Origin of the sequence: Microbacterium sp. OVT16B, assembly GCF_019969705.1 — a bacterium.
Classification (GTDB): domain Bacteria; phylum Actinomycetota; class Actinomycetes; order Actinomycetales; family Microbacteriaceae; genus Microbacterium; species Microbacterium natoriense.
Genome location: NZ_JAHXZA010000001.1, coordinates 2,040,681 through 2,095,433 on the forward strand (window position 1 = coordinate 2,040,681; position 54,753 = coordinate 2,095,433).

A 54,753-nucleotide genomic window follows, 5' to 3' on the forward strand; every position below is an offset into this window, starting at 1 on the left:
GAGCGACAGGGCGCCGGATCCGACCCCTGCCTCGACCACGACGGCACCGGGGAAGATGTCGGCCTGCATGACGATCTGCGCCGCATCCTTCGGGTACACGATCGCCGCGCCGCGCGGCATCGACATCGCGAAGTCGCGCAGAAGAGGGCGGAGCGCGAGGTAATCGTGCCCGGAACTGTTCGCCACGACCGAGCCGTCGGGCAGGCCGATCAGATCCCGGTGACGGAGGACACCCTGATGCGTGTGCAGCTCGCCGTCCTCTTTGAGGGTCACCGTGTGCAGGCGCCCCTTCGGCCCCGTCAGCTGCACGCGGTCGCCTTCGCGGAAAGGGCCGCTGGGGCGCTGTGCGCTGGAGAGGGTCATCGGGTGGCTCCTGTCAGGGACGTGATGCGGGTGAAGAGCTCGGAGAGGTCGGTCGCGCCGCGGTCGGCCAGTGTGGGCCAGAGCTCGTGTGCGCCGACCCCGTCGAGCGGGACGATGTGCGGCACCCCGAGGGCGACCGCCCCGGAGGCGATTCCGGCGCGCAGACCGGTCGGGGAATCCTCGATCACGACCGCATCGGCGATGTCGACGCCCAGGAGCGCCGCCGCCTGCAGATAGGGCTCGGGGTGCGGCTTGGCGTTGTCCACGTCGTCACCGGCGACGACGATGTCGAAGGCCTCGAAGTCGATGAGCTCGACGACGCTCAGAGCCATCCGCCGGAGCGACATGGTGACGAGGGCCGTCGGGATGCCGGCGTCGCGGAGGTCCTGGAGCAGCTCACGCGCTCCCGGGCGGAAGGGGACTCCCTGCGTGCGCAGAGACTCCTGCACGGCATCCGTGAGATGCGAGACGATCGCCTCTGCATCCATCTCGACCCCCGCGTTCTGAATGATGATCGCGCTGTCGATGAGGCCGCTGCCGACGAGCTGCAGAGCGTCCTCATGGGTCCAGGTGCCGCCGAACGACTCGATCAACGCCGTCTCCGCCGCCATCCAATACGGCTCGGTGTCGACGAGTGTTCCATCCATGTCCCAGAGGACTGCGCCCGGCTGTCTGCTCACCGGTCCATGTTAGCCGTGGCTCCGCCCGGGACCCGCCGCCTCGGACTAGCCTTGAGGGATACCCATCCACCGTCACGAAGGGAGCTCACGATGGATGTTCTCGGCTCGCGCATCATCATCGCCGCCTTCGACGGCTGGAACGACGCCGGCGAAGCAGCGAGCGGCGCCATCGCCGCACTCCGCGACATGACCGAGTACGACCTCGTGCACTCGATCGATCCCGAGCTCTACTTCGACTATCAGTACACGCGCCCCGCGACGAAGATGGATGCCGAGGGCAGGCGACAGCTCACGTGGCCCGAGGCGGGGCTCTGGCGCCCGCGCGATCCCGGCCCCGGACCGGAGTTCTGGCTCCTCACAGGTGTCGAGCCCGCCCGCACCTGGCAGGCCTTCGCCTCCGAGTTCATCGACGTCGCCCTGCGCGATGACGTCTCGGGTCTCGTCACGCTCGGGGCCATGCTCTCCGACGTCCCGCACACGCGGCCGATCTCGATCTTCGCGTCGAGTCAGAACGACGAGGTCCGCGAGGCGCACGGGCTCGAGCGCTCGCTGTACGAGGGGCCGGTCGGCATCCTCAGCGTGTTCGAGCACTTCGCCGAGAACGCCGGGATCCCCACCGCGAGCCTCTGGGCGAGCGTTCCGCACTACGTGGCGACGGCGACGCCCTCCCCCAAGGTCACGCTCGCGCTCCTAGATCGACTCGAAGAGCTCACCGGAGTCGACGTTCCCCGCGACCACCTGCGCACCGAGGCCGCTGCATGGGAGGCGTCGATCGATGCCGCCGCGGCCGACGACGAGGACATGACGGAGTACATCCGCCAGCTGGAGAGAACCCGCGACACCTGGGACTCCCCCGACGCCTCCGGCGACGCGATCGCGCAGGCTTTCGAGCGCTACCTGCGCCGCCGAGGCGACGGGCCGGGAGACCTCAAGCGCTGATCACGCCCGTTCCGAGCAGGATGAGCAGCGCGGTGCCGAGAAGGATGCGGTAGACCACGAACGGCATGAAGCTGCGCTTGGAGATCCAGTTCATGAAGAACGCGATCACACCGAGGGCGACGACGAACGCGATGCCGGTCGCCGCGAGCGTCTCCCCGAACGAGAAGTGCTGGTTCGGCTCGTCCCAGCTCTTGTAGACCTGGAAGAAGCCGCTGCCGAACACCGCAGGGATCGCGAGCAGGAACGCGTAACGAGCCGCCGCGGCGCGCTCGTACCCCAGGAAGAGTCCCATCGTGATGGTGCCGCCAGAGCGCGAGACTCCGGGGATGAGCGCAAGCGCCTGAGCGAAGCCGTAGGCGATGCCATGGGGGTAGGTCAGGTCGTTCAGAGTGCGCCGCTTGGCTCCGACGTAGTCGGCGATGCCGAGCAGGATGCCGAACACGATCAGCATGACAGCCACGATCCACAGAGATCGAAGCACGCTCTCGATCTGATCCTGGAACAGCAGTCCGAGGACGACGATCGGGACGCTGCCGATGATGATCAGCCAGCCCATGCGCGCATCCGGGTCGTTCCGCGGCACCTTGCCCGCGAGGGACTGGAACCATCGCGAGACGATGCGGACGATGTCCCGCCAGAAGAACACGACCACGGCCGCTTCCGTGCCGATCTGCGTGATGGCGGTGAACGCGGCGCCCGGGTCCTCCCCCGAGGGCAGGAAGCTGCCGACGATGCGCAGGTGGGCGCTGGACGAGATCGGCAGGAACTCGGTGAGTCCCTGCACGATGCCGAGGATGAGTGCTTCGAGCAGGTGCATGAAGGGCCTTCAGATCATGGATGCGCCGTACGGCGTCGGCTCAGTACGAGCGCAGCAGATCGGCCAGCACGCGCTGACCGAAGACAAGCGATTCTACGGGCACGCGCTCATCGACTCCGTGGAACATGCCTGTGAAGTCGAGATCGGCCGGGAGCCTGAGCGGGGCGAACCCGTACCCGGTGATGCCCAGATACGCGAGCGCCTTGTTGTCGGTCCCTGCACCCAGAAGATACGGGATGACGGGGACACCGGGGTCGTGCGCGCCGAGGCTCGCCACCATCGCGTCGACGAGGTCGCCCTCGAAGGCCGTCTCCATGCCGATGTCCTGCACCACGATCTCGATGGCGATCTCGTCGCCGACGATCTGCTGGAGCTGGGCGAGCACGTCGTCTTCGGTGCCGGGGATGACACGGACGTCGATCAGCGCCTCGGCCCGCTCCGGGATGACGTTGTGCTTGTATCCCGCCGTCAGCACGGTGGGATTGGTCGTGGTGCGGAAGGTCGAGCGCAGGAACGCCTCAGCGGGACCTGCGGCGGCGGCGAGGGCATCCGGATCCTCCACGGAGCGTCCGGTGAGCTCGCTGAGGCCCGCCAGGAGCGCTTCCGTCGTCGGGGTGAGCCTGATCGGCCAGCGGGTCCGCCCGATCGCCGACACAGCCTCTGCGAGCTTGGTGATCGCGTTGTCCTCATGCAGGCGGCTGCCGTGCCCCGCACGCCCCTTGGCGACGAGGCGGATCCAGATCAGCGCCTTCTCGCCGACCTGCAGCAGGTACGCCCGGTGGTCGTCGACCGTGATCGAGTAGCCGCCGACCTCGCTGATGGCCTCGGTCGCCCCAGCGAACCACTCCGGTCTGTTCTGCACGACGAGGGCCGAGCCCTCGACGCCGCCGTTCTCCTCGTCGGCGAAGAACGCGAGCACGAGGTCGCGCTCCGGCTGCTCGCCCGCGCGGAGGATGTCGGCGACGGCGGTGAGGATCATGGCGTTCATGTTCTTCATATCCACGGCGCCGCGGCCCCACAGCATGCCGTCCTTCACCACGCCGGCGAAGGGGTCGACGCTCCAGTCCTCGGCCATCGCGGGGACCACGTCGAGATGCCCGTGCACGACGAGGGCGGGCTTGCGGGAGTCACGGCCAGGAACGCGTGCCATGACGTTCGTGCGCCTGTCGATCGGCTCGTAGTACTCGACATCGAGTCCGAGACCCTCCAGGTAGCGCCCGACGTATTCGGCCGCCTCACGCTCCCCCTTGGCGTTGCCGCCGCCGAAGTTCGAGGTGTCGAAGCGGATCAGATCGCTGGCGATGCGGACGACCTCGGGGAGCGACGGATCTGTCATGCGTTCAAGGCTATCGAACGGCTGAGGCGCGCCCGGGCGTCGCCGCCGGTTTCTGAGTCCCCCTCCGCTCGTGCTAATGTAAATCTTCGTTCGGCAACGAACATCCAACACCTGCGCGGGTGGCGGAATGGTAGACGCGCTACGTTGAGGTCGTAGTGCCCGTAAGGGCGTGGGGGTTCAAGTCCCCCTCCGCGCACAGAACGAAGAAGAGCCCCGATCCGGTTGGATCGGGGCTCTTCTTCTTTTCGTCGCGCGTGCGGATTCGTCGCGCGACGAAGTGCACGAGAACGATGCGGCCGGCGCCGGCGCGGTCTCAGACCGCGCCGACTCCGAACACCAGTCCGAGCACATAGGTGATGGCGGCGGCGCCGAAGCCGATCGCCAGCTGGCGCAGGGCGCGCCGCAGCGGCGGACCGCCTGACAGGATGCCGACCATCGCGCCCGTGGAGAGCAGCGCCACGCCCACCAGGACCAGGGCCACGACGACGGCCGTCGTCCCCTGCAGGCCGAAGATCCACGGCAGCACGGGAATGATCGCTCCTGATGCGAACAGCAGGAAGCTCGAGATGGCGGCCGTCCAGTCGCTTCCCACGATCTCATGATCGTCTCCCTGGGTGCGCACGGGTCCGGTCGTCGTCCGCTGAACGCCCGCGCGGGCGGCGGCCACGATCCGATGTGCGCGCCGCAGGGCCTCCTCCTGCTCCATGCCACGGGCGCGGTACACGAGGGCGAGCTCGTTCTCGTCGATGTCGAGATCGCCGGCGGAGGCCGCGGCATCCTCATTCGCCTCCGTGGCGGCCAGCAGCTCGCGCTGCGAGCGCACCGACACGAACTCCCCCGCGCCCATCGAGAGGGCGCCGGCGAGCAGTCCCGCGATGCCGCTGAACAGCACGAAGCCGGAGCTGACACCGGTCGCTCCGATGCCGAGCACGAGGGCGAGGTTGCTGACGAGACCGTCGTTCGCTCCGAACACCGCTGCGCGGAAGGAACCGGAGAGCCGTCTGCGTCCGCGCGCGGCGAGCCCTCTGACGACCTCGAAGTGCACCTTCTCGTCGGCGCGCATCGCCGGCGTCGCCCACTTCTCGGTGTCGTACGGCGATCGGGCCTCTGCGCTCTGCGCGAGGGCGAGGACGAAGATCGAGCCGAACCGCCCGGCCATCCAGCCGAGGGTGCGGGAGCGCAGACCGGCCTTCGGCAGACGTGCGGGTTCCGCGCCGAGCAGGTCGAGCCAGTGCTGCTCGTGTCGACGCTCGGCATCCGCGAGGCTGAGCAGGATCTCGCGCTCCTCACCGGTGCGTCTGGCGGCCAGCTTCTGGTACACGAGACCCTCGGCGCGCTCCTCCACGAGGTAGCGCGCCCAGCGGCGGCGGTCGGCGGTGGTGGGCTCTGCGGCAGCGGGGGCTGTCATGCTTTCCTCCAGGTCGGGACAACCGTTCCACGCTATCCGGGAGGGTGGCGGCAGCCCCTACTGAGGCGAGGATTGCCAGGATTTCGGGTTTCCGAAGGTCAGGAGCGCACGCGCTTGCGCAGCACCTCGATACGCGACTGGAGCTGCGTCACCGTGGCCTGAGCGACCGCGGGGCCGCCGCAGATGCGACGGAGCTCGGCGTGCACCGATCCGTGGGGCTCGCCTGTCTGGCGCGCGTAGAGGCCGACAAGGCTGTTCAGCAGCTGCCGCTGCTCTTTGAGAGTGCGATGCAGGGGCGCGGGGAGCGTCGTCGTCTTGAGCGGATCCGCCGTCGCCTCGCGCGTCTCCCGCAGACGTGACTGGCGCGCCTGGCGCTGCATCAGGAGCTCGTGCACGTGCTCCGGTTCGAGGAGCCCGGGGAATCCGATGAACTCCTCCTCCTCCGGAGTGCCGGGTTCGGCGAGCTGGCCGAACTCTTTGCCGTCGAAGACCACCCTGTCGAAGTGGGCGACCGAGGAGATCGCCTGATAGCTGAACTCCTGCGTCAGCGAATCGGAGGCGTCGTCCTCGCGGTTCGCGCTCTCCAGCAGCGAATCGTCGAGGCCGTCGGCATCCTTGTCCTGGCGATCGAGCGCGTGATCGCGCTGCTTCTCCAGCTCGTTGGCGAGCCCCATGAGCACAGGGACGTTCGGCAGGAAGACGCTCGCGGCCTCGCCCCGCCTGCGGGCTCGCACGAAGCGGCCGATCGCCTGCGCGAAGAACAGCGGTGTGGAGGATGACGTGGCGTACACGCCGACCGCGAGGCGAGGCACGTCCACGCCCTCCGACACCATGCGGACGGCGACCATCCAGCGCTCGTCGGTGGCGGAGAACTTCTCGATCCGCTCGGACGCGGAGGCGTCGTCCGACAGCACGATCGTCGGCTGCCGACCCGTGATGCTGTGGAGGATCTTCGCGTAAGCGCGCGCGACGGTCTGATCCGTCGCGAGCACGAGACCGCCCGCGTCGGGGATGTGGTGCCTGATCTCGGTGAGACGACGATCCGCGGCCGACAGCACCGCGGGCATCCACGAGCCCTCCGGATCGAGAGCGGTGCGCCAGGCCTGGGAGTTGACGTCCTTGGTGTTGTCCTGCCCGAGGTGCGCCTCGAGCTCATCCCCCGCGCTCGTGCGCCAGCGCATCTTGCCCGCGTACATGTGGAACAGCACCGGCCGCACGACGCCATCGGCCAGGGCGCGCCCGTACCCGTAGCTGTAGTCGGTGCTCGAGATGCGGGCTCCGGACTCGTCGGGCAGGTACTCGACGAACGGGATCGGAGCGGTGTCGCTGCGGAACGGAGTACCCGACAGCAGCAGGCGGCGCTTCGCTGGTCCGTAGGCGTCGCGGATCGCGTCGCCCCAGCTCAGCGCGTCGCCGCCGTGGTGCACCTCGTCGAGGATCACCAGGGTCTTCGCGTCTTCGGTCAGATGCCGGTGCACGGAGGACTTCGCGGCCACCTGCGCGTAGGTCACCACGACGCCGTGATAGTGCCGCGCCGGCGCCCAGTGGCTGTTCTTGAAGTGCGGATCGAGCCGGATGTGCACGCGCGCCGCGGCGTCGGCCCACTGTGTCTTGAGATGCTCCGTCGGCGCCACGACGATGATCCGGTTGACCTCGCCGATGCGCATGAGCTCGACCGCGAGGGTGAGGGCGAAGGTCGTCTTGCCTGCGCCCGGCGTCGCGGCGACGAGGAAGTCCCGCTGATCCGCCTGGAAGTACTGCTCCAGCGCCTCCTGCTGCCAGGCCCGCAGCTTGTTCGCGGTACCCCACGGGGCGCGCTGAGGAAAGGAGGGGGAAAGCATCCCTTCAACGATAACGCCGCCTCCGACACTCGACGCGCGCCCGCCGTGGCGAGCGATTGCCGGGTAGGCTCGGACACTGCGCCGCCGCGATCAATGGACGGCGCTCGTTCGCGAAGGAGAGCTGGATGACAGACCAGGATTCGACTCGGACCCCCTACGTGGCCAACGAGACCTCGCATCCGTGGCGGCGCTTCGTCGCCGTGGGCGACTCGTTCACCGAAGGCATCGGCGATCCCGATCCCTCGGTGCCCGGGGGCCACCGGGGCTGGGCGGATCGCGTAGCCGCTGTGCTCTCCGAGCAGGTCGACGACTTCGCCTACGCGAACCTCGCCGTGCGCGGGAAGCTCATCGCGCAGATCGTCGAGGACCAAATCGAGCCCGCCGTCGCGCTGCGACCCGATCTCATCTCGATCTGCGCCGGCGGCAACGATGTGATCCGCCCCGGCACCGATCCCGACGCGATCGCGGTGCAGCTGGAGGACGCCGTCACACGTCTGGCGTCGACGGGCGCGGCGATCGTCCTGTTCACGGGCATCGACACCGGCTTCACCCCCGTGTTCCGCCCGTTCCGAGGCAAGGTCGCCATCTACAACGAGAACGTCCGCGCGATCGCCGACCGCCACGACTGCATCGTCGCCGATCAGTGGGCGCTCAAGGTCGTCCAGGACATGCGCTTCTTCGACGACGACCGACTGCACTACAACGCACTGGGTCATCACGAGGTGGCCCGGATGGTGCTCCGTGCGCTGAACGTGCCCAACGACCTCGAGGCCATGCAGCCAGAGCCGCTTCCGGTGCGCACCTGGCGCGAGGCCAGGGCCGAAGATCTCGGCTGGGCGCGCGAGCACCTGGTGCCCTGGGTGCTCCGTCGCCTGCGCCACCAGTCGTCCGGCGACCACGTCGAGGCGAAGCGGCCGGAGCCGGCGCCTTTCCTCCGCCGCGAGGACTAGGGCTTCATCGCCCACAGTGCGACGGCGGCCGCAGCGGCGACGTTGAGCGAATCCACACCGCCCGTCATCGGGATGGTCACGATCGCGTCGGCGCTCGCGAGCGCATCGGCGGAGAGCCCCTCCCCCTCCGAGCCCATCATGAGCGCCACCCTCTCCGGGCGGTTCTTGGCGTAGGCGTCGAGAGACACGGCGTCGTCCCGAAGCGCGAGCGCGGCCAGACGGATGTCCGCTGCCCGCAGGTCGGCGACCGCGGCGTCCCAGTCCGTGATGCGGGTCCACGGCACCTGGAAGACCGTCCCCATGCTGACGCGCACGCTCCGACGGTAGAGCGGGTCCGCGCAGCGCGGCGACACGAGCACGGCATCCGCTCCGAGCCCCGCCGCCGCACGGAACGCCGCGCCGATGTTGGTGTGGTCGCCGATCCCCTCGAGGATCAGAACGAGCGAGGCGCCCGCCACGACGTCGGCGACAGGGCGCAGCTGCGGCCTGTGCATGGAGGCCAGAGCTCCACGGTGCACCGCGAACCCCGTCACCGCCTCGGCCACCTCATCCGGGACGACGTAGCCCGGGACGTCGTGCTCCGAGAGGAGGGAGCGGATGCCGTCGACCCATCGCCGCTGCGCCATCACGGAGCGCGGGCGATGGCCGGCACGTACCGCGCGCTCGATGACCTTCGCGGACTCGGCGATGTACAGGCCGCCCGCCGGCTCGGACACCGCCCGCAGCGCCGTGTCCGTGAGGGCGCGGAAGTCGTCCAGTCGGGGGTCCGCTGCGGAGGTGACGTCGATGAGTTCCATAGACCTCCACTGTGGCACGTGCGACGCCGTCGCCTCCGCCGAGCGTCGTAGACTCGCACAGGGAGGTTCCGTGACCGCGATGACCGATACCGAGCTGCATGCCCGGATCACTCAGGCAGCCGATCTCCTCCGGGGCCGGAAGGTCGCGCTCCTCACCGGAGCGGGCATCTCCACGGACTCGGGCATCCCCGCGTACCGTGGCGAGGGCGCCCGCACCCGCGCCGATCCCATGACCATCCAGCGCTATCTCGGCGACGAAGCCGCACGCAGACGCTACTGGGTGGGCGGTCATCTCGGCTGGCGGGCCTTCGCGCAGGCCCAGCCGAACGCGGGCCACATCGCCCTCGCCGAACTGGAATCCGGCGGCGTCGTGAGCGGCATCATCACGCAGAACGTCGACGGCCTGCATCTGCGCGCCGGCAGCTCGCACGTGATCGAGGTGCACGGGACGATGCGCCGGGTGACGTGCCTGCACTGCGGCCAGGTCTTCGACCGCCGCGACATCGCCGTGCAGATCGAGGAGAGCAATCCCTGGATCGCCGTGCCGGAGAACGTCCTGCTCGCTCCCGACGGCGACGTCCTCCCGGAGACCACGGAAGGCTTCGTGGTGCCGGTGTGCACGGTGTGCGGCGGGATGCTCAAGCCCGACGTCGTCTTCTTCGGAGAGTTCGTCCCGCAGGACAGGTTCAAGGCGGCCGAATCGCTGCTGCGCGCCAGCTCCGCGATGATCGTCGCCGGCTCCTCCCTCGTCGTGAACTCCGGCGTCCGCCTGGTGGAGCGCGCACGTCGCCGCGGCATCCCTCTCGTCATCGTCAACCACGAGCCCACCCGTGCCGATTCGTGGGCGGACATCACGCTCGCGGCGGGCACGAGCGTCGTGCTCCCCGCCATCCAGGAGCTTCTGCTGTGACCCTCATCACCCTCGTCCGCCACGGTCAGACCGACTGGAACCTGGAGAAGCGCATCCAGGGATCCACCGACATCCCGCTCAACGAGAGCGGACGCGGGGATGCCCGGTGGGCGGCGTCGCAGCTCGGCGCGACCACGCATCACGCGATCTACGCCAGCCCGCTGCTGCGCGCCCGTGAGACCGCGGAGATCATCGCCGCCGAGCTGGCCCTCCCCGCTCCCGCGCTCGTGCCCGATCTCCGCGAGAGGGAGTTCGGCGAGGGCGAGGGGATGCTGGTGCCCGACTACATCGCCTCCTACGGAGACTGGCACGCCGAGGTGCCAGGGGCCGAGACCCTCGACGAGGTCGGGGTCCGCGCTCTGGCGGCCCTGCATCGGATCGCGCGCGAAGCCCGTCGTCGTTCCGCCCCGGTGGCGGAGTCCCTCATCGTGGTCTCGCACGGCGGCGTGATCCGCTCGCTGATCGACCACGTCTCCGGCGGCACGCTGCCCCGGGAAGGAGAGGTGCTCGCGAACGGCTCAATCCACCGCTTCGAGGCGTCACCCGGGTCGCTGCGCCTGCTCGAGCAGGCCTACGTCCTCTGAGTCATGGACGTCGACGAGACGACGGAATGGCTCAGCCGCAGCCGGGTCGCCTTCGACGCGGTCGATCCGGACGACGTCCCGGACGAGCAGCTGGAACCGCTTCTGTCCTTCGTCGGCGACGCACGCGTCGTCGCTCTCGGCGAATCGATGCACCGCACGCACGAGTTCCTCGCCTGGCGGAACAGGCTGCTGCGATTCCTCGTCGAGCGGGCGGGGTTCACGGCGATCGTTCTGGAGAGCGGCGTCGTCGAAGGGCTCATGGTCGATGACTGGGTGCGCTCCGGCGAAGGGCGTCTGCGCGACGTCCTGAACGACGGCGTCACCTACCACTTCGGCAAGTGCCAGGAGACGCAGGACCTCGTCGTGTGGCTGCGCGAGAAGACGGTCGCCGGTGCGCCGCTGCGCTTCTACGGGATGGACGTGCCCGACTCGGCATCCTCATCGCTTCCGGCTGTGCAGCACGTGGTCACGTTCCTGGACTCCGCGGATCCGCACTACGCCCGGCACGTGCGCGACATCCTGCTGCCCGAGTTCGAGTATCTGCCCGCCGACCGCTCCGGCCTCGCGAGAGCGGCCACCGCCCTGCACGCCTACCTGGGTCTCGCCGAGGAACGGCGCCGCGCGATGACCTCGGCGATCTCGGGCATGACGGAGCGGGTCAGAGCTCGGAGGACCGACTACGTGCAGGCGGGAGCCGATGCCGACGTGGTCGACGTCGCCGTGCGGACCGCGGAGCTCGCACGGAGCACCGACGCCTTCCTCGCGGCGATGGCGGAGGGAGCGTCACGCACCTGGGCGCCAGCGAACATCCGCGATTCGGCGATGGCCGACGCGGTCGAGTGGGTCCTGCAGCGGGAGGAGCGCGTGGTCCTGTTCGCGGCGAACGGGCATGTCCGCACGACGCCCTACCTCGCGCCGCCGTTCGTGACCGAGCCTCTCGCGACCGTGGGCACGCATCTCCGCGGACGCCTTGGCGACGACCTGCGCGTCATCGGCACGACGTTCGGCGGTGGTGCCGCGTGGCTGCACCGCCCCGCTCCGACAGACGCCCGCGGGCATTCCACGCCCTTCGTGCAGCAGCTGGATCGGCCGCGCGCGGAGACGCTCGACGCACTGCTGAGCACGCGCGTGGAAGGGTCGTTCTTCGTCGACCTCGCCGGGGCTCCCGCCTCCGTCGACCTCGTGACGGGCACACACAACGGACCCGAGGTCGAGCTCGCAGACGTCCGCGCGTCCTACGACGGGATCCTGCACGTCGACCGCATCAGCCCGTGGCACACCTGGATCGACGAGCGTGGACTCTGGCGGTGATCAGCCGGCCCGGTCGATCACTGAGCGGGCGTGCCGGAGCACCGGCTCATCGATCATGCGGCCCTGGAAGCGGAACACGCCCCGCTCGCTCTCGGCCGCGGCGATCACCGCATGCGCCCAGTCGACCGTCGCGGCATCGGGACGGTACGCGTCCCTGATGGTGGCGACCTGCGAGGGGTGGATGCACGCGGTGGCGCGGAACCCGGATGCTGCGGCATCCGCTGCCTCTCGAGCGAGGGCCGGCAGGTCGTCGATCGCGATGTGCACGGCGTCGACGGCGGCCTTGCCCTGCGCTCCCGCCTCCAGCAGCACACGGGAGCGGGCATAGCGGGCGATGTCGCGGTAGCCGCCATCGGGCGTCCTGCTGGACGTGCCGCCGAGGGAGGCGACCAGGTCCTCCGCGCCCCACATCATCGCGACCACTCGCGGATGCGCGGCGATGCGATCCGCCGCATGAATCCCTCGGGCGGTCTCGCACAGGGCGATGAGGGAGTAGCGCTCGTCGAAGGCGTGGAGGCGCTCGGGATCCTCCGTCTTGGCGACCATCACGGTGCGGAAGTCCGTCTGAGCGAGGGTGGCGAGGTCGGAGACGAACGCCTCGGTGTCCGGAGCGTTCACCCTGACGATGACGCGGTCGGGGTCGAGGTCGGCGTCGATCAGGTTGCCCCGTGCCATCGCCTTCGCCTCGGGGAGGACCGCGTCCTCCAGATCGAGGATGACGGCGTCCGCCTTCTCCAGTGCACCGCGGAACCGTTCAGGGCGATCGGCGGGGCAGAACAGCAGCGCGGGTCCGAGATCGAAGGTCATCGGTTCTCCTCCTCGGGGCGGCAGCGGACGAGGACCGTCCTGCTCGCGGTCGCGACGACGGCGCCGTCCTGGTTGCGCCCGGTGTGGGAGATCGTGACGATCCCCTGACCGGGGCGGGACGACGACGGTCGCTTCGCGACGATCGTGCTCTCGGTGTACAGCGTGTCCCCCGCGAACAGCGGATGCGGGAACGCGATGTCGCCGAGACCGAGCTGGGCCACCAGGGTCCCCTGCGTGAGCTGGGCGACGGATGCTCCCACCATGGTCGACAGGGTCCACATGGAGTTCATCAGCCGCTGGCCGAACTCCTGGGTCTGCGCGAACGCGGCATCCAGATGCAGCGCCTGCGTGTTCATGGTGAGGGTCGTGAAGAGCACGTTGTCGGCTTCGGTCGCCGTGCGCCCCGGCCGATGCAGATAGCGGGCGTCGACCTCGAACTCCTCGAAGTAGAGACCTCGCTGGATGATGTCCCGTACGGTCACGTCGCCGTCCTCCCGTCGGTCAGTGCGTCTGGCATGCTGTCACGCTACCCGGCGAGACCCAGTGCCCTGGCGATGACGAGCAGCTGCACCTCGGTCGTCCCCTCGCCGATCTCGAGGATCTTCGAGTCGCGGTAGTGCCGTGCCACGGGGAACTCGTTCATGAAGCCGTTGCCGCCGAAGATCTGCGTCGCGTCGCGCGCGTTGTCCATCGCGGCTTCTCCCGCGACGAGCTTGGCGATCGCCGCCTGTTCGGCGAAGGGCTTCCCCGCATCGCGCAGTCGGGCCGCGTGGTGCCACGCGAGACGGGCGGTGTGCACACGTGCGCGCATGCGTGCGAGCGTGAACTGCGCGTTCTGCCGGGTGCTCAGGGCGCTGCCGAAGATCGTGCGGCTCTTCGCGTAGTCGACGGCCGCTTCGAGACACCCCTCCGCGGCACCGGTCGAGAGGGCCGCGATGGCGATGCGTCCCTCATCGAGGATGCTGAGGAAGTTGCGGAACCCGCTCCCCCGCTCGCCGAGCAGGTTGCCCGCGGGCACGCGCACCCCGGAGAAGGTGAGCGGGTGGGTGTCTGAGGCGTTCCAGCCGACCTTGTCGTAGGGCGCTTCGACGGTGAACCCCGGCGTCCCGTTGGGCACGATGATCGTGGAGATCTCCTTGCGCCCGCCCTCGTTCCCGGTGACGGCGGTGACGGTGACGAATCGCGTGATGGGCGTGCCGGAGTTCGTGATGAACTGCTTGGTCCCGTCGATCACCCACTCATCGCCGTCGAGGCGGGCGGTGGTGCGCGTGGCGCCCGCGTCGCTCCCCGCCTCCGGCTCGGTCAGACCGAACCCGGCGAGGGCGCGGCCGGCCAGCAGATCGGGCAGCAGATCACGCTTCTGCTCCTCGGTGCCGAATCGGAACACCGGCATCGCTCCGAGGCTGACGCCGGCTTCCAGGGTGATGGCGATGGACTGATCGACCCGCCCGAGCGCCTCGATCGCGATGCCCAGAGCGAAGTAGTCTCCGCCCTGACCGCCGTGCTCCTCCGGGAACGGCAGGCCGAACAGCCCCAGCTCGCCCATCTGCGCCACGACGTCCATCGGAAGCGTGTGCGTGCGGTCGGCCTCGTAGGACTGCGGCGCGACGACGGTCTCGGCGAACTCCCGGACCATGGCGGCGAGCTCGCGCTCGTCCTCGTTCAGATCTTCACTCATCGGATCTCCTCTGCGGCCCCGTCGTGGGGACTCGTCGTCACGCGGGCGACCGGTTGGTCGCACCGCACCTGATCGCCCACGGCGACCAGAAGATGCACCGTGCCGTCGTGCGGCGCGAGCACCGGGTGCTCCATCTTCATCGCCTCGATCGACAGCAGCGGCGTGCCGGCGGCGACGTGCTCCCCGTCGGCGACGTGCACCGCCACGACACTGCCCGGCATGGGGGCGCGGCCTTCGGGCTCTGTGGCGACGGCGGCCCGCTGCGCTGTCGCGAGGCGTCGCCGCATCCGTGCTCGACGATCGAGGGGACGAAGACGCATCGTGCGGCCGCCCTCGGCGACCCAGACCGCGCCGTCGGCATCGAGCGCCGTCGGCAGCTGCGACGGCGTCCCCGATTCGGACTCGACCAGCGCGTCGTCATCCGTGAGGAACGCCACGTCTGCGGCAGCCCTTTCCGTGAGGGCGGTCCAGACGGCGCCCGCGTCGGAGACGGTCGGCGAGCTCTCCTGCACGCAGGCCCTCGCGCTGGTGAGCATGCGCGCAGAGGGAGAGGGCACAGGCAGCGGCAGGAGGGTCTCGATGAGCCCGGTGTCGAGATCGCCGGAGATGACCCTCTCGTTTCGGCACAGCGTCCGGAGGAAGTCGATGTTGGTGTCGACGCCGAGCACGACCGTCCGGCTCAGCGCCTCATCCAGTCGGCGCAGCGCCGTGACCCTGTCGGCGGCGAGGGCGATGACCTTCGCGATCATCGGATCGTAGAATCCGGTGACCTCGCTTCCGGTCTCGATCGCGGCGTCGACCCGCACACCCTGCGGCGGATCGAAGAGCAGCACCCGTCCGGTGGACGGCAGGAAGCCCCGCTCCGGAGATTCCGCATAGATCCGGGCCTCGACCGCGTGTCCGTGGACACGGGGCACCGGGTCGAGTCGTCCCCCGGCCGCGACGCGGAGCTGCAGCGCGACGAGATCGAGTCCGGTGACCTCCTCGGTCACGGGATGCTCGACCTGGAGACGCGTGTTCATCTCGATGAAGAAGACCTCATCGGGCTCATCCGCGTCGATGAGGAACTCGACCGTTCCGGCGCCGACGTAGGAGACGCTCTCCGCGGCCCGCACTGCCGCGGCGAGCAGCCTCTCGCGGGTCTCGGCGGGCATGCCTGCGGACGGCGCCTCCTCGATCACCTTCTGATGCCGGCGCTGCAGCGTGCACTCCCGCTCGCCGAGCGCCAGCACGGTGCCGTGCTCGTCGCCGAACACCTGCACCTCGATGTGCCGAGGGCGGCGGATCAAGCGTTCGAGGACGAGCGAGTCGTCTCCGAACGCGGACGCGGCGACCCTGCGCGCGGACGCGAGGGCCGCGGTGAGCGCGGAGGCGTCGGCGACGACCTCCATGCCCTTCCCTCCCCCGCCCGCGCTGGGCTTGACGAGGATCGGGAACCCGATCCGCTCCGCCTCCTCGGCGATCTCGACGTCGGAGAGACCCGTGGCGTCGAAGCCGGGGACGACGGGCACGCCGTATCGCGTCACGTGCTCACGCGCCCTGGCCTTGTCTCCCATGATCTGCAGCGCCTCGACCGAGGGGCCGATGAAGGTGATGCCGCTCTCTGCACAGGCTTCGGCGAGACCGACGCTCTCGGAGAGGAATCCGTAACCAGGGTGTATCGCCTGGGCTCCCGACGTCCGTGCGGCCGCGATGACGGCGTCGATGTCGAGGTACGACTCCGCGGCGGGTGCAGGGCCGACCCGCACGGCCGCGTCGGCCTCGCGGACGTGCGGCGACTGCTCGTCCGCATCGCTGTAGACCGCGACGCTGCGGATGCCGAGCTCGCGCAGGGTGCGGATGACACGGCGTGCGATCTCGCCGCGGTTGGCGACGAGGACGGTGTGGAAGAGGTGGTCGCTCATGAGTCTCACATCCGGAAGACGCCGAAGCGCGGTTCGGGCAGCGGGCTGCGTGACACGACGTCCAGGGCGAGGCCGAGGAGGTCGCGGGTGTTCTCGGGATCGATGATGCCGTCGTCCCACAGGCGGGCCGTGGCGTAATACGGCTCGCCCTGCTGTTCGTACTGGTCGCGGATCGGCGCCTCGAACCCGGAGCGCTCCTCCTGGCTCCACGACTCCCCCCGAGCGGTCAGCTGATCCTCCTTGACGGTCGCGAGCACGGATGCCGCCTGTGCTCCGCCCATCACGGAGATCCGGCTCGCCGGCCACGTCCACAGGAAGCGCGGCGAGTAGGCACGCCCGCACATCGAGTAGTTGCCCGCCCCGAAGGAGCCGCCGATGATGACGGTGAGCTTCGGCACCCGGGTGCTCGCGACGGCGGTGACCATCTTGGCCCCGTCCTTCGCGATGCCCCCGGCTTCGGCATCCGACCCCACCATGAAGCCCGAGATGTTCTGCAGGAAGAGCAGAGGGATGCCGCGCTGATCGCACAGCTCGATGAAGTGCGCGCCCTTGAGGGCGGACTCGCTGAAGAGCACGCCGTTGTTCGCGACGATGCCGACGGGATGACCGTGCAGTCGGGCGAACCCGGTGACGAGCGTGGTTCCGTACTCGGATTTGAACTCCCGGAAGGTGTCCGCGTCGATGAGGCGGTCGATCACCGCGTGCACGTCGTAGGCGGCGTTCACGTCGACGGGGACGACCTCGTACAGGGAGGACGTCTCCGCCGGATCACGACTCGGCACGATCTCCCAGGCCGGAGCGTGCGGGGCAGGCAGGGTGGAGACGATGTCGCGAAGGATCTCCAGCGCATGCTCGTCGTCTTCGGCGAGGTGGTCGACGACGCCGCTGCGCCGAGCGTGCAGCTCTCCTCCGCCCAGCTCCTCGGCGCTGACGACCTCGCCGATCGCGGCCTTCACCAGCGGCGGACCGCCGAGGAAGATCGTGCCCTGTCCGCGGACGATCACCGTCTCGTCGCTCATCGCGGGGACATAGGCTCCGCCCGCCGTGCACGAGCCGAGCACGGCCGCCAGCTGCGGGATCCCGGCGGCCGACATGCGCGCCTGGTTGAAGAAGATGCGGCCGAAGTGGTCGCGGTCGGGGAACACCTCGTCCTGCTTGGGGAGGAATGCGCCTCCGGAGTCGACGAGGTAGAGACAGGGCAGCCTGTTCTCCAGAGCGATCTCCTGCGCGCGCAGGTGCTTCTTCACGGTCAGCGGGTAGTAGGTGCCGCCCTTGACGGTGGCATCGTTGCAGACGACCATCACGTGACGCCCGTGCACGAGTCCTATGCCGGCGATCACCCCGGCTCCCGGCGCCTCTCCCCCGTAGAGACCGTCTGCCGCGAGGGGCGCGACCTCGATGAATGGGCTCCCTTCGTCGAGCAGCCGCGCGACACGGTCTCGCGGCAGGAGCTTTCCGCGCGAGAGATGACGCGCACGCGACGCCTCCGGGCCGCCGAGCGCCGCGGCGGCGAGCCGCTCGCGCAGCTCCTCGGCCAGGGACTCCTGGGTCATCTGCATCGTGACGTCCTCCTCGACCCACGCGAGCGTGCGACACACGGTGGCGCGCCGCACGCATTCTCGGTTAGTGTTCACTAACCCGATGATTCAGGTTAGCGAGGATTAACTGAGATGACAAGCCCGCTCACCGCCCGAGACCGTGCCAAGGCCGAGCGCTCCGATGCGATCCTCCGCGAGGCGGCGCAGCTGTTCGCCGCACGCGGCTACAACGGCGTGAGCCTCGAGGACATCGGGGCGGCCGTCGGCGTGTCAGGGCCGGCCGTCTACCGACACTTCGCCGGAAAGCAGGCGCTGCTCGGAGCCGTCCTCGTGAAGGTCAGCCAGGACCTCGTCTCCGGCGGCACACGGGTCTCCGAGGAGGCCGACGACAGTGAGGAGCGGATGCGCGCGCTGATCGGCTTCCACGTCGAGTTCGCGTTGGGGAACGCCGAGGTCATCCGCGTGCAGGATCGAGATGTCGCTCATCTCGCCGAGTCCGACCACGCCGACGTGCGTCGACTGCAGCGTTCGTACATCGAACTGTGGATGGAGGCGCTGCGTCCCCTCGTCGACACGTCGTCCGATGAGCTCCGCCTACGGGTGCAGGCGTGCTTCGGACTGATCAACTCGACGCCGCACTCCACCCGCTCGGCGGCGAGAAGCCACTCCGCCACCGCATCCGTCCTGGCCGCGATGGCGGAGGCCGCTCTCCGCGCGACTACCTGAGCAGCATCGCCCTCCCCGGTTCCTCGAGGATGTCGGCGACCTCCTTGAGGAACCGCGCTCCCTCCGCGCCGTCGACGAGGCGGTGATCGAACGACAGGCTCAGCGTCATCATCTGGCGCAGCGCGATCTCGCCGCGGTACTCCCACGGCTGACGGCGCACGGCGCCGACGGCGAGGATGCCCGACTGGCCAGGGGGAAGGATCGGCGTCCCGGCATCCACTCCGAACACGCCGATGTTCGAGATCGAGAAGGTCCCGCCGGCGAGCTCGGCCGGGGACGTCTTCCCCGAACGGGCGGTCTCCGCGAGGGCTTTCAGCGCGTCGGCGAGCTCGGTCAGCGTCAGGCGCTCCGCGTCCCTGATGTTCGGGACGATGAGGCCCCGCTCGGTCGCAGCGGCTATGCCGAGATCGACGTAGTTGCGCTGCACGATCTCGCCCGCGGCCTCGTCCCACCGCGAGTTGAGCCCTCGGTTCCGCCCGAGCGCCAGGCAGACGGCCTTCGCGATCACGGCCAGGGGGCCGATCCTGTGCGCGGCCAGGGAACGGTCCTCCCGCAGCGACGCGAGAAGATCCATCGTCGCGGTGACGTCGACGGTGTGGAACACCGTGACGTGCGGAGCCGTGAACGCGCTCTCGACCATCGCAGCCGCCGTGTGCTTGCGCACGCCGCGGATGGGGATCCGGAGTTCGCGGTCATCGTCAGCCAGGGCCGCAGCGGTGAGCGGAGCCGACACGGTCGTCTCCGCCTCCTCCGCGCGGATGCCCGCGCGCTGCGCGAACTCGTCGATGTCATCACGGGTGATGACGCGGTCGCCCACGACGGCGGACACCAGGACGAGGTCGACGCCGAGCCTCTTGGCATAGGCGCGCACGGGCGGCGTCGACCGAGGACGCTCGATCACGGTCTCGACGCTCGCGCTGGGCCGCGCATCGTGCGGTGCGGCCTCAAGAACGGCGGTGTCCGCGGTCGTCGACGGGCTTCCGACCCGACGGGCACGCCGAGCGGGACGTCCTGAGCGAGCCGGTGCTGCGCCGTAGCCGACGAGGTTCGGCTGCGCCTTCTCCTCGGCATCCGATGCCCCCGCGGGAGGTGTCTCCTCCGCGCCCGCGACATCGAAGGCGATCAGCGGTGCGCCGACGGCGACGGTCTCCCCCGCCTCGGCGTGCAGCGCCGAGACGACGCCCTCGTACGGCGACGGCAGTTCGACGATGGCCTTGGCGGTCTCGACCTCGGCGAGGTTCTGATTCAACGCCACGCTGTCGCCAGGCGCGACGAGCCACTGGACCACCTCGGCCTCGGTGAGCCCCTCTCCCAGGTCGGGCAGGCGGAACTCGGCGATCATGCGTCGGCCCCCGTCAGGCTGTGCGGGCGATCGAGCACGCGGTCGACTGCGTCGAGAAGTCGATCGAGGTCGGGCAGGTGGTACTTCTCCAGCTTCGCGGGCGGATAGGGCACATCGTGACCCGTCACGCGCAACGGGGCGGATTCGAGGTACTCGAAGCAGCGCTCCGTGATGCTCGCGATGACCTCGGCGGCGACCCCCGCCTCGCGAGAGGCCTCGTGCGCGACGACGACGCGACCCGTCTTGCGGACGGATGCCGCGACCGAGTCGTAGTCGACGGGCGACAGGGAGCGCAGATCGATGACCTCCAGGGAGATCCCTTCGTCCTCCGCGGCCTCCGCCGCCTGCAGTGCCGTCGTCACCATGGCGCCGTAGGTGATGAGCGTGGCATCGGTCCCCTCACGCACGACGCGGGCAAGCCCCATCGGCGGCGCATCGGCGAGCGGCGCCTCGAGATCGACCTCGCCCTTGTGGTGGTAGAGCCGCTTGGGCTCGAAGAAGATCACGGGATCGTCGCTGGCGATCGCCTGTCGAAGGCTGCGGTAGGCGTCCTCGGGGTTCGAGACGGCGACCACGCGGAGACCCGCGGTGTGCACGAAGTACGCCTCGGGCGATTCCGAGTGGTGTTCTGCCGCTCCGATGCCGCCGGCCCAGGGGATGCGGATCGTGATCGGCATCTTCACCCTGCCCTGCGTGCGGTAGTGCAGCTTCGCGACCTGAGCCACGATCTGGTCGAACGCCGGGTACACGAAGCCGTCGAACTGGATCTCGACGACCGGTCGATAGCCGCGGAACGCGAGGCCGACCGCGGCACCGACGATCCCCGACTCCGCGAGAGGAGTGTCGATGACCCGCTTCGCGCCGAACTCGTCGAGGAGCCCGTCCGTGATCCGGAAGACGCCGCCCAGCTTGCCGATGTCCTCTCCGAGGAGGACGACGCGATCGTCGTCGCGCATCGCCTGCCGGAGACCCGCGCCGAGGGCCTTGCCCAGGGTGAGCTCGGTCATGATCACACCTCGCCGTCGAACGACGCGAGGTACGCGGCGTACTCGTCGCGCTGGCGATCGAGTCCCGTGTGCGGCTCGGCGTACACGCCGTCGAACACCGCGAGCGGAGGACGCGTGACCATGCCGAGGCACGCGGCGCGCATCTCCTTGGCCACGGCATCCGCCGCAGCCTGGGTCTCTGCCACATGCACGTCGCTCAGCTCTCCGCGCGCTCGCAGATGGGCTTCGAGACGGGAGATCGGGTCACGGCGGCGCCACGATTCGAGCTCGGCCTCGTCGCGGTAGCGCGTCGGGTCGTCGGCCGTGGTGTGCGGGCCCATCCGATACGTGACCGCCTCGATGTAGGCCGGCCCCTTGCCCGAGCGCGCGTGCTCCAGCGCCCAGCGCATGGCGGCCATGCAGGCGAGGACGTCGTTGCCGTCGACGCGGAGGCTCGGGATGCCGAAGCCCGGTGCGCGACCGGCGATCGGGAACTGCGACTGCACGGCGACGGGCTCGGAGATCGCCCAGTGGTTGTTCTGGCACACGAAGACCACGGGAGCGCGGTACGAGGCGGCGAAGATCATCGCCTCGTTCACATCCCCCTGGCTGGTCGCACCGTCGCCGAAGTAGGTCACGGCGACCTCGTCCGCCTCGTCGTGCTGGATCCCGAGCGCATAACCGACGGCGTGCAGGGTCTGCGCGCCGATGATGATCTGCAGCGGCGCCACGCGCAGCGCTGCCGGGTCGTGCCCGGCTCCCTCTTCGCCGCGCCACATGCGGACGTAGTCTCCCGGCTGGGCTCCTCGCGCGTAGATCACGCCGGTCTCGCGGTAGCTCGGAAACACGTAGTCCTGCGGCGCGAGCGCACGAGCCGTGCCGATCTGCGTCGCCTCCTGCCCGTTGCAGGGCGCCCAGAGACCGAGCTGGCCCTGGCGCTGGAGCGCGACGCCCTCGGCGTCGATGCGACGGAGGACGACCATGTCGCGGTGCAGGGCGCGCAGCTGCTCGGCATCCACATCGGCCACATAGGGGTCGAGCTGGGCGTTCGCGATGCGCGTGCCGTCGGGGCCGAGGATGCGCTCGGAGAGCTCGAGATCCTGCGCTGCGTCCGCGATGGGCGTGAGTTGCGGTGACATCATCGTCCTCCTCTGTCGTGGCTGCCCTCGTGGGGCTCTGCACGTCGGTCATCGGCAGCTCCGCCGATGACCTGAGCGTACGTCTGTTCAACACGACGCTCAAGCAATTGCGAGGCTGTTGAGCATGTTGCTAAATCCGGGTCGATACGAGACTGCTACTCTTTGGCACTATGCCTGGACTTGACCGCATCGATCTGGAACTCCTCGCCGCCCTCGCCGACGACCCGCGCATCACGATCGTCGCGCTCGCCGAGAATCTCGGCCTCTCGCGCAACACCATCCAGGCGCGCATGGCGCGGCTGGAGCAGACCGGGGTGTTCCTCTCGTACGAACGGTCCTTCTCCCCCGACGTCCTCGGATTCCCCCTGCAGGCGTTCGTGAGCATCGGCGTCAGGCAGACCGAGCTGCCGCGCATCATCAACGAGCTCGCGCGCATCCCCGAGGTGGTCCAGGCCCACGGCCTGAGCGGCTCGATCGATCTGCTGGCCAGGGTGGCCTGCCGCGACGCGCGTCACCTGTTCGACACGGACGCGCGCATCCTCTCGATCGACGGCGTCGAACGGACGGAGACGTCACTCGCCATGGGCGAGGTCATCCCCTTCCGGGTGGCAGGGCTCATCGGCCTCGCGCGACGGGAATCCTGAGGAAGCGACGGATCGCGCCGGCGGCCTCGGCCGGCGTCTCGTAGTGGATGAGGTGCCCGACATGGGCGATCTCGACCAGTTCCGCATCGTCGAACAGCGTCGCGAGCACGCGCTCCGCCTCGATCGGCGTGATGTCGTCGCGGTCGGCCGCGATCAGCAGCGTCGGCACGTGGATCTTCGGGGCGAACTCCCGTACGTCATGCGAGACGCTCGCGACGAACGCGTCGCGCAGCACGTCACGATCTGCGAACCGTGAGAAGTACGTGTCGTGCTGGTCGTGGATGAACCTGCGGAGCTCCGGATCCTGCGTCTTCGCCATCGTGACGCTCATGATGCGGACGATCGCACGGTTCCGCAGCAGAGCCGTGCCCAGCGTCTCCGGCAGGCGCGCACCCATCGCGTAGTAGAAGACGGCGAGCCGGGTCATCAGCCCCTTGGGCCCCTCGAGGGCGGGGGCGCCGATCGGATTGATCAGGATCAGCCGGGGCGTATCGAGGCCGGACGCGATCGCGGCCGACACGACGATCGATCCGAACGAGTGCCCGAGGATGACGGCACCAGGAGCGACCGCGGCGGCGAACTCGATGAGCCAGGACGCGTACTCGTCGAGGTCGTACGTGCGCCCTGGCACCGGTGCGCTCTCGCCGAAGCCGGGGAGGTCAGGGGCGATGATCCGCGCCTCCGGGAGGAAGGCGAGCACCGGCTCCAGGCCGTGGTGATCTCCGCGGAAGCCGTGCACGGCGATGACGGTCGTCTCGGCATCGGCCGCTCCGTACTCCCAGTACGCGGTGACGCCGTCGCGGACCTCGACCTCGTGACGCTCCACCGGAAGGCGGCGGAGTCGTTCGGCGTAGGGCGAGGATGCGGTCATGATCCGAGTCTACGGAGTCGCCGTGCGCCTTCCTGGCAATGTCCGAGGCCGCGCCTACCGTGAGGGCATGCCCGCAGATCCCGCACTCCCGACGTGGCTCACCCGCGTCGGAGTGTTCGATCTCGAGACCACGGGCGTCGACGTGGAGAGCGACCGCGTCGTGACCGCGCACGTCGGCGTCCTCGACGCGAACGGACGAGAGATCGCCGCGCGGGACTGGCTCGCCGACCCCGGCATCCCCATCCCCGACGGAGCCACCGCCGTGCACGGGATCACCACGGAACAGGCCCGTCGCGCCGGCAGACCGGTGCGCGAGGTGGTCGCCGAGGTCACCGCGGCGCTGCGCTCGCTGCTCGACCAGGGCGTTCCGATCGTCGCCTACAACGCCTCCTACGACTTCTCGCTGCTCGCCCACGAGTGCGTGCGCCACGGCATCCCTCCGCTCGTCTCTCCGTCGCCGATCATCGACCCGCTCGTCATCGACAAGGCGTACGACAGATACCGTCGCGGCAAGCGCACACTGGAGGTCGTCGCCGCGCACTACGCGGTGCCCCTGGAGGGAGCGCACGACGCCTCGGCGGATGCGGTGGCCGCAGGCCGCGTCGCTCAGGCGCTCGCACGGCAGTTCCGCCTTCCTCAGACGCTGAGCGAACTGCACACCCGGCAGATCGGGTGGGCGCGCTCTCAGGCAGAGAGTCTGACGGAGTACTTCATCAGCGTCGGACGACTCGATCCTGAGGATGCGCTCGACGGCACCTGGCCGGTGCGCAACAGCTGAGGCACGGTGATGTGAGTCGTCCCTCGCCTGCACGAGATCGGACTCCTCCGTCACGGAGGCGCGCGCAGCATCCGAATGCGCGCTCGTCATGGGACTCCGCAGGTCGGAGCCCGCTACAGTTCTCCTGTGAAAGCGGCACAGTCCGGCGAGTCGTTCGGCATCCGTCCCAGTCGCTCGCTCCCGGAGACGGAGCTGGCGCCCATCCGCGCGCGGCTGGCCCGCGCGTCGAAGCACGCACGCGAACTCGACGAGGCGGTGCAGGTGTGGCGGGCCAATACAGTCTTCACCTCCTCCGTCCGCGTGTCGGAGAGCACGCCGACCGTGCTTGAAGTGTCGGTGGAGGCCTCGCGGGCGTTCCCTCACGACCTGTGGTCGACGAAGGCCGGTGAGTTCGCCTACCAGGCCCGCGTCGCGTTGGACAACCTCCACGACCTGCTCGCGCGCAGCTTCGCTGAACGGGAGTACGACTCATCTCGTATCCAGTTTCCCATCACCGCCACGGGCAAGGACTGGAAGAGTTGGAAGCAGGGACATCGGTTCCACCCGCAGTGGCTGGTGGAACGGTTGAAGAACGTCCAGCCGCAGTACGGACCGTACCGGGCTTTGGAAGGCCTGCAGTGGTTCAACAACAAGGACAAGCACGAGTGGGTGCGTGATCTCGAACTCGGGATGATCGGCATGGTGGCGAGTTCGAACTTCTCCTTGAGAGGACTGATCGAAGAGCATCACCTCTCCCCGACGCTCATCCCCCAATCGAACACGATCCCCCGAGGGGTTCGACGCGTGATCGTGGGCTCATTCGACGTAGGACACCCCATTCTGGACTTCCCCGAGGAAGCGACCAACGAGGTCCAGGTCGAGTTGAGGTTCGATGTCGGGTCCGACTCCTACACTCTGGAGGAGATCCGTGAGATTCCCGTCCGGATCGGGTACATCGTCGACTATCTCGCCTGCGATGACCTCTTCGCCCTCGCCAGGTATCAGAAGCGTCCGAGCTACATCCAGGATGCACCTGCCGACTACCCGAGCTCAGGGACAACGGAAGTCTCCGGTGGCGAGACTCTCGCCACCGGAGACTTCCAGCGACGAAAGGAGTAGGGCGGGCGGGACTTGAACCCGCGAATCGTTGGGTTATGAGCCCACTGCCTTAACCAGCTTGGCCACCGCCCCGTACGCACCCAGCCTAGCGGGCGCGCAGACTCAGACGGAGGTCGCGGACGAGTGCGTCAGCAGGTGGCCGAGGTAGGTGTCCGCGTTCGCGATCAGGCCGGCGCGCTCGTCATCGCTCAGCGCTCGGCGGACCTTCGCAGGGACACCGGCGACGAGCGATCCCTCCGGCACCTCCGTCCCGCCCAGCACCACAGCTCCCCCGGCGATCAGGCAGCCCGCTCCGATCACCGCGCCGCTGAGGATCACCGCACCCATCCCGATGAGCGAACCATCGCCGATCGTGCAGCCGTGGACGACCGCGTTGTGGCCGATCGACACCTTCGATCCGACGACGACGGGGTGCCCGGCATCCACGTGCACCGAGACGTTGTCCTGCACGTTGCTACCGGCGCCGATCACGATCGGCGCCGAATCGCCTCGCAGCACCGCGTTGTACCAGACGCTCGATCCGGCCGCCAGAGAGACCGCTCCGACGATGCGCGCGCCCTCCGCCACGAAGGCGCCGTCGGCGATCGACGGCACGCGATCCTGAAGGGCGAGGACGGAGGCTCCCTGCGCGATGCTCATAAGGCGAGACTACCCTCATTACCGCGTGTTTCCGCGGATTTCTGGCCCACTAAGCCCAGCCTTCGCTTGCTTGCGGAATGTTTCAGGATGAGTAGCGTTGACTCCAGCACGACAGAAACAGATGATCTCGGAGGAGCACAAGATGAGCAAGGCACAGACCGTTTCCACCACCGCCAGCGACCCGACGGTCGCCGCAGCGGCCGCGCAGTTCCTCTCCCCGCTCGTCCTCGGCCTCGAAGCCCTGACGGTCAACGGCAAGCAGGCCCACTGGCACGTCCGCGGAGCGAACTTCGTCGGCGTTCACGAGCTGCTCGACACGATCGTCGCCCACGCCGGCGACTTCGCCGACACCGCCGCAGAGCGCATCGTCGCCCTCGGCCTTCCGATCGACGCCCGCATCTCCACCGTCGCAGAGAAGGCAGGCGCCACCTCGGTTCCCGCTGGCTTCACGCAGTCGGATGACCTCATCCGCGCGGTCGTGGCCGACATCGACGCGATCCTCGTCGACGTCCAGGCGGCGATCGACGGCCTCGACGAGGTCGACCTGACCAGCCAGGACGTCGCGATCGAGATCAAGCGCGGACTCGACAAGGACCGCTGGTTCCTCGTCTCGCACATCGCAGCCTGACGACTCGCACCACACGACGAAGGGCACCGGAATCCGTTCCGGTGCCCTTCGTCGTGTTCAGGAGCGGTGGGTGACGCGTCCGGCGAGCAACGTCGCCTCCACCGGCATCCGTCTCAGTCCATCGCCGTGCGCGGCTCGCGGATCCTCGCCGCACAGAACGAGATCGGCCGGCTCTCCTGGTCGCACCGAGGACCGCACGCTCGCCTCGAGCGCCTCGTCGATCGTGAGCCGCTCCTCGGGATGCCACGGCTCCCGCGCATCGTCGGTGCGATCCACGGCTGCGCCGATCCCCTGCCACGGGTCCAGCTCGGCGACGGGCGCGTCCGACCCGAAGCGGAGCTGCACCCCCGCTCGGCGCAGTGCGGCGAGCGGATAGCCGATGGACGTCTGACCCGCCCAGTGCGTCTCGACCAGGTCGCGATCATCGAGGGCATGCTGCGGCTGCACGCTCGCCACGACGCCCAGGCGAGCGAAGCGTGAGAGATCGGCGTGCCGGACGAGCTGCGCATGCTCGATCGTGCCCACGGCGCCGGACACGGTGAACGCGTCGAGCGCTGCGGTGACCGCGCGGTCGCCGATGGCGTGGACGGCGACGGCGAGGCCCGCCCCCGTCGCGGCGACGAGCAGATCCGTCAGCTCCTCCGGCGGCACCGTGAGCACGCCGAAGTTCGCGGGGTCCCCCGGGTAGTGATGAGAGCAGGCGGCGGTCCTCGTGCCGAGGGAGCCGTCGGTGATGATCTTGAGCGCGCCGACCTTGATCAGCGGGCTCCCGTGGCTCTCGCCCGTGCGCAGTCCTCTCTCCACCGCGCGGTCGAAGTCGAAGGGGTACACCGAGAACTCCACCCGATGCGCGGAGAATCCGGCGGCCACGCGCCGAGGCCAGGCATCGGCGTTCCAGGCCATGTCGAAGTCCACGAGGCCGGTGACGCCCCTCGACGCCGCACGCTCCCCCGCCCGCAGCACGGCGTCATCGGCCCTGGCGGGGTCGACCGCATTCAGACGTCGCGAGATCTCGAAGGCGTCCTCTTCGCGGAGGACTCCGTCCGGCGCGCTGAACCCTTCGCGACGCAGGGCCGCCGAGTTGAGCCACGTGCTGTGCACGTCGGCGTTGATGAGATAGGTCGGCACCTCCCCCGTCGCGTCATCGAGCAGCGCGAGCGACGGCTGATCCGACCACAGCGCGTCGCGGAAGCCCGCCCCGACCCGCCGCCCGTCGGGGAGCGGCTCCGCGTCGGTCATGAGCCGCGCGGCCTCGGCGGCCGATCCCGCCGTGAGCAGCGGCACGCGTTCCGCAGCCAGCGCCCACTGCACCGTGTGGACATGGTTGTCCCAGAGCCCCGGGACGACCCACGCGCCACCGGCGTCCAGGACCTCCCTTGTGGGCCGCAGGGCACCGGTGGGGGCGATGTCGGCGATCGCTCCGCCGTCAATCACGATGTCGACGGGCTCGTCGTCGATGAGGAACTCGCGACCGGGACCGGCGATGCGAACCCCCTTCACCATGCTGACATCGGTGCCGATCATCGCCGTCCTTCCGCGAGAGCCTCATGGGCTCTCCTCATCTCGCGGGCGAGGTCGGGCTGCGCATACGGGCCCGAGCCCTCCAGTTCCGCGATCACGGTCTCCACGGTGTCCGCGGACTTGTTCTGGCTGAGCTTGCGCTTCGCGACCACGCGCGTGGGGGTGAGTCGGAACCCCACGGTCCCCGCGGCGAGACGCTGCACGAAGCTCTCATCGTTAGGACGCTCCCACATGCGCCGCGGCTCCGGCATCCGCCCCTCGAACCGGTCGACGAGACGGTCGAGCACCTCGAGGTTCTCCTCCGGGCTCAGGATCTCGGGGATCCCCGAGAGGTGCACGGCGATGTAGTTCCATGTCGGCACAGCCTGCACGTCTCCGTACCAGCCCGGGGAGATGTAGCCGTGCGGCCCCTGGAAGACGACGAGGAGCTCGCGGTCGCCGAGACCGTGGATCAGATCGTCCGGGCGTCCCACATGCGCGACGATCGTGAGGTCGTCGCGCGACTCGTCGAGGAGCACGGCGTAGTGCGATGCGACCAGACCTTCAGGGCCGGCGCTCATGATCGTCGCCCACGGGCTGGCGTCGATCACCCGACGCATCTCGGTCACATCCGCAAGGGTGAAGCTCGGGTTCTGACGCATGGTTCGAGCCTAGACCGGGAGGTCGGGGCGACGGCGGCGAGAGGACCGCGTCAGGCCTGACACCGCGGGCACCAGTAGAGCTTGCGCGCGCCGATCTCCTCCAGGGCGATCTCCGTGCCGCAGATCCGGCACGGAAGCCCGGCGCGGTGGTACACCCAGTGACGATCGTCGCGACTCGCCATCGCGGCACGATACTGCTCGGGAGACAGGTCGTCCATCGTCATCATCTGCCCGGTCTCGACGCCGACCGCGAGCAGCCGAACCCAGTCGCGCCACAGCTCGCGCACGATCTCCTCGGGGACGTCGCGTCCTGGCGTGTGCGGATTCAAACGGTGTCGGAAGAGCATCTCTGCGCGATAGACGTTGCCGATGCCGCTGACCACGGCCTGGTCCATCAGGAGCAGCGCGATGACGGTCTGCTTCTTGCGCACCGCACGGACGAAGCGCTCCTCGTTCTCCGCGGGGTCGCCGACGAGGGGATCCGGACCGAGCTTCGCAACGGTGGCGAGCATCTCCTCCGGCGTCTGGATCACGCAGGCGGTCGGGCCCCGGAGATCAGCAGCGGTGATGTCCGTCATCAATCGCAGACGCACCTGCCCGACGATCGGCGGCGGCCACTCCCCGTCCTCATCGGCGAGACCCTTGGTCTGCTCCGACATCCGGACGTGCACTCGCGTGCGCCTCGGCGCGCCGATCGATGCGAGCGAGTTCTCTCCCGCATCGTCGAGGATGGCCTCGCCCAGATCGGTGCCGCGCTGGTTGGTCTGCCCCATGCGCCCGTTCGCCGAGGCGATCGTCGGATCGATGAGGATCTCCCCCGCGAAGTCCCAGGCGCCGTAGAGCCCGAGATGCACCCTCAGCCAGAGGTCGCCCTCCACCTCGAGGAACATCTGCTTGCCCACGGCCTGCACGCTGACGGCCTCGCGACCGTCGAGCACCGCGGCGCCCTCTGCGAATCGCCCCTGCGGACTCGACGCCCGCATCGACTTGCCGACGAAGTTGCGATCGAACTGCCGCGCGATGCGATGGACGGAATGCCCCTCGGGCATGTCAGGCCCGAGGATCCGGCAGCAGCGAGCCGTCGCGCTCGAAGTCGGCGATCTGGCCGATGCGGCGCACGTGCCGCTCCTCGTTCGAGAAGGGCGTGGAGATGAACGTGTCGATGAAGGTGGTCACCTCGTCGAACGTGTGCTGACGGGCGCCGATGGAGATCACGTTCGCGTCGTTGTGCTCGCGGGCCAGCTCGGCCGTCGAGACGTTCCACACCAGCGCGGCGCGGATGCCCTGCACCTTGTTCGCCGCGATCTGCTCGCCGTTGCCCGATCCGCCGAAGACGACGCCGAGAGCCTCGACACCGGTCGTCTGATCGGCGACGACGGCCTGCGCGGCCCTGATGCAGAACGCGGGGTAGTCGTCCACCGCGTCGTACTCGATCGGCCCGTGATCGACCACTTCATGGCCCGCGGCACGCAGATGCTCCTGCAGCTGCGTGGAGAAGTCGAGGCCGGCGTGATCGGTGGCGATGTGGATGCGCATGGCTCCCATCCTATTCAGGGCAGCGGACGTCGAATCCGTCTCACGGCGCGATGCCGGCGGCGGCGGGCTTGAAGCCGGCGCGGATGTTCTCGCAGCAGCCGGGGCGGCAGACGTCGAACCCGCCGGGCAGCGACGTGACGTGCGGGCGCTGCTCGTTGGGACGCCCCTCCAGACGCTCCTCGATCAGATCGACGATGCCGGCGACGAACGTCGGAGACACACCGGGCGTCGGCGTCCTGGTGAAGGCGAGCCCCACCTCCTCCGCGGCCTCAGCAGCCTCCGTATCGAGATCCCAGAGGACCTCCATGTGGTCGCTCATGAATCCGACGGGCACGACGGCGACGGCCTTGCGCCCCCGTTCGGGCAGCTCTCCGATCACGTCGCACACGTCGGGCTCGAGCCACGGCTGCGACGCAGGTCCGGAACGCGACTGGTACACCAGTTCCCAGGAGACGTCGGCGGCCGCGGGGATGCTCTCCCGCACCCTGTCCATGACCCAGGCCGCGACCGCGAGGTGCTGCGCCGCGTACGCTCCGCCCTCGCCCCACTCGATGTCGCGCGCGCCTGAGCGCTCCGCGTCTGCGGTGGGGATGCTGTGCGTCGAGAAGAGGATCTGGATGTCGGCGGCGGCGATGCCGTCGGCGAGGAAGGCCTCGACCGCGTCACGGACGCCGGTCTCGAATGCCTCGACGAAGCCGGGGTGGTCGTAGAACGGACGGATCTTGTCGATCGTCACAGTCTCGCCGAGTCCGGTGTCCTTGAGGATCCGCGCGAAGTCCTCGCGATACTGACGGCAGCTGGAGAACGAGCTGTACGCGCTGGTGGCGAAGGCGAGAAGCGTGTTGTGCCCCTTCGCGGAGGCCTCGGTCACGACCTCCTCGAGATACGGGCTCCAGTTGCGGTTGCCCCAGTAGACGGGGAGGTCGATACCTCGCCGCTGCAGCTCGGCTTCGAGCGCCTCCTTGAGCACGCGGTTCTGCCCGTTGATCGGGCTCACGCCGCCGAAGTGGCGGTAGTGGTGCGCGACCTCCTCCAAACGCTCGTCGGGGATGCCGCGCCCTCGGGTGACGTTGCGGAGGAATGGGATCACGTCGTCCTGCCCCTCGGGTCCGCCGAATCCCGCGAGCAGGATCCCGTCGTAGGCGACCGGCGTCGTCACGTAGGGGGCGCCGCCTGCAGCGGCCGGAGAGGCAAAGGGAACGATGGTGGGCTCGGTCGCAGTCACCCCTCCATCCTTCCATCTCCTCGCGGGTGCGTCGCCCTGGCGGCATCCCTCGACGACTGGCGTAGGCTGTCATGGTTGCCGTGGGCGCCAACTGCGCCTGGACCGCGGCAGCATCCCCTCACCCCTGGGAGTACAGCTGTGCCTGGAGAGAACCTCACCCGCATCGAAGCGCAGGAGCGCCGCGACGTCATCGACACGCAGTCGTATGAGGTCGCCCTCGATCTGACGAAGGGTGCCGAGGTCTTCGGCTCTCGCAGCGTCGTGCGCTTCACCGCGACCCCCGAGAGCTTCACCTTCATCGACCTCATCGCGCGCGAAGTGCGCGAGATCTCGCTCAACGGAGAGCAGCTCGACCCCAGCGAGGTCTTCGCCGACTCGCGCATCGCGCTGACCGGCCTGCAGGCCGAGAACGTCCTCGTCGTCGACGCCGACTGCCTGTACACCAACACCGGCGAGGGACTGCACCGCTTCGTCGACCCCGTCGACGGCGAGGTCTACCTCTACTCGCAGTTCGAGGTCCCCGACTCGCGCCGTGTGTTCGCGGTCTTCGAGCAGCCCGATCTCAAGGCGACCTTCCAGTTCACGGTCACCGCGCCCTCCGCGTGGAAGGTCGTGTCCAACTCCCCCACGCCCGAGCCCATCGTGCACGACGACAGTGCCGTGTCCACCTGGGGCTTCGAGCCGACCCCGCGCATCTCCTCGTACATCACGGCGCTCGTCGCCGGCCCCTACGAGTCGACCTTCTCCGAGCTCACCAGCTCCTCCGGCGATGTCATCCCGCTCGGCGTCTACGGCCGCAAGAGCCTCTGGCAGCACCTCGACGCCGACTACATCTTCGACAAGACCCGCGAGGGCTTCGCGTACTTCGAGTCGAAGTTCGGCGTCCCTTACCCGTTCGCCAAGTACGACCAGCTCTTCGTCCCGGAGTTCAACGCCGGCGCGATGGAGAACGCGGGCGCCGTGACGTTCACCGAGACGTACGTCTTCCGCAGCAAGGTGACGGATGCCGTCAAGGAGCGCCGCGTCGTCACGATCCTGCACGAGCTGGCGCACATGTGGTTCGGCGACCTCGTCACCATGAAGTGGTGGAACGACCTGTGGCTGAACGAGTCGTTCGCCGAGTGGGCGTCGACGATCGCCACGGCCGAGGCCACCGAATGGACCGAGGCGTGGACGACGTTCAACGCGATGGAGAAGACCTGGGCCTACCGCCAGGACCAGCTCCCCTCGACGCACCCGATCGTCGCCGAGATCAACGACCTCGAAGACGTCCAGGTCAACTTCGACGGCATCACCTACGCCAAGGGCGGGTCCGTCCTCAAGCAGCTCGCCGCATGGGTCGGGATCGAGGCGTTCTTCGCCGGCGTCTCGCAGTACTTCCAGAAGCACTCCTGGGGCAACACCGAGCTCAGCGACCTGCTCACCGAGCTGGAGGCGACGAGCGGCCGCGACCTCAGCACCTGGTCGAAGAAGTGGCTGGAGACCGCCGGCGTCAACACGCTCGAGCCGGTCATCGCCGAAGACTCCGACGGCACCATCTCCCGCTTCGCGGTGACGCAGACCGCGCCGGCCGACTATCCGACCATCCGTCCGCACCGCCTCGGCATCGGCTTCTACACGCTGCGCGACGGGGCGCTCGTGCGCACCCACTACGCCGAGGTCGACATCGACGGCGACCGCACCGAGGTCCCCGAGCTCAAGGGCATCGCCCGTCCCGACCTCGTCCTGCTGAACGACGAGGACCTGGCCTACGCGAAGATCCGTCTCGACGACCGTTCGCTCGCCACCGCGATCGCGCACCTCGCCGACATCAGCGATCCGCTGGCCCGCTCGCTCGTCTGGGGCGCGGCCTGGGATCAGACGCGTGACGCGGAGAGCGCGGCATCCGACTACATCGATCTCGTGCTGGGCAACATCGGTCGCGAGACCGAGTCGACGACCGTCCGCACCACTCTGGCGCAGCTGCGCACGGCGGCGACGCTCTACGTGACGCCGGCCGAGCGCCTGGCCGCCCGTCAGAAGATCGCCGACGGGCTGTGGGCTCTCGCCGAGGGCGCGGAGGCCGGCAGCGACAGCCAGCTCCAGTTCGTCACGGCGTTCGCCGGCGCCCTCGTCACTCCTGAGCACGCCGGCGTCATCGGCCGCCTCCGCTCGGGCGAGGAGACGCTGCCGGGGCTGGAGATCGACGCCGACCTGAACTGGCAGCTGTTGGTCGGACTCGCGACGATCGGCGCGACCGACGCCGCGACGATCGACGCCGCTCTCGCAGCGGACAACACCGCCAAGGGCGGCGAGTTCGCGGCGCAGGCGCGTGCCGCCCTTCCCGACCTCGCCTCCAAGAAGGCCGCGTGGGCCTCCCTCATCGAGCGCGACGACGCACCGAACACGATCGTGCGCTCTGCTGCTCTGGGCTTCGTGCACCCCGCGGGCGTCGAGGTCCTCGCCGAGTTCGTCCCGGCGTACTTCGACATGCTGCTGCCGATCTGGGAGTCCCGCAGCTACCAGATCGCCCAGTACCTCGTCGTCGGACTGTTCCCGACCGCGCTGGCGAACACCGAGCTGCGGAACGCGACGCGCGCCTGGCTGTCCGCACACCAGGACGCCGCCCCTGCCCTGCGCCGCCTGGTGCTGGAGAACCTCGCCGACGTCGAGCGCGCCCTCGCGGCGCAGGCGCGCGACGCCGACGACTGAATCCGAGCTGTTCCCCTTCTCGATCAGGCCTCTGCGCGGTGCATCCAGCCCGCACAGAGGCCTGATCGCTAGGATCTGGAAGTGATGATGTTCCCCTTCCAAGTCACCGCTCCCCCCGCCGAGTCACCGCTTCCCGAGTGGGTGCAGACGCTGCCCGAGTGGCTGCGGAGCGTCCTGACGGTCCTGCTCCCCGTCGGCGGAGTCATCCTGTCGATCGCCATCATCATCGTGAGCTGCGTGCTCATCGCGCTCGTGCTGCGGGTCCTCATCCGCCGCGTGGTGCACCGCATCGTCGACAGCGCGAAGAGCAAGGCCGCGGTCGACGACACGCAGGCTCTCGAACGCTCTCCGCTGGCTGACATGCGTCTCGTGCAGCGGACGCGGACTCTCGGCAGCATCCTGCAGAACATCGTGAACGTGATGCTCGTCATCATCGCGATCGTGCTGATCGTCAACGCGATCGACAACAGGCTGCTCGGCTCCCTGACGCTCCTCACCGCTGCGGTGGGCGCCGGTCTCGGCTTCGGCGCCCAGAACATCGTCAAGGACGTCCTGAACGGCATGTTCATCGTCGCCGAGGATCAGATCGGCATCGGCGACGTCGTCGACCTCGGCCTCGCCAGCGGCGTGGTCGAGTACGTCAGCGTGCGCATCACCCAGGTTCGCGATGTCAACGGCACGCTCTGGTACGTCCGCAACGGCGAAGTCACCCGCATCGGCAACATGTCCCAGGGGTGGGCCCGCGTCATCATCGATCTCGGCGTCGCGGCCGACTCGGATCTGGAGGCCGTCGAGCACACCATGCTGGAGACGGCCCAGGGGCTCGCGAAGGATCCGAAGTGGCGCACCCGCATCGTCGAGAAGCCGGAGCTGTGGGGACTGGAGTCCATCGGGGGCGATGCTCTCGTCGTCCGCATCGTCATCAAGGCGCGCGCCAATGCCAAGGACGACGTCTCCCAGGAGCTACGCAAGCGCCTGCGCGCGGCGCTCCTCGAGAAGGACGTCACGATCCCCAGCATGGTCGGCGTGATCCCGACGGGGCTGGAAGGCGCACAGCGCGTGCGCGGTGCGAACCCGCCGAAGACCCGACCGAACGCCGTCACCGGCGTCCCCGCTGTTCCCGAGCGCGGGATCTGGCGGCGCAAGAAGGCTGACGACGACAAGAAGACCGGCGACGAAGGGACCCCGCAGCGATGACGTTCTACGACGAGGTCGGCGGCTACGAGACCTTCGAGAGGATCGTCGGGGTGTTCTACCGCGAGGTCGCCCTCGATCCGGTCCTCAAGCCCATGTACCCCGAGGAGGATCTCGGTCCGGCCGCAGAACGGCTCACGCTCTTCCTCGTCCAGTACTGGGGCGGCCCCGCCACCTACGGCGAGACTCGCGGACACCCGCGACTCCGCATGCGCCACATGCCCTTCCACGTCGACCCCGATGCGCGCGATCGTTGGCTGACTCACATGCGCACCGGCGTCACGGAGGCGCAGTTGTCGCCTCTGCACGAAGCGACGCTCTGGGACTACCTCGAACGCGCCGCCTATGCCATGGTGAACACGTTCGAACCGTCCGGAATCGGCCCCGCGGCCTCGGGCAGGCCGACGCTCGAAACCAGCTCACGTCAGGAATCAACGGAGAACTCATGACGAACACGCCCCTGTCCGCAGATGTCCTGGTGATCGGGTGGGGGCTCGCCGGTCTCGTCGCGGCCTCCGAGGCTCTGGATGCCGGCAAGCAGGTGATCCTGATCGATCAGGAGCCCCGCACCAACCTCGGCGGTCAGGCCTGGTGGTCGTTCGGTGGACTGTTCTTCATCGACTCCCCTGAGCAGCGCCGGATGGGGATCAGGGACTCGCTGGAGCTCGCCACGCAGGACTGGCTCGGCACCGCCGGATTCGACCGTCCAGAGGACGAGTGGCCACGGCGCTGGGCCGAGGCCTATCTCCAGTTCGCCGCCGGTGAGAAGCGCTCCTGGCTGCGAGAGCGCGGCGTCGGATTCTTCCCCGTGGTGGGGTGGGCGGAGCGCGGCGGTTACGGCGCTCTCGGTCCGGGCAACTCGGTGCCGAGGTTCCACATCACGTGGGGAACCGGTCCGGGGATCGTTGCGCCGTTCGCCGCCCGCGTGGAGCAGGGAGAGCGGGAGGGCCGCATCACGATCCTCCCGCGGCATCGCGTCACTGATCTCGTCGTGACCGACGGCGCCGTCACCGGCGCACGTGGCGCGATGCTCGTCAGCAGCGGTTCGGAGCGAGGAGAGGTCTCATCTCGCGAGGAGATCGGCGACTTCGAGATCAGCGCGTCGGCGACGATCGTGTGCTCGGGCGGCATCGGCGGAAACCACGACATGGTGCGCGCCGCCTGGCCCGAACGGCTCGGCACGCCCCCTGCGCACATGCTCACCGGCGTTCCTGCGTACGTCGACGGCTCGATGCACCCGGTCGCGGAGGCCGCCGGCGCGCGGCTCGTCAACGGCGACCGGATGTGGCACTACGTCGAGGGCATCACGAACTGGGACCCGATCTGGCCGTCGCACGGAATCCGCATCCTCCCCGGTCCGTCGTCGCTGTGGCTCGACGCGACCGGCGCCCGACTCCCCGTTCCGCTGTTCCCCGGCTTCGACACCCTGGGTACGCTCGCCCACCTGCGCACGACGGGTCACGATCACTCCTGGTTCGTCACCTCGCGGCAGATCGTCGAGAAGGAGTTCGCCCTGTCGGGGAGCGAGCAGAACCCCGATCTCACCGGCAAGGACGTGGGCCTGCTGCTGAAGTCGCGGCTCGCCAAGGGACCCACCGGTCCCGTGCAGGCGTTCCTCGACGAGGGCGAGGATTTCATCGTGGAGAACGACCTCGAGTCGCTGCTGGAGCAGATGAGGAACCACCCCGGCGGCGAGGCTCTCGACATCGATCGTGTCCGCCGCGAGGTGATCGCCCGCGATCTCGAGATGGAGAACGAGTTCACGAAGGACTCCCAGATCGGGATGCTGCGATCCATGCGGGGCTACCGCGGCGACAGGCTGATCCGGACTGCGGCTCCCCACCGCCTGCAGGACCCGGCGGCCGGGCCTCTGGTGGCTGTCAAGCTGCACGTGCTCACGAGGAAGTCCCTCGGCGGCATCAACACCGATCTCGACGGTCGTGCGCTACGGGAGGACGGCTCGCCGATCGACGGTCTGTTCGCCGCGGGAGAGGCGAGCGGATTCGGCGGGGGCGGCGTGCACGGCTACCGCGCGCTCGAGGGGACCTTCCTGGGCGGCTGCCTGTTCTCGGGCCGCCAGGCGGGACGTGCGGCCGCCGGCTGAGTCCGGGGTTGCGGCGGAGCAGCCGTCGTGCGCGACATCCGTCCGTTCGCCCCTCGACATGGCGCCCTCAGCGGTCCGCGTGAGGGCGCTGGTCTGTTCGGCGGGTCGCGGCCTCAGTCCGCGGCGCCGGTGCCCCGGACTGCGGTGAGGCCCATGGCCACCGGCCCCCTCAGCAGCACGTGACCTCGACGGAACGCGAGTCTCGTCCAGCGCCCCGAGGTCATCACCTTGACCTGCTCTTCGCCCGAGATGAATCCGAAGGCGTCGGCGGCGAAGGCGGCCCCCCGGGGGATGCCGCCGAGGTCCTCGTCGGGCTCGCCCCAGATCGCGGCGCGCAGGGCCCGTACGGCCTCCTCCCCTGCGCCCGGTGTCGCTCCGTGCGCCACCGCGCTGATCCCCCACTGCGCGCGCTGAGCGATCAGCGATGCCGGCAGCTCCGCACTCGGCTGCCACGCGCCACGGGGCGGAGCGATGCCCGCCCATGCCGGGGAGAGTCCCGTGTCGGGGAGGTCCAGCACGCGTGCATCCTCCGTGTTCTGGGTGAGCGAGTCGACGACGATGTCGCACTCGAGCTCGGGGTCGGCGTGCACGATGCGCATGGCCAGGATCGTGGGCGTCTGATCGAAGAGCCCGTGAGGTGAGAGCGCCGCCGCGGTGAGGGCGAGAACCCCGTTCGACGCCTGCAGGCGAACGCCTTCGTCGGAGATCCTGGCGGAGCGTCCAGCGAAGGTCAGGACGTCCTTGGACGTTTCGGCATCGGCGAGGAGAAGGGGATGCGGCACGCCCTCTAAACTAGCAACGCCAGCGGCCGCCCCGGCGCGGGAAGGAACACATGACCGTCGACACGCACGCGATCCGCACCGTCGAACAGCTTCTCGCGGTTCTCGATCTGGACGAGACCAGGGCGCGGACCACGGAGGACATCTTCACGGGCTCCTCGCATCCGATGCCGAGCGGGCGCATCTACGGAGGTCAGGTCCTCGCGCAGAGCCTGATCGCCGCAGAGCGGACCATGCCGGAGGACCGCGCGGTGCACTCGATGCACGGCTACTTCCTCCGACCCGGCGACGCGAGCCAGGGCATCACGATCGCCGTGGATCGCATCCATGACGGCAGGTCCTTCTCCACCCGCCGCTCGCAGGCGTATCAGAACGGCGTGCCGATCTTCTCGATGATCGCGTCGTTCCAGGATCAGGATCCGGGGCTCGATCACGCGGTCCCGATGCCCGCGGACGTGCCCGATCCGGAGTCACTGCTCCCCGACGAAGCGCGCGTCGACGGCCTCCCCGCGGGTACGGCTCGGATGCTGAGCGATCGTGCAGCAGACGTCCGTCACGTGGAGTCCCCGCTCTTCCTGCCGAGCGACGATGCGAATCGTCCGCGTCAAGCGGTCTGGATGCGCCTGCGCGCCCCGCTCCCCGACGACCAGCGCCTGCACCGGGCGGCTCTCGCCTACCTCAGCGACATGACGATCCAGGAGTCCATCCTGCGCGCCCACGGAGTGTTCTGGGGCCTGCCGGGACTCAAGGTCGCGAGCCTCGATCACGCGATGTGGTGGCACCGACCGGCGCGCGTGGACGAGTGGCTGCTGTACGTCCAGGAGTCCCCGAACGCGCGAGGAGGTCGGGGTCTCGCGCAGGGACGCATCTACACCCGCGCGGGCGAGCTGGTGGCGAGCGTCGCGCAGGAGATCATGATCCGCGTACCTGAGCGGCAGCGCTGAGTCCAGGTAGCGCGGTGACTTGAGGTGCCTCGGTGAGTCGAGAAGCCCCGTTGAGTCGAGAATCCGCGCCGGCTCGAGGCGCGTCGGTGAGTTGAAGAGCCACGTTGGCTTGAGAAGCCGCCTTGAGTCCAAGTGCCACGTTGAGTCGGGAAGCAACGTCGAATCGAGGCACCGCGCCGCCCCGCGTTGAATCAAGGCGCCGCGTTGAGTCGGGGCATCGTATCCGGCTTGTGCTCCGCGCTCAGTGATGTCCGCTCGCTCAGTTGTGCGAATCCTCGATCAGCGATGCGTGTGCTGGCTCAGCGGTCCACGAACGTGATCCGCGATGCACGCGTGATCAGCAGTCCACGAGCGTGCTCAGCGGTGCACAAGCGCGATCAGCGGTGCGCGTACTCGATCGACGGTCCGAGGTACGGCTCCCAGGCGCCGCGCATCTCCTGAGTGAGTCGCGTCGGTCGCCCGGACGCGGCGTCGACGAGAACGATCACGGCGGTGGAACGCGCGTAGATCGTCCGAGGTTCGGCCGTGGGGTCGTTGTGCACCTCGTAGCAGACCTCGACGCTGGAACCGCCCAGCTTCCCGAACCACATCTGGACCTCGAGCGGCCGACGCTGATACGGAACCGGCGCCAGGTACTCGATCTCCTGCCGGGCGATGAGGGTCAGGATGCCCTCGTCCAGGCCGGAGTCGAGCACCGCCGTCGACGGCGCCTGCTCGCCGGGACCCGCACGCCAGAACGCGCGCACGCGCGCCTCCTCGAGCAGTTTCAGCATCGAGGTGTTGTTGACGTGGTTGAACGCATCCAGATCGCCCCAGCGGAGCTGGATCGGAATGTGCAGGCGGGGTCCCGGCGTCGGCGCGGTCATCGTGTTCTCAGTCGCGGGTGAGCTTGCGGTGCGTCGAACGGTGCGGCTTCGCGGCGTCGGCCCCGAGACGCTGGATCTTGTTCTGCTCGTACGCATCGAAGTTGCCCTCGAACCAGTACCACTGGTCGGGGTTCTCGTCGGTGCCCTCGTAGGCGAGGATGTGCGTCGCGATGCGGTCGAGGAACCACCGGTCGTGGGTGATGACCACGGCGCAGCCGGGGAACTCGAGCAGCGCGTTCTCGAGCGAGCTCAGGGTCTCGACGTCGAGGTCGTTGGTCGGCTCGTCGAGGAGCAGCAGGTTGCCACCCTCCTTGAGCGTCAGCGCCAGGTTCAGACGGTTGCGCTCACCGCCGGAGAGGACGCCGGCCTTCTTCTGCTGGTCGGGTCCCTTGAACCCGAACTTCGACACGTACGCGCGAGAGGGGATCTCCGTCTTGCCGACCGTGATGAAGTCGAGCCCGTCGGACACGACCTCCCACAGGGTCTTGTTCGGGTCGATGTTGGAGCGCGACTGGTCGACGTAGCTGATCTTGACGGTCTCGCCGATCTTCAGGTCGCCGCCGTCGAGGGGCTCGAGGCCGACGATCGTCTTGAAGAGCGTCGTCTTTCCCACGCCGTTCGGGCCGATCACGCCGACGATGCCGTTCGGCGGAAGGCTGAAGCTGAGGCCGTCGATGAGCGAGCGCCCGTCGAAGCCCTTCTTGAGCTTCTTCGCGTCGATCACGATGCTGCCGAGGCGCGGACCTGCGGGGATCTGGATCTCCTCGAAGTCCAGCTTCCTCGTCCGCTCGGCCTCGGTCGCCATCTCCTCGTACCGGGCCAGACGCGCCTTGGACTTGGTCTGGCGGCCCTTGGCGCTCGATCGCACCCACTCCAGCTCCTCCTTGAGGCGCTTGGCGAGCTTCGCGTCCTTCTTGCCCTGGATCTCGAGGCGCTCGCCCTTCTTCTCCAGGTAGGTCGAGTAGTTGCCTTCGTAGCCGATCAGGCGCCCGCGGTCGACCTCGGCGATCCACTCGGCGACGTGGTCGAGGAAGTACCGGTCGTGGGTGATCGCGATCACCGCGCCCTTGTACGCCTGCAGGTGCTGCTCGAGCCAGAGCACGCTCTCGGCGTCGAGGTGGTTGGTGGGCTCGTCGAGGAGCAGGAGGTCGGGCTTCTGGAGGAGGAGCTTCGCCAGCGCCACACGGCGCTTCTCACCACCGGACAGAGGCGCGATCGCCGCGTCTCCCGGCGGCGTGCGCAGAGCATCCATGGCCTGGTCGAGCTGGGAGTCGAGATCCCAGCCGTCCGCCGCGTCGATCTCCTCCTGCAGCGAGCCCATCTCGGCGAGGAGCGCGTCGAAGTCGGCATCGGGGTCCGCCATGAGTGCGGAGATCTCGTTGAAGCGGTCGAGCTTCGCCTTGATGGCGATTCCGTCCTGGATGTTCTCGAGCACCGTCTTGGACTCGTCGAGCTCCGGCTCCTGCATCAGGATGCCGACGGAGAAGCCGGGCGACAGCTTGGCCTCACCGTTCGACGGAGTGTCGAGCCCCGCCATGATCTTGAGGATCGTCGACTTTCCGGCGCCGTTGGGACCGACCATGCCGATCTTCGCGCCCGGGAGGAACGCCATCGTGACGTCATCGAGGATGAGCTTCTCACCCACCGCCTTGCGCGCACGGACCATCGAGTAGATGTACTCAGCCACCGAAAAGACTCCTTCTGTCGGCGTCGAAAGATCGACACTCCAGCCTACCGGCCCCGGCAGAGTGCCCCGTCGATGATCGAGGGGCCCTCACCAATCGATCGGGCGAGTGTTCCCGATCAGGCAGCGCCCTTCGGCGAGCTGCGGCATCACCGCGGTCACGGGTGCACCCGTAGACGGCCCGACCTGCCCGATCAGGCACTCGGCATCACCCCAGCGCACGGAGAACTGCAGACTCTCCGCGGCGTTCCCCACAGTGGACTGGTCCTGGGTCACCTGCATCGCGGCACGGTCGAATCCGGCGGCGATCAGGGCGTCGATGTATGCGCGACCCGAACCCCGCTGATCCGTCGCCCAGATCTGCTCAGTGATCGCGGTGAACACGGGGAGGTTGTCCTCTGCAGTGCCGTCGGGCACGTAGGCCGGCCCCTCAGCAGTGGCCGACGGCGTCGGCGACGGGCCGGCATCCGACGCTGAGGGAGACGGCGAGGGTGTCGGGCCGCAAGCGGCGAGCAGGAGGATCAGAGCCGCGGCGAGACCCGCGACCGCCGCTCTCGGAACGGATGAGGCCGGTCGTCGTAGCACGACTCCGAGTCTACGGGCCGACCCCACCGATCTTGAGCATCGGCCGAGAGATCCGTCGCGCACCGCTCAGAACGGCACCGACGCCCCGACAGTCATCGTGTCAGCGCCGTCCTGAGCGGCCCACTCCTCGTCATCGGTGACGGAGTCGCCGTCCGGTGCCGACTCCGTCGGCGGTGCGAGCGCGCCGCGCGTTGCTGCGCCGGCGGGGAGATCGCGTGCGCGCTCGGCCGAGGCCGCCCGAGACGCGGAGAGGAAGGCGCTGGTCCCCCACCGCAGATCGTGACCGATCGACTCCGCATCGATGTCGACGCTCGTTCCCTGCTTGCCGTTGGCCTCCCAGGCGCGGATCTTCAACCTGCCCGTCACGATCACGCTGTCCCCGGTCCTCAGCGAGGCTTTGACGTGCTCGCCCAGCTGGCGGAACGCCGCGATGGAGTACCAGTTGGTACCGGCGTCCACCCAGGTCTGCGTCGCCTGATCGAATCTCCTGTGCGTGGTCGCGAGGCGGAAGTTCGTCACGGGGATCCCCGTCGTGGTCCGGCTGTGAGTCGGGTCTGTCGCGACCTTTCCCATGACGGTCAGCGTGTCGGTCATCGTCGTCTCCTCTGTACGCCGGGTCGATCGCCCGGATCGCTCCAGAGTGCGCTCTCCTCCGCCCTGATGGACACCGGAAACCCAGTAACCGTGGAGAACCCGAGCAGCGCACATTCATGTGCAGGAGAACTCGACTCGTGCGCGGGCCGCACAGACCGGTGCCGCCGGACCGAATGTCCGAGGTCGGTCATATGTTCGATTCAGAAAGGAGTCGACGATGTCGCACAGCCTGATCACATCATTGCCCGAGGTGCCGTTCGCCACCCCCGTACTCGCGTCCCCCAGGGAGCATCTCGTGCGAGCCTCCGCGCATCTGTGGCGCGTGCAGGACCGCGCGGGGCGCGTGCTCGGCCACCTGAGGGTCATGCCCGACCCTCTCGGTATGCGCTATCGCGCCGAGCGGCTGCACCTCGCGACCGGGTCGTTCCGACTCGTCGGCGACTTCTGGCGTGCCGACGATGCGGTCGCCGCTCTCCGGAACGGATGAGGATCGTTGCGCCCCCGGCAGGATTCGAACCTGCGACCAAGAGATTAGAAGGCTCCTGCTCTATCCCCTGAGCTACGGAGGCGTATGCACCTACCGTACCGCGCCGGACGGGCGATGTCGGTGCCGTCGATAGGATGACGTCATGGTATCTGCTTCCGAGAACGACCGACTCGTCTGGATCGATTGCGAGATGACGGGACTCGATCTCTCGGTGGACGAACTCGTCGAGATCGCCGTCGTCATCACGGATTTCGAGCTTCAGCCGGTGGACCCCGGCTTCCAGATCGTGATCCGGCCGAGCGAGGCAGCACTGGCGAACATGAACGATTTCGTCACGAAGATGCATGAGACCTCAGGTCTGATCAACGAGATCCCTCTGGGCGTTCCCCTCGCCGAGGCCGAGGCACAGACGCTCGCGTACATCCGCCGGTTCGTCCCGCAGGAGCGGAAGGCGCCGCTCGCCGGCAACACCATCGGCACCGACCGGATGTTCCTCGCGAAGTACATGCCGCAGATCGACCAGTGGCTGCACTACCGCAACGTCGACGTCTCGAGCATCAAAGAGCTCTCCCGCCGTTGGTACCCGCGGGTGTTCTTCCACGCTCCGTCCAAGGACGGCGGGCATCGGGCTCTGGCCGACATCCTCGAGTCGATCCGCGAGCTCCAGTACTACCGCGAAGCGGTGTTCATCGACGAACCAGGCCCCACCAGCGACGAAGCTCGCGACATCGCGAGCGACGTCGTGTCAAAGTTCGCTCCCAACATGTAATACACTCGAGTGGTTGCCTGCTTCGGCGGGCACATGGTGGGTATAGCTCAGCTGGTAGAGCGCTGGCTTGTGGTGCCGGATGTCGCGGGTTCGAGTCCCGTTACTCACCCCACGCGCGAAGGCCCCGGTTCATTGAGCCGGGGCCTTCGTCATTCCCGCTCCCTGTTCGACGCTCAGTTGATGATCTCGGCTTGGTCGTCGGCGCGGATGGCCGCCAGACGCTCGCGCCACATCTGCAGCGCATCCGGGGTCAGTCGCGTCCACTCGGTCACCTCACGCACGACACGCAACGGAGATGTGCTGCGGAAAGAGCGCGTCGGGTTGCCCGGAAACTTCTTGTCGGTGACGTTCGGGTCGTTCTCGAACTCCCCCGTCGGCTCGACCTCGTACACCCGCGGCCTGCCGTCGCCCAGTTCCCCCGCGATCTCCGCGGCCAGTCCTGCTCCGTCGCGCAGGGCCGTGAAGTAGATGTGGTTCATCACGATCTCCGGTCGATAGTTCGACCGGAAGCCTGCGGTGAGCAGGTCTCCGACCCGCAGATCCGCGGTCGTGCCATGGAAGAAGGGACCGTCGTCCAGGTTCTCGCTCATCGGGTCAGCCTACCGATTCCCTCTGTTCCGGAATACCCACCTGGGGTATGCCGGTTGAAGTAAGCATGAACAGTCACGAGCATGTCGCGCAGGGACATACGCATCACTCGACTCCGCAGTCCTCGGGAGATCACGGTTCCCCCACGCATCGCCACGAGCAGAGCCACAAGCCCGACGACGACCAGCACCCGCACGCTGACCAGCAGGCTCACCCCGCCCAACAAGCTCACGGCGACCAGCACGCTCACGGAGGCCACGACTCCCACGCCGGTCACGCCGGTCACACGGAGCGCTTCCGGCGCCTGTTCTGGGTGATGCTCGTCGTCGCGGCGCCGGTCGTCGCAACCTCCCCCATGTTCGGAATGATCCTCGGCTACGAGATCGACGGCTGGGCACGCTGGATCGCCCCGCTCTTCGGCACGGTGATGTTCGTATGGGGTGGCGCCCCCTTCCTCACCGGCGCAGTCTCCGAGCTGAAGGCGCGGAAGCCCGGCATGATGCTGCTCATCGCGCTCGCGATCAGCGTCGCCTTCCTCGCGTCCTGGGGCGCGAGCCTCGGCCTCCTGCACCACGAACTCGAATTCTGGTGGGAGCTCGCCCTCCTTATCGTCATCATGCTGCTCGGCCACTGGCTCGAGATGCGGTCTCTCGCTCAGACGACGTCGGCGCTCGACTCGCTCGCGGCTCTCCTCCCCGACGAAGCGGAGCGTGCCGACGGCGACCGCATCGCGAAGGTCGCCCCCGCAGACCTGCGCCTCGACGACATCGTGGTCGTCCGTCCTGGCGGACGCCTCCCGGCCGACGGAATCATCGTGCAGGGTTCGGCCAGCATCGATGAGTCGATGATCACGGGAGAGTCCAAGCCCGTGCGCCGTGAGACGGGCGACCGTGTCGTGGCGGGCACCGTCGCGACCGACTCCGGGCTGCGGGTGCGAATCGACGCCGTGGGCGATGACACCGCCCTCGCCGGCATCCGCAGGCTCGTCGCCGATGCCCAGGCGTCGTCGTCGCGTGCGCAGCGCATCGCCGATCGCGCCGCGGCCTGGCTGTTCTGGTTCGCGCTCGGAGCCGCGCTGATCACCGCTGTGGTCTGGACGGCCGTCGGCATGCCCGACGAGGCCGTCGTGCGAACCATCACCGTCCTCGTGATCGCCTGCCCCCACGCTCTGGGACTCGCCATCCCCCTCGTGGTGTCGATCGCCACGGAGCGGGCGGCGAAGGCGGGGGTCCTCGTGAAGGACCGGCTGGCACTCGAGACGATGCGCACGATCGACACGGTCCTGTTCGACAAGACCGGAACCCTCACGAAGGGCACTCCTGCCGTCACCGCAATCGTGCCGTCTGGTGGACTGTCCTCCGAGGAGGTGCTGGCTCTCGCCGCGGCCGCTGAGCGCGACTCGGAGCATCCCCTCGCCAAGGCCCTGGTCCGTGCCGCTGAGGATCGTGAGCTGGGTGTGCCCGCATCCACCGACTTCTCCTCGTCTCCCGCGATCGGCGTGAGCGCCAGAGTCGACGGACGCGTGGTCCAGGTGGGCGGTCCCCACCTGCTGGAGGAGCACGGCCTGTCCGAGCTTCCGGTCGCCGACGACTGGCGCACGGAAGGAGCGATCATCCTCCACGTCCTCGTCGACCACCGTGTCGTCGGCGCGCTGCGTCTCGCCGACGAGGTCCGCCCCGAGTCCCACCAGGCCGTGGGCGACTTGCACGCTCGCGGTGTGCAGGTCGTGATGATCACGGGCGATGCGCAGGCGGTCGCCGACCACGTCTCGGCCGAGCTCGGCATCGATCGGGTGTATGCGGGCGTCCGTCCGGAAGACAAGGCCAAGATCGTTCGGGCACTGCAGCAGGAAGGGCGACGCGTGGCGATGGTCGGCGACGGCGTGAACGATGCTCCCGCACTCACCCAGGCCGACGTCGGTCTGGCCATCGGCGCAGGCACCGACGTCGCCATCGCCTCGGCGGGCGTGATCCTGGCGGGCAGCGACCCGCGCGCCGTGAAGTCCGTCATCGACCTGTCCGCGGCGAGCTACCGCAAGATGACGCAGAACCTGTGGTGGGCCGCCGGATACAACCTGATCTCGGTACCCTTGGCCGCGGGCGTCCTCGCCCCGGTGGGATTCGTCCTGCCGATGTCGGTGGGCGCGGTGCTGATGTCGCTCTCGACCATCGTGGTCGCTCTGAACGCCCAACTCCTCCGGCGCATAGACCTGCAGCCGTCGCGGTGAGCGGAACGCGGTGGGCGGCGAGCCCTAGAATGACGACGTGTCTGTCGCGCTCTGGGTCTCGCTGCTCACCGCGTGCATCGTGATCAGCTTCACCCCCGGCGCCGGTGCCATCAACACGATGTCGAACTCGCTCAGTCAGGGCTGGCGGCGATCGATCTGGGGCATCATCGGGCAGCAGATCGCCCTCATCATCCATGTGGTGATCGTCGCAGCGGGCGTCGGCCTCATCGTCTCCCGCTCGGAGACCCTCTTCAACGTCATCCGCTACGCGGGCGCCGCCTACCTCGTGTATCTCGGCATCCGGCTCATCCTGACGAAGCCGACGATCGCCTCCGAGGATGAGGACGCGCTCGCCGAGGTCCCCCGCGAAGGTCGCTGGTCGATGATCCGTCGCGGACTCTGGGTCAATCTGCTGAACCCGAAGGCCATCGTCTTCTTCCTCGCCTTCATCCCGCAGTTCGTCCGTCTCGACCAGCCCCAGCTCCCCCAGTACCTGACGATTATCACGACGTCGATCGCCGTCGACGTCGTCGTCATGTGGGGCTTCTTCGCCGCGGCGGCCCGTCCGTTCCGGCGGCTCACGCGGTCCGCGAGAGGTCAGCGCGTTCTCAACACCGTCTTCGGCGTGCTCTTCATCGCGGTCGCTGCGCTTCTGGTGCTGTTGCACTGAGGTCGCTGACATAGACTCGCGCTGTGTCTACCCGGGTGCTCGTCGTCGATGACGAACCGCTGCTGGCCGGCCTCGTGGCACGGCATCTCCAGCGTGAAGGGTACGAGACGGAGACGGCTGCCGACGGCATCGCCGCCCTCTCTGCCGCCTCGACCCGGAGCTTCGATCTCGCGATCGTCGACGTGAATATGCCGGGAATGACCGGATTCGAGTTGTGCCGACGTCTGAAGCAGCATGACGAGCAGATCAAGGTCCTCATGCTGACGGCGCGCAACGCGATCGACGACCGCGTGCACGGCCTCGATTCCGGCGCCGACGACTACCTGATCAAGCCGTTCGACTTCGCCGAGCTGTTCGCGAGACTCCGCGTGCTGACCCGCCGCGACGCTTCCCTCCGGCTCCGCCTCACGGCCGGCGATCTCACGCTCGCCGTCGACCGGGGGACGGTCGCCGTGGGTGGCGAGGAGGTGCTCCTGAGCAGGCGCGAGTTCGACCTGCTGAAGATGCTGGTCCAGCGGCTCGGGTCGACGGTGGCTCGATCGGAGCTGCTCGCGGAGGTCTGGGGCTCAGAGCACTTCCAATCGAACGTGGTCGATCAGTACGTGGGCTACGTGCGCCGGAAGCTGGAAGCCGCGGGGTCCGGTGCGCAGATCGTGACCGAGCGCGGAGTCGGTTTCCGTCTGCTCGCAGAGGACGATCGATGAGACGCCGTCTCTCCCTGCGCGCCAGGGTCACGATCGGCTCGACCGTCGCCGCGGTGCTCGTGCTCGCCATCGCCTCGGCCATCGTGTTCGCGCAGTTGACGGGCATCGTCGAGCAGAAGGAGAAGGCGGTGCTCCACGGCATCACCGAGGTCTACCGCGGGGTGATCCAGGACAATCCGGATGCGCGTTTCGAAAAGCCCGGTGCGAACCAGCACGTCGCGATCGTCGCCCCGGACGGCGTCGAGCGGATGAACACGCTCCCCGAGGGCGTCGCGGACCGCGTCGCCGAGTTCATCGCCGACGGTCCCCGCCTGCACAGCGTCAGCACGCCACAGGAGGGCTTCTACGTCTACGTAGACCCCGTGGAGACGGCAGACGGCACCTGGTACGTGCTCGCGACGCGGGACGCGGACATCGCCGACGACGTGCTCTCCGAGGTCATCCTCCTGCTGACCGGCATCCTGCTCGTCGGAGCGCTCGTGTTCGCTCTCGGCTCGTGGTTCGTCACGGGCGCCGCGCTCCGCCCGGTGGAGAGGATGCGGCGCAGTGCGGAGTCCCTCGCCGTGTCGCGTCGCGGCGAGCTGCTTCCTGTCGGAGCATCGCGCGACGAGCTCGCCGATCTCGCCCGCACTCTGAACGACCTCCTCGAACGCATGCGTGCGGCCAGCGACCGGGAGCGCCAGATGGTGTCCGACGCGAGCCATGAGCTCCGCAACCCGCTCGCCGTCCTGCAGGCGCAGCTCCAGCTCGTCGACGGGTTCGATGCCGATGCCGACGCCGCCGTCCTCGACGACGCCCGCGCGACTCTCACTCGTCTGACGAGAACCGCCGATGCGCTTCTGCAGCTGTCACGGATCGACTCCGTCGACGGCACCGGTTCGGCCACCGTGTCTCAACTCTCCTCGACCCTGACCGACAGCATCGACCGACTGCGTCTGCGCTCCTCGGAGCTCGGCCCTGGGCATGAGCTCGATCTCGACTTCCACGTCGTGGTCGATGCGGAGTCCGCCGTCGTCCCGATCTCTGCAGACGACTTCGGGAGGATCGTGGAGAACCTCGTCGACAACTCGATCGGCGCGGCGGACGGCCCGGTGAGCGTCACCGTCACCCTCACGCAGTCTCCCGCCGCGATCGAGCTCTCCGTGGGCGACAACGCGGGAGGATTCGACCCCGAGGTCGCACAGCGCGCTTTCGAGCGGTTCGTTCGCGGTAGCGCACCGACCTACCCCGGAAGCGGCCTGGGCCTCGCGATCGTCGCCCGACTCGCCCAGAAGGCGGGAGGGGGTGCTCGCGTCGAGAACCGTCAGGGAGTCGGCGCGACCGTCGTCGTGACCTTCACCGCCTCCCGGGTCTGATCCCCGCGCTCCGCGAAGACCCACCAACGATAGGCCGCGAAGCGGACGGCCGAGCCGGCGAGCAGTCCGATCACGTTCGCAGACACGTTGTCATCGACGGTCGTCGTGAGGTTCAGGAGGTAGTGCGACACACCGAGGCACAGCAGCGAGACCCCGCTTCCGATGAGGCTGGCGATCAAGAACTCGACCGCTTCGCGCGCGGCATCCGCTCTGCGGCGATCCCGGAAGGTCCAGAGCCTGTTGCCGACCCAGTTCACGACGATCGCGAGGGCCGTGGACACGACCTTCGCGACCATCGGCCAGGCCGCGACCGGTATCGGATGCAGCAGGAGCAGGTTGAACACGGCGACGTCGACGATCAGTCCGACTCCGCCGACGGCAGCGAACTTCACGATCTGCTCGGCCAGTCCCCCGAGACGTGTCCGACGGAGTTCAGACACGGGCCACCTCCGCATGCGTCGCGTCGACGCGGTCACCCTTGCCGGACCTCCTCTCGATGCCCCAGCGGGTGACCTGGCGCAGCGCTTCGAACACGATGCGACCCGACATCTTCGACTCGCCGTGCAGGCGGTCGTCGAAGGTGATGGGAACCTCGGCGATGCGGCATCCGGTGCGCACGGCACGGTCGAGCATCTCGATCTGGAAGCAGTAGCCCCGGCTCGTCACCTGTTCCGGTGCGATGCGGCGGAGAGCCTCGGTGCGGAATGCGCGATAGCCGCCCGTGATGTCCTTGTTCGGAATGCGGAGGAGGAGGCCGGCGTAGAGGCTCCCCGCTCGAGAGAGGAGATACCGTCCTGCGGACCAGCGCTCCACCGCGCCGCCGGCGGCCCAGCGCGATCCGATGACCACATCCGCCGAGTCCAGCGCGGAGAGCATCGCAGGAAGGTCCTCCGGGCGATGGGAGCCGTCGGCATCCGACTGGACGATCACCTCGTACCCGAGCGCGGCCGCCTCGGCGAAACCGGCGATGTATGCCGGGCCGAGGCCCTGCTTCTCCGCTCGATGCAGCACCCTCACTTGCGGCATGCGAGACGCGAGCAGGTCAGCCAGTTCCCCGGTGCCGTCGGGAGAGGCGTCATCGACGATGAGCACGTCGACGTCGGGCGCTTCCGCACGCAGCCGCCCGACGACCTCGGGAAGGGATTCGATCTCGTTGTACGTGGGCAGGACGACCACGGTGCGCTGGCTCATGATGGTGTTCCCTTCTGGAACTCGTAGACGACGGTGCGATTGATGTCCGTACGCGAGACCTCGGTGAATCCCGCCCGCTGGAGAGCTGCGACGTCCGCGTCGGCGGACCCGGTCGATCCGGTCTCCAGGAGCCACACGGTCCCGGCGGAGAGATCAGGAGCGACGGACTCGACGGTGGCCAGGCGATCCCAGAGCCCGTCCGTGTCCTCTGCGGCGGTGATCAGCTGCGGGTCGCTCATGCCCTGGAACGCCTCCGGGTACAGGCGGTAGACGAGCCGTGGTGCACGCGAGGGCCTGGTGCCCGTGCCGAACAGGACCGTGTCGCCTGGTCGCCCGATCGATGCGACCTGCGCGGCGGCGGCCCTGCCGTCGGCGCCGCCGTCCTTCGCATACACACCGCGCTCGTGCACGAACTCGGGCGCGAGCAGGAGCGTTCCGAGGATGATCAACGCTGCGGACGAGCCCAGGAGGCCCCGTCTGCCTGCCACCCCACGCGCCAGATCGAGGATCGCCCAGACCCCTGAGGCGAGGAGCATCGCGACGGCTCCGAGGCTGAAGGAGAGATAGCGGGGGTTGAAGGTCGGAGAGAACAGGACGTCGATGAGCACCAGCACGATGCCGGGGGCGAGAAGCCAGACGATGACGGGGGCGGCGCCCTCCCTCCGCGGCCTCCGAAGCACGACGGCGATGATGCCGATCAGGAGTACGGGGATCAGCAGCGCCGCCGCTCCGACGTGGCCGAACCACGGCGTCACGAACCAGCCCGTCGGAGTCATGTACCCACGGCGGGCGAGGAACTCCACCTGCCCCTTCTGCTGCTGGGCACTCATCATGATCGGCAGCGCGAGGACGGCGGCGAGCACCATCGACACCAGCCAGCGGCGGAGGACCCGCGGACGGCGCGTCCACGCGCGGTCGACGAGGAGGACGGTGAGGTGCACCAGGGGCATGAGGAGCAGATAGAGGAAGAACGTGGCGCTCACCGCGACGGCGACGCCGTAGAGGATCCAGCCGCGCCGCCGTCCGTCTCGGTCCACGAGCCGGACGAAGAGGATCGTGACCCACACGGCGGCGGCCGCGGCGATCGCGTACCCTCGCGTCTCGATGGCGAGAACCCCCGCCCGGGGGATCACCGCGATCAGGATGCCCGCGAGCACGCCGATACGGCGATCGAACCAGCGCTCGCCCAGGACGACGACTCCGGCCGCGAGGACACCGATGCCGAGCGCGCTGAGCGCCCGCGTCGACCATTCGGTGCTGCCGAACACGCCGATCCACAGGTGGAGCAGCGAGTAGTAGAGACCGTGCACGGCATCCACCGTGCTCAGCTCGGCGAAGAGGCTCGGCCATGAGCGCTCGGCCGACAGCACGCTGGCGGCCTCGTCTCCCCAGTAGGACGGCACCCCGGCGCCCAGATACGTGACGAGCGTGACGCCGACGCCGATCGCCATCGGCGCGCGCCACCGCGCTCGGGGACCGCGGACGGCATCGCCGATCCGCGGGACCTCATCTGCTGCGCGCTCCAGAACGACCATGCACCGAGCTTCCGCCCCGCGCTTCTCCATCCGCTCCGAAAAGAGGCCGCCGTTCGTGAGAGAACTCACATCCGCCTCTAGCCGAATAGGCTGGACGGGATGGAGATGGATGCGGACGCCTTCGAGGAGCTCGTGATCGACGAGCTCGATCGCCTGCCCGACGACATGGTCGACGGGCTCGACAACGTCGTGTTCGTCGTCGAGGATCGCCCTGAGGACGGCACCCTCGACCTTCTCGGGTTGTACGACGGACTCGCGATCACCGAGCGCGGCCAGTACGGCATGGGAGAGCTGCCGGATCGCATCGTCGTGTACCGCGAGCCGCATCTCGCCGAGTGCGACGACCTGGATGAGCTCCGCGACGAGGTGCACACGACCCTCGTCCACGAGATCGCGCACTTCTACGGCATCGATGACGAGCAGCTGCACGAACTGGGGTGGGCATGAGTGCTCCTGCCGCCTCCCCCGAACTCGATGAACAGCTCGATCTCTCCGCGGCTCCGCTGGAGCCCTGGCAGGTCGTCGTCTGGAACGACCCCGTGAATCTGATGAGCTACGTCGTGCGCGTCTTCCGCACGTACTTCGGATACTCCCTCGACCGCGCCACCCAGCTCATGCTCGCCGTGCACCACGACGGGCACGCGATCGTCGCGACCGGGCCTCGCGAGACCATGGAGGTGCACGCGCAGGCGATGCACGACTTCGGGCTCTGGGCCACGGTCCGGAAGGCGCCCGCATGAACGCGGGGACGGTGCGGATCAGCATGGCGCCGATCGAGGCGGTCCAGCTCGCGGAGATCCTGGGCGAGTTCGCCGATCTGGTCGGCGGTCAGCGCGACCTCAGCGACCCCGCCGTCGCACGGTTGACCCCGAGCGCCTACCCTGACGACGCAGATGCCGCTGACGAGTTCGCGGCGGCGACACGAGACGAGCTGCTCGACAGGCGCTCGGCGGACACCGCGACCGTCCGCGCCGCGCTGGAGCCGCTGCGCTCCGAGTTCGCCGATCTCACAGAGGAACAGGCGTTCGCCGAACACGATCTCGCCATCGAGGCGAGCGACGTCGACGCGTGGCTGCGGACGCTCACGGCGGTGAGGCTCGTCGTCGCCAGCCGACTCGGCATCGTGGACGATGAGCATCACGACCCGGAGGACCGACGGTTCCACGTCTACGACTGGCTGGGCTATCGACTCGAGCTGCTCATCGAGGCCGCGGACGAGTCTCTCGACTGACCGACTAGGGAACGTCGATGATCCGCGTGGCCAGCTCGCGTGGAGCATCCCTCTCGATGTGCCGCGACTCCTGGGCCGCCCATCTCTCCCAGTGCGGACGGTAGGTCTCACCATCACGCGCGAGCGCCCTGGCCTTGCGACCGGTCTCGGCGGACTCCACCCACACGCGCACATCGGCGATCGCCGCGCTCGCCGATGTGAGGATGCCGCTTCCCTCGATGATCAGCCCGAGTGCCGGGTTGACCGCGTAGCTCTCGGCCTCTGCGCCCCGCTCCCAGTCCCAGCGGTTCCAGGTGCTGTGGTATCCCCGCCCGTGCGGCCGCAGGATCCGTTCGAGTGCGCGTTCCGCGCCCGCGTCGAGGCCATCCCACCCCGGGTAGATCGAGTCCAGGGCGATCAGCTGCACCGGCCCCGCGACGGGCCAGCGCAACGCGACACGACGCGCAAGCGAGGTCTTGCCCGCGCCGCTGCGGCCGTCGATCAGGACAACGGGGTTCGCTGCCGCGAGGGCGCGGATGTCGGCCTCGATGAGCCCGGCCGCACGGTCGAGCGCAGCCGCTACCGGATCGTCACTTCTTGAGAGCACGGATGATGCGGGTGATCGCACGACCGGCGATCCAGACGAACGGACCGGCGACGACGAGGAGGGTGATGATGTTCGGCTCGAACCGGAGGCCCTCTTCGCGGCGGATGTAGACGCCGACGGGCACCGCGATGCCGCCGCCCGTTCCGCCCTCTCCCGCCTCGGCGCTGCCGCCGGCGAACCCGGTGATGGCCAGGGCGACGGGCGTGATGCTCGCGCCGTCGACATCCTGGGGCTCGCCGTACGCGCTCTTCACGCCGAACGAGGCGGCCTGCTTACCGAGTTCCAGTGCAATGTGGGGCATGTGTCCACGCTAGCCGACGCACCAGACGGAT

At 68.7% G+C, this 54,753-nt stretch carries 57 protein-coding genes and 4 tRNA genes (1 of these 61 cut by a window edge); 26 read left to right on the plus strand and 35 right to left on the minus strand.

Annotated features, from left to right (window positions below):
• On the minus strand, window positions 1-363 hold the 5' end (the start) of the coding sequence (locus tag LC438_RS09675; RefSeq protein ID WP_105675032.1) for a tRNA (adenine-N1)-methyltransferase. It extends 657 nt beyond the left edge of the window; 363 of the gene's 1,020 nt are visible here — the first part of the coding sequence; it begins with the start codon at window positions 361-363; its stop codon lies beyond the left edge, outside the window.
• The gene (locus LC438_RS09680) at window positions 360-1,043 is read right to left on the minus strand and encodes an HAD family phosphatase (protein WP_341942177.1); all 684 of its coding nucleotides are present in this window, start codon (window positions 1,041-1,043) and stop codon (window positions 360-362) included. The genes LC438_RS09675 and LC438_RS09680 overlap by 4 nt, the downstream gene beginning before the upstream one ends.
• A gap of 90 nt (window positions 1,044-1,133) precedes the next feature.
• Between LC438_RS09680 and LC438_RS09685 the strand changes: the two genes are divergently transcribed.
• Complete coding sequence (locus LC438_RS09685) at window positions 1,134-1,982, plus strand: PAC2 family protein (protein ID WP_105675028.1); 849 nt, start codon at window positions 1,134-1,136, stop codon at window positions 1,980-1,982.
• Here LC438_RS09685 and LC438_RS09690 read toward each other — a convergent pair.
• Entirely contained in the window at window positions 1,972-2,799 is an 828-nt protein-coding gene (locus tag LC438_RS09690; protein ID WP_105675026.1) for an undecaprenyl-diphosphate phosphatase, read from the minus strand. The genes LC438_RS09685 and LC438_RS09690 overlap by 11 nt on opposite strands.
• Before the next feature lie 40 nt (window positions 2,800-2,839).
• Entirely contained in the window at window positions 2,840-4,135 is a 1,296-nt protein-coding gene (locus LC438_RS09695) for a M20/M25/M40 family metallo-hydrolase (protein WP_223586428.1), read from the minus strand.
• A 113-nt stretch (window positions 4,136-4,248) separates the two neighbouring features.
• Between LC438_RS09695 and LC438_RS09700 the strand changes: the two genes are divergently transcribed.
• Window positions 4,249-4,331, plus strand: a tRNA-Leu gene (locus LC438_RS09700).
• 117 nt (window positions 4,332-4,448) lie between these two features.
• Here LC438_RS09700 and LC438_RS09705 read toward each other — a convergent pair.
• Window positions 4,449-5,543 carry a VIT1/CCC1 family protein gene (locus LC438_RS09705; RefSeq protein ID WP_105675021.1) on the minus strand — a complete coding sequence of 365 codons (1,095 nt, stop codon included), beginning with the start codon at window positions 5,541-5,543 and terminating at the stop codon, window positions 4,449-4,451.
• Window positions 5,544-5,641: 98 nt separating this feature from the next.
• A complete protein-coding gene (locus LC438_RS09710; protein WP_223586429.1) occupies window positions 5,642-7,384 on the minus strand; it encodes a DEAD/DEAH box helicase in 1,743 nt (580 codons plus the stop codon).
• Between the two features lie 125 nt (window positions 7,385-7,509).
• Here LC438_RS09710 and LC438_RS09715 point away from each other — a divergent pair, with 125 nt between their 5' ends.
• Complete coding sequence (locus LC438_RS09715; protein ID WP_223586430.1) at window positions 7,510-8,334, plus strand: SGNH/GDSL hydrolase family protein; 825 nt, start codon at window positions 7,510-7,512, stop codon at window positions 8,332-8,334.
• Here the strand turns inward: LC438_RS09715 and LC438_RS09720 are convergent.
• Complete coding sequence (locus LC438_RS09720) at window positions 8,331-9,131, minus strand: RNA methyltransferase (protein WP_223586431.1); 801 nt, start codon at window positions 9,129-9,131, stop codon at window positions 8,331-8,333. The two genes, LC438_RS09715 and LC438_RS09720, sit on opposite strands and share 4 nt — an antisense overlap.
• Before the next feature lie 79 nt (window positions 9,132-9,210).
• Between LC438_RS09720 and LC438_RS09725 the strand changes: the two genes are divergently transcribed.
• From LC438_RS09725 to LC438_RS09735, 3 genes are read left to right on the plus strand one after another with little or no spacing between them, the layout of a single operon-like run.
• Window positions 9,211-10,041: a Sir2 family NAD-dependent protein deacetylase gene (locus tag LC438_RS09725; RefSeq protein WP_223586432.1), complete on the plus strand. Its 831-nt coding sequence runs from the start codon at window positions 9,211-9,213 to the stop codon at window positions 10,039-10,041.
• On the plus strand, window positions 10,038-10,625 hold the full coding sequence (locus LC438_RS09730; RefSeq protein ID WP_223586433.1) for a histidine phosphatase family protein: 588 nt from the start codon (window positions 10,038-10,040) through the stop codon (window positions 10,623-10,625). Before LC438_RS09725 ends, LC438_RS09730 begins: the two co-directional genes overlap by 4 nt.
• A gap of 3 nt (window positions 10,626-10,628) precedes the next feature.
• A complete protein-coding gene (locus LC438_RS09735) occupies window positions 10,629-11,936 on the plus strand; it encodes an erythromycin esterase family protein (protein WP_223586434.1) in 1,308 nt (435 codons plus the stop codon).
• Here LC438_RS09735 and LC438_RS09740 read toward each other — a convergent pair whose 3' ends face one another.
• From LC438_RS09740 to LC438_RS09760, 5 genes are read right to left on the minus strand one after another with little or no spacing between them, the layout of a single operon-like run.
• A complete protein-coding gene (locus LC438_RS09740) occupies window positions 11,937-12,743 on the minus strand; it encodes a CoA ester lyase (protein WP_105675009.1) in 807 nt (268 codons plus the stop codon).
• Window positions 12,740-13,225: a MaoC family dehydratase gene (locus tag LC438_RS09745; protein ID WP_105675007.1), complete on the minus strand. Its 486-nt coding sequence runs from the start codon at window positions 13,223-13,225 to the stop codon at window positions 12,740-12,742. Before LC438_RS09745 ends, LC438_RS09740 begins: the two co-directional genes overlap by 4 nt.
• Window positions 13,226-13,269: 44 nt before the next feature.
• On the minus strand, window positions 13,270-14,421 hold the full coding sequence (locus tag LC438_RS09750; protein WP_105675005.1) for an acyl-CoA dehydrogenase family protein: 1,152 nt from the start codon (window positions 14,419-14,421) through the stop codon (window positions 13,270-13,272).
• Entirely contained in the window at window positions 14,418-16,325 is a 1,908-nt protein-coding gene (locus LC438_RS09755) for a biotin carboxylase N-terminal domain-containing protein (protein WP_223586435.1), read from the minus strand. The genes LC438_RS09750 and LC438_RS09755 overlap by 4 nt, the downstream gene beginning before the upstream one ends.
• 5 nt (window positions 16,326-16,330) lie before the next feature.
• On the minus strand, window positions 16,331-17,884 hold the full coding sequence (locus LC438_RS09760) for a carboxyl transferase domain-containing protein (protein ID WP_308116178.1): 1,554 nt from the start codon (window positions 17,882-17,884) through the stop codon (window positions 16,331-16,333).
• A 111-nt stretch (window positions 17,885-17,995) separates the two neighbouring features.
• Here LC438_RS09760 and LC438_RS09765 point away from each other — a divergent pair, with 111 nt between their 5' ends.
• Complete coding sequence (locus LC438_RS09765) at window positions 17,996-18,589, plus strand: TetR/AcrR family transcriptional regulator (protein ID WP_223586436.1); 594 nt, start codon at window positions 17,996-17,998, stop codon at window positions 18,587-18,589.
• Here the strand turns inward: LC438_RS09765 and LC438_RS09770 are convergent.
• The 3 genes from LC438_RS09770 to pdhA are packed head-to-tail and all read right to left on the minus strand — an operon-like array spanning window position 18,582 to window position 22,056.
• Window positions 18,582-19,931, minus strand: a complete 1,350-nt coding sequence (locus LC438_RS09770; protein WP_223586437.1) for a dihydrolipoamide acetyltransferase family protein — start codon at window positions 19,929-19,931, stop codon at window positions 18,582-18,584. The two genes, LC438_RS09765 and LC438_RS09770, sit on opposite strands and share 8 nt — an antisense overlap.
• Window positions 19,928-20,938, minus strand: coding sequence for an alpha-ketoacid dehydrogenase subunit beta (locus LC438_RS09775; protein WP_105674995.1), 1,011 nt, complete (start codon window positions 20,936-20,938; stop codon window positions 19,928-19,930). Before LC438_RS09775 ends, LC438_RS09770 begins: the two co-directional genes overlap by 4 nt.
• A gap of 2 nt (window positions 20,939-20,940) precedes the next feature.
• Complete coding sequence (pdhA, locus tag LC438_RS09780) at window positions 20,941-22,056, minus strand: pyruvate dehydrogenase (acetyl-transferring) E1 component subunit alpha (protein ID WP_223587464.1); 1,116 nt, start codon at window positions 22,054-22,056, stop codon at window positions 20,941-20,943.
• Window positions 22,057-22,226: 170 nt separating this feature from the next.
• On the opposite strand from pdhA, the gene LC438_RS09785 reads away from it, so the two are divergent.
• Complete coding sequence (locus tag LC438_RS09785) at window positions 22,227-22,700, plus strand: Lrp/AsnC family transcriptional regulator (protein ID WP_105674993.1); 474 nt, start codon at window positions 22,227-22,229, stop codon at window positions 22,698-22,700.
• On the opposite strand, the gene LC438_RS09790 is transcribed toward LC438_RS09785, so the two are convergent.
• Window positions 22,672-23,571, minus strand: a complete 900-nt coding sequence (locus LC438_RS09790; protein WP_223586438.1) for an alpha/beta fold hydrolase — start codon at window positions 23,569-23,571, stop codon at window positions 22,672-22,674. The genes LC438_RS09785 and LC438_RS09790 overlap by 29 nt on opposite strands.
• 67 nt (window positions 23,572-23,638) lie before the next feature.
• Here LC438_RS09790 and LC438_RS09795 point away from each other — a divergent pair, with 67 nt between their 5' ends.
• Window positions 23,639-24,349: a 3'-5' exonuclease gene (locus LC438_RS09795; protein WP_223586439.1), complete on the plus strand. Its 711-nt coding sequence runs from the start codon at window positions 23,639-23,641 to the stop codon at window positions 24,347-24,349.
• Window positions 24,350-24,475: 126 nt separating this feature from the next.
• Window positions 24,476-25,447, plus strand: coding sequence for a hypothetical protein (locus tag LC438_RS09800; protein WP_105674987.1), 972 nt, complete (start codon window positions 24,476-24,478; stop codon window positions 25,445-25,447).
• Here LC438_RS09800 and LC438_RS09805 read toward each other — a convergent pair.
• Both LC438_RS09805 and LC438_RS09810 read right to left on the minus strand, forming a co-directional pair.
• A tRNA-Ile gene (locus LC438_RS09805) sits at window positions 25,445-25,519 on the minus strand. The genes LC438_RS09800 and LC438_RS09805 overlap by 3 nt on opposite strands.
• Before the next feature lie 30 nt (window positions 25,520-25,549).
• The gene (locus tag LC438_RS09810) at window positions 25,550-26,086 is read right to left on the minus strand and encodes a gamma carbonic anhydrase family protein (RefSeq protein ID WP_223586440.1); all 537 of its coding nucleotides are present in this window, start codon (window positions 26,084-26,086) and stop codon (window positions 25,550-25,552) included.
• A gap of 142 nt (window positions 26,087-26,228) precedes the next feature.
• Here LC438_RS09810 and LC438_RS09815 point away from each other — a divergent pair, with 142 nt between their 5' ends.
• Complete coding sequence (locus tag LC438_RS09815) at window positions 26,229-26,714, plus strand: Dps family protein (protein WP_105675066.1); 486 nt, start codon at window positions 26,229-26,231, stop codon at window positions 26,712-26,714.
• Between the two features lie 57 nt (window positions 26,715-26,771).
• On the opposite strand, the gene LC438_RS09820 is transcribed toward LC438_RS09815, so the two are convergent.
• Genes LC438_RS09820 through LC438_RS09840 form a run of 5 tightly spaced genes read right to left on the minus strand, consistent with a single transcriptional unit; the run spans window position 26,772 to window position 31,637 of the window.
• Window positions 26,772-28,238, minus strand: a complete 1,467-nt coding sequence (locus LC438_RS09820) for an amidohydrolase (RefSeq protein ID WP_223586441.1) — start codon at window positions 28,236-28,238, stop codon at window positions 26,772-26,774.
• Entirely contained in the window at window positions 28,235-28,876 is a 642-nt protein-coding gene (locus LC438_RS09825; protein WP_223586442.1) for an FMN-binding negative transcriptional regulator, read from the minus strand. Before LC438_RS09825 ends, LC438_RS09820 begins: the two co-directional genes overlap by 4 nt.
• A 50-nt stretch (window positions 28,877-28,926) precedes the next feature.
• Entirely contained in the window at window positions 28,927-29,925 is a 999-nt protein-coding gene (locus LC438_RS09830; RefSeq protein WP_105674979.1) for an Fpg/Nei family DNA glycosylase, read from the minus strand.
• Window position 29,926: 1 nt separating this feature from the next.
• Window positions 29,927-30,412 carry a ribose-5-phosphate isomerase gene (locus tag LC438_RS09835; protein WP_223586443.1) on the minus strand — a complete coding sequence of 162 codons (486 nt, stop codon included), beginning with the start codon at window positions 30,410-30,412 and terminating at the stop codon, window positions 29,927-29,929.
• A gap of 40 nt (window positions 30,413-30,452) precedes the next feature.
• Entirely contained in the window at window positions 30,453-31,637 is a 1,185-nt protein-coding gene (locus LC438_RS09840; RefSeq protein WP_223586444.1) for a ferrochelatase, read from the minus strand.
• 138 nt (window positions 31,638-31,775) lie between these two features.
• Here LC438_RS09840 and pepN point away from each other — a divergent pair, with 138 nt between their 5' ends.
• From pepN to LC438_RS09860, 4 genes are all read left to right on the plus strand, one after another.
• On the plus strand, window positions 31,776-34,328 hold the full coding sequence (pepN, locus tag LC438_RS09845) for an aminopeptidase N (protein ID WP_223586445.1): 2,553 nt from the start codon (window positions 31,776-31,778) through the stop codon (window positions 34,326-34,328).
• An 84-nt stretch (window positions 34,329-34,412) separates the two neighbouring features.
• Entirely contained in the window at window positions 34,413-35,525 is a 1,113-nt protein-coding gene (locus LC438_RS09850; protein ID WP_105674971.1) for a mechanosensitive ion channel family protein, read from the plus strand.
• A complete protein-coding gene (locus LC438_RS09855; protein ID WP_105674969.1) occupies window positions 35,522-35,971 on the plus strand; it encodes a globin in 450 nt (149 codons plus the stop codon). The genes LC438_RS09850 and LC438_RS09855 overlap by 4 nt, the downstream gene beginning before the upstream one ends.
• Window positions 35,968-37,626: an FAD-binding dehydrogenase gene (locus LC438_RS09860; RefSeq protein ID WP_105674967.1), complete on the plus strand. Its 1,659-nt coding sequence runs from the start codon at window positions 35,968-35,970 to the stop codon at window positions 37,624-37,626. Before LC438_RS09855 ends, LC438_RS09860 begins: the two co-directional genes overlap by 4 nt.
• A gap of 113 nt (window positions 37,627-37,739) precedes the next feature.
• On the opposite strand, the gene LC438_RS09865 is transcribed toward LC438_RS09860, so the two are convergent.
• Complete coding sequence (locus LC438_RS09865; protein WP_105674965.1) at window positions 37,740-38,408, minus strand: hypothetical protein; 669 nt, start codon at window positions 38,406-38,408, stop codon at window positions 37,740-37,742.
• A 50-nt stretch (window positions 38,409-38,458) separates the two neighbouring features.
• Between LC438_RS09865 and LC438_RS09870 the strand changes: the two genes are divergently transcribed.
• The gene (locus LC438_RS09870) at window positions 38,459-39,349 is read left to right on the plus strand and encodes an acyl-CoA thioesterase II (RefSeq protein ID WP_105674963.1); all 891 of its coding nucleotides are present in this window, start codon (window positions 38,459-38,461) and stop codon (window positions 39,347-39,349) included.
• Window positions 39,350-39,726: 377 nt separating this feature from the next.
• Here LC438_RS09870 and LC438_RS09875 read toward each other — a convergent pair whose 3' ends face one another.
• The 4 genes from LC438_RS09875 to LC438_RS09890 form a co-directional block, all read right to left on the minus strand.
• Complete coding sequence (locus tag LC438_RS09875; RefSeq protein WP_223586446.1) at window positions 39,727-40,215, minus strand: thioesterase family protein; 489 nt, start codon at window positions 40,213-40,215, stop codon at window positions 39,727-39,729.
• 7 nt (window positions 40,216-40,222) lie between these two features.
• The gene (ettA, locus tag LC438_RS09880) at window positions 40,223-41,902 is read right to left on the minus strand and encodes an energy-dependent translational throttle protein EttA (protein ID WP_105674959.1); all 1,680 of its coding nucleotides are present in this window, start codon (window positions 41,900-41,902) and stop codon (window positions 40,223-40,225) included.
• Window positions 41,903-41,989: 87 nt separating this feature from the next.
• Window positions 41,990-42,484: a hypothetical protein gene (locus LC438_RS09885; protein WP_181155905.1), complete on the minus strand. Its 495-nt coding sequence runs from the start codon at window positions 42,482-42,484 to the stop codon at window positions 41,990-41,992.
• A gap of 66 nt (window positions 42,485-42,550) precedes the next feature.
• Window positions 42,551-43,078, minus strand: a complete 528-nt coding sequence (locus tag LC438_RS09890; RefSeq protein ID WP_105674957.1) for a single-stranded DNA-binding protein — start codon at window positions 43,076-43,078, stop codon at window positions 42,551-42,553.
• A gap of 217 nt (window positions 43,079-43,295) precedes the next feature.
• Between LC438_RS09890 and LC438_RS09895 the strand changes: the two genes are divergently transcribed.
• The gene (locus LC438_RS09895) at window positions 43,296-43,565 is read left to right on the plus strand and encodes a hypothetical protein (RefSeq protein ID WP_223586447.1); all 270 of its coding nucleotides are present in this window, start codon (window positions 43,296-43,298) and stop codon (window positions 43,563-43,565) included.
• Between the two features lie 9 nt (window positions 43,566-43,574).
• On the opposite strand, the gene LC438_RS09900 is transcribed toward LC438_RS09895, so the two are convergent.
• Window positions 43,575-43,647 (minus strand) — tRNA-Arg (locus tag LC438_RS09900).
• A gap of 60 nt (window positions 43,648-43,707) precedes the next feature.
• On the opposite strand from LC438_RS09900, the gene orn reads away from it, so the two are divergent.
• Both orn and LC438_RS09910 read left to right on the plus strand, forming a co-directional pair.
• Complete coding sequence (orn, locus tag LC438_RS09905) at window positions 43,708-44,334, plus strand: oligoribonuclease (RefSeq protein ID WP_223586448.1); 627 nt, start codon at window positions 43,708-43,710, stop codon at window positions 44,332-44,334.
• Window positions 44,335-44,370: 36 nt separating this feature from the next.
• A tRNA-His gene (locus LC438_RS09910) sits at window positions 44,371-44,446 on the plus strand.
• 61 nt (window positions 44,447-44,507) lie between these two features.
• Here the strand turns inward: LC438_RS09910 and arr are convergent.
• Window positions 44,508-44,924 (minus strand): NAD(+)--rifampin ADP-ribosyltransferase, encoded by a 417-nt coding sequence (gene arr / locus LC438_RS09915; protein ID WP_223586449.1) that lies wholly within the window; start codon window positions 44,922-44,924, stop codon window positions 44,508-44,510.
• A gap of 65 nt (window positions 44,925-44,989) precedes the next feature.
• Here arr and LC438_RS09920 point away from each other — a divergent pair, with 65 nt between their 5' ends.
• Genes LC438_RS09920 through LC438_RS09935 form a run of 4 tightly spaced genes read left to right on the plus strand, consistent with a single transcriptional unit; the run spans window position 44,990 to window position 49,878 of the window.
• A complete protein-coding gene (locus LC438_RS09920) occupies window positions 44,990-47,149 on the plus strand; it encodes a heavy metal translocating P-type ATPase (protein ID WP_223586450.1) in 2,160 nt (719 codons plus the stop codon).
• 37 nt (window positions 47,150-47,186) lie between these two features.
• Complete coding sequence (locus LC438_RS09925; RefSeq protein ID WP_105674947.1) at window positions 47,187-47,819, plus strand: LysE family transporter; 633 nt, start codon at window positions 47,187-47,189, stop codon at window positions 47,817-47,819.
• 23 nt (window positions 47,820-47,842) lie between these two features.
• On the plus strand, window positions 47,843-48,523 hold the full coding sequence (locus tag LC438_RS18770) for a response regulator transcription factor (RefSeq protein WP_223586451.1): 681 nt from the start codon (window positions 47,843-47,845) through the stop codon (window positions 48,521-48,523).
• Entirely contained in the window at window positions 48,520-49,878 is a 1,359-nt protein-coding gene (locus tag LC438_RS09935; protein ID WP_223586452.1) for a HAMP domain-containing sensor histidine kinase, read from the plus strand. Before LC438_RS18770 ends, LC438_RS09935 begins: the two co-directional genes overlap by 4 nt.
• On the opposite strand, the gene LC438_RS09940 is transcribed toward LC438_RS09935, so the two are convergent.
• From LC438_RS09940 to LC438_RS09950, 3 genes are read right to left on the minus strand one after another with little or no spacing between them, the layout of a single operon-like run.
• Window positions 49,827-50,318: a GtrA family protein gene (locus LC438_RS09940; protein WP_223586453.1), complete on the minus strand. Its 492-nt coding sequence runs from the start codon at window positions 50,316-50,318 to the stop codon at window positions 49,827-49,829. The two genes, LC438_RS09935 and LC438_RS09940, sit on opposite strands and share 52 nt — an antisense overlap.
• The gene (locus tag LC438_RS09945) at window positions 50,311-51,069 is read right to left on the minus strand and encodes a polyprenol monophosphomannose synthase (RefSeq protein ID WP_223586454.1); all 759 of its coding nucleotides are present in this window, start codon (window positions 51,067-51,069) and stop codon (window positions 50,311-50,313) included. Before LC438_RS09945 ends, LC438_RS09940 begins: the two co-directional genes overlap by 8 nt.
• Window positions 51,066-52,604, minus strand: a complete 1,539-nt coding sequence (locus LC438_RS09950) for a glycosyltransferase family 39 protein (protein ID WP_223586455.1) — start codon at window positions 52,602-52,604, stop codon at window positions 51,066-51,068. Before LC438_RS09950 ends, LC438_RS09945 begins: the two co-directional genes overlap by 4 nt.
• A gap of 99 nt (window positions 52,605-52,703) precedes the next feature.
• On the opposite strand from LC438_RS09950, the gene LC438_RS09955 reads away from it, so the two are divergent.
• The 3 genes from LC438_RS09955 to LC438_RS09965 are packed head-to-tail and all read left to right on the plus strand — an operon-like array spanning window position 52,704 to window position 53,835.
• Window positions 52,704-53,051 (plus strand): metallopeptidase family protein, encoded by a 348-nt coding sequence (locus LC438_RS09955; protein ID WP_105674937.1) that lies wholly within the window; start codon window positions 52,704-52,706, stop codon window positions 53,049-53,051.
• On the plus strand, window positions 53,048-53,344 hold the full coding sequence (gene clpS, locus LC438_RS09960; protein WP_223586456.1) for an ATP-dependent Clp protease adapter ClpS: 297 nt from the start codon (window positions 53,048-53,050) through the stop codon (window positions 53,342-53,344). The genes LC438_RS09955 and clpS overlap by 4 nt, the downstream gene beginning before the upstream one ends.
• Window positions 53,341-53,835, plus strand: coding sequence for a DUF2017 family protein (locus LC438_RS09965; protein ID WP_223586457.1), 495 nt, complete (start codon window positions 53,341-53,343; stop codon window positions 53,833-53,835). The genes clpS and LC438_RS09965 overlap by 4 nt, the downstream gene beginning before the upstream one ends.
• A 4-nt stretch (window positions 53,836-53,839) precedes the next feature.
• Here the strand turns inward: LC438_RS09965 and LC438_RS09970 are convergent, their stop codons facing one another.
• Entirely contained in the window at window positions 53,840-54,421 is a 582-nt protein-coding gene (locus LC438_RS09970; protein WP_223586458.1) for a hypothetical protein, read from the minus strand.
• On the minus strand, window positions 54,405-54,722 hold the full coding sequence (locus tag LC438_RS09975) for a hypothetical protein (RefSeq protein WP_105674933.1): 318 nt from the start codon (window positions 54,720-54,722) through the stop codon (window positions 54,405-54,407). Before LC438_RS09975 ends, LC438_RS09970 begins: the two co-directional genes overlap by 17 nt.
• Window positions 54,723-54,753 lie beyond the last annotated feature (31 nt).

Bases quoted from the DNA above. Each gene is read 5' to 3' on its own strand.
- arr (WP_223586449.1), bottom strand. From the start codon at position 44,924: ATGAGCGAGAACCTGGACGACGGTCCCTTCTTCCATGGCACGACCGCG.
- LC438_RS09770 (WP_223586437.1), bottom strand. From the start codon at position 19,931: ATGATCGCCGAGTTCCGCCTGCCCGACCTGGGAGAGGGGCTCACCGAG.
- LC438_RS09720 (WP_223586431.1), bottom strand. From the start codon at position 9,131: ATGGAACTCATCGACGTCACCTCCGCAGCGGACCCCCGACTGGACGAC.
- LC438_RS09850 (WP_105674971.1), top strand. From the start codon at position 34,413: ATGATGTTCCCCTTCCAAGTCACCGCTCCCCCCGCCGAGTCACCGCTT.
- LC438_RS09750 (WP_105675005.1), bottom strand. From the start codon at position 14,421: ATGAGTGAAGATCTGAACGAGGACGAGCGCGAGCTCGCCGCCATGGTC.
- LC438_RS09860 (WP_105674967.1), top strand. From the start codon at position 35,968: ATGACGAACACGCCCCTGTCCGCAGATGTCCTGGTGATCGGGTGGGGG.
- LC438_RS09755 (WP_223586435.1), bottom strand. From the start codon at position 16,325: ATGAGCGACCACCTCTTCCACACCGTCCTCGTCGCCAACCGCGGCGAG.
- LC438_RS09775 (WP_105674995.1), bottom strand. From the start codon at position 20,938: ATGACCGAGCTCACCCTGGGCAAGGCCCTCGGCGCGGGTCTCCGGCAG.
- LC438_RS09690 (WP_105675026.1), bottom strand. From the start codon at position 2,799: ATGCACCTGCTCGAAGCACTCATCCTCGGCATCGTGCAGGGACTCACC.
- LC438_RS09870 (WP_105674963.1), top strand. From the start codon at position 38,459: ATGACCGTCGACACGCACGCGATCCGCACCGTCGAACAGCTTCTCGCG.
- LC438_RS09765 (WP_223586436.1), top strand. From the start codon at position 17,996: ATGACAAGCCCGCTCACCGCCCGAGACCGTGCCAAGGCCGAGCGCTCC.
- LC438_RS09835 (WP_223586443.1), bottom strand. From the start codon at position 30,412: ATGCGCATCCACATCGCCACCGATCACGCCGGCCTCGACTTCTCCACG.
- LC438_RS09715 (WP_223586430.1), top strand. From the start codon at position 7,510: ATGACAGACCAGGATTCGACTCGGACCCCCTACGTGGCCAACGAGACC.
- LC438_RS09945 (WP_223586454.1), bottom strand. From the start codon at position 51,069: ATGAGCCAGCGCACCGTGGTCGTCCTGCCCACGTACAACGAGATCGAA.
- clpS (WP_223586456.1), top strand. From the start codon at position 53,048: ATGAGTGCTCCTGCCGCCTCCCCCGAACTCGATGAACAGCTCGATCTC.
- LC438_RS09890 (WP_105674957.1), bottom strand. From the start codon at position 43,078: ATGACCGACACGCTGACCGTCATGGGAAAGGTCGCGACAGACCCGACT.
- LC438_RS09965 (WP_223586457.1), top strand. From the start codon at position 53,341: ATGAACGCGGGGACGGTGCGGATCAGCATGGCGCCGATCGAGGCGGTC.
- LC438_RS09820 (WP_223586441.1), bottom strand. From the start codon at position 28,238: ATGATCGGCACCGATGTCAGCATGGTGAAGGGGGTTCGCATCGCCGGT.
- LC438_RS09685 (WP_105675028.1), top strand. From the start codon at position 1,134: ATGGATGTTCTCGGCTCGCGCATCATCATCGCCGCCTTCGACGGCTGG.
- orn (WP_223586448.1), top strand. From the start codon at position 43,708: ATGGTATCTGCTTCCGAGAACGACCGACTCGTCTGGATCGATTGCGAG.
- LC438_RS09815 (WP_105675066.1), top strand. From the start codon at position 26,229: ATGAGCAAGGCACAGACCGTTTCCACCACCGCCAGCGACCCGACGGTC.
- LC438_RS09825 (WP_223586442.1), bottom strand. From the start codon at position 28,876: ATGCGTCAGAACCCGAGCTTCACCCTTGCGGATGTGACCGAGATGCGT.
- LC438_RS09935 (WP_223586452.1), top strand. From the start codon at position 48,520: ATGAGACGCCGTCTCTCCCTGCGCGCCAGGGTCACGATCGGCTCGACC.
- LC438_RS09695 (WP_223586428.1), bottom strand. From the start codon at position 4,135: ATGACAGATCCGTCGCTCCCCGAGGTCGTCCGCATCGCCAGCGATCTG.
- LC438_RS09810 (WP_223586440.1), bottom strand. From the start codon at position 26,086: ATGAGCATCGCGCAGGGAGCCTCCGTCCTCGCCCTTCAGGATCGCGTG.
- LC438_RS09735 (WP_223586434.1), top strand. From the start codon at position 10,629: ATGGACGTCGACGAGACGACGGAATGGCTCAGCCGCAGCCGGGTCGCC.
- LC438_RS09705 (WP_105675021.1), bottom strand. From the start codon at position 5,543: ATGACAGCCCCCGCTGCCGCAGAGCCCACCACCGCCGACCGCCGCCGC.
- LC438_RS09950 (WP_223586455.1), bottom strand. From the start codon at position 52,604: ATGGTCGTTCTGGAGCGCGCAGCAGATGAGGTCCCGCGGATCGGCGAT.
- LC438_RS09955 (WP_105674937.1), top strand. From the start codon at position 52,704: ATGGAGATGGATGCGGACGCCTTCGAGGAGCTCGTGATCGACGAGCTC.
- LC438_RS09785 (WP_105674993.1), top strand. From the start codon at position 22,227: ATGCCTGGACTTGACCGCATCGATCTGGAACTCCTCGCCGCCCTCGCC.
- LC438_RS09855 (WP_105674969.1), top strand. From the start codon at position 35,522: ATGACGTTCTACGACGAGGTCGGCGGCTACGAGACCTTCGAGAGGATC.
- LC438_RS09725 (WP_223586432.1), top strand. From the start codon at position 9,211: ATGACCGATACCGAGCTGCATGCCCGGATCACTCAGGCAGCCGATCTC.
- LC438_RS09920 (WP_223586450.1), top strand. From the start codon at position 44,990: ATGAACAGTCACGAGCATGTCGCGCAGGGACATACGCATCACTCGACT.
- LC438_RS09710 (WP_223586429.1), bottom strand. From the start codon at position 7,384: ATGCTTTCCCCCTCCTTTCCTCAGCGCGCCCCGTGGGGTACCGCGAAC.
- pdhA (WP_223587464.1), bottom strand. From the start codon at position 22,056: ATGTCACCGCAACTCACGCCCATCGCGGACGCAGCGCAGGATCTCGAG.
- LC438_RS09830 (WP_105674979.1), bottom strand. From the start codon at position 29,925: ATGCCCGAGGGGCATTCCGTCCATCGCATCGCGCGGCAGTTCGATCGC.
- LC438_RS09795 (WP_223586439.1), top strand. From the start codon at position 23,639: ATGCCCGCAGATCCCGCACTCCCGACGTGGCTCACCCGCGTCGGAGTG.
- LC438_RS09760 (WP_308116178.1), bottom strand. From the start codon at position 17,884: ATGCAGATGACCCAGGAGTCCCTGGCCGAGGAGCTGCGCGAGCGGCTC.
- LC438_RS09975 (WP_105674933.1), bottom strand. From the start codon at position 54,722: ATGCCCCACATTGCACTGGAACTCGGTAAGCAGGCCGCCTCGTTCGGC.
- LC438_RS09740 (WP_105675009.1), bottom strand. From the start codon at position 12,743: ATGACCTTCGATCTCGGACCCGCGCTGCTGTTCTGCCCCGCCGATCGC.
- LC438_RS09895 (WP_223586447.1), top strand. From the start codon at position 43,296: ATGTCGCACAGCCTGATCACATCATTGCCCGAGGTGCCGTTCGCCACC.
- LC438_RS09875 (WP_223586446.1), bottom strand. From the start codon at position 40,215: ATGACCGCGCCGACGCCGGGACCCCGCCTGCACATTCCGATCCAGCTC.
- LC438_RS09790 (WP_223586438.1), bottom strand. From the start codon at position 23,571: ATGACCGCATCCTCGCCCTACGCCGAACGACTCCGCCGCCTTCCGGTG.